A 57,671-nucleotide genomic window follows, 5' to 3' on the forward strand; every position below is an offset into this window, starting at 1 on the left:
CTGGCCCGTCTGCTTCACTGCCATCGCGATTCCCTCAGACCGTCCACCTCAGAGAATCACAATCAGCGAATTACGCAACAGGCCCCTTTGTGGGAGAAGGTGGATCGGCGCGTGGCTCCGAGCCGGATGACGGCTCATGTCGAGCCTGAATCAGAACTCATCGCAATATGAAAGCCGCCAGTCGGTAAGCAACCCAATCGGGGCGTTTGATCGCGCCGAAGTCGACGCCAAAAGCGGTCAAGCTGGAAGCGTCGAGCATTGGTCAAACGCTCGGCGGCAGACTTCAAACCTGCTGTCGGCAGTTGGTTGATGGGGCGTTGATCGCAAATTGCGAGGCGAAAGCCCGGATATAGGCGGGCCGTGCTTCCCCGCGCGCTACATAGGCAGCCAAGTTTTGATATTCGTCCAAAATGCCTGACATTCTTAGTCGCAGCAGCACTGATACCATCAATAGGTCGCCCGCGCTGAACGCATCATCGAGCCAGTCGGCGACGCCCAAGTGAGCCGAGAGTTTGTCCAGCCGAGCGCGAACACGGTCCTTTACCAACGGCAAGCGCTCCTCGCTCCAAGGCTTGTCACCTTCGAATATTCTTGCCGTCGTTAATTCCAGGATCGGCGGCTCGACGGTGTTTAGTGCGGCAAACATCCACGTGATCGCGCGTGCGCGGGCATCGCGATCCTTCGGCAGCAGGCCCGCATGCTGCTCGGCAAGATGAAAGACGATCGAGCCGGTCTCGAACAGCGAGAGAGAACCTTCCTCATAGGTGGGGATCTGGCCGAAAGGATGGATTGCCAGATGGTCAGGCGCCTTCATCCCTGCGAAGGAAACAAGACGAACCTCATAAGGCTGACCCACTTCTTCGAGCGCCCAGCGAACGCGCGTATCGCGCGCCAGTCCCTTGCCGCCATCGGGTGATCGTTCAAATGCTGTGATAGTGATTGTCATCGTATCCGTTTCTTTGCTTGGGCAAATTTCTTCGGCTTCCTATCGTGAGACGAATGAGCCTCCCCGAAATCGACATCGGTCTTGACCTATTTCATTGCAGGGCGCCGCTTCCGATCAGAGGTCGTGATAGCGCGATGGGCCAATTCGGCGAGGCTGCGCGTAGGGGCTGCCTTGTTCCATCGACCGCTTTTGCGAGCTTGCGCCCTGAACGCAGACCGAGGCCCTTCCGGTCAATCCCGATTTACGGGTTCACATCCTGATCTGCAGTGCGCTTACATCTCCATTTTTGGATGAAGATTTTGCGCCAAGCTGGAGTTGCGGGATCTGAACGCCGTCTGCGACACAATTATCGCCTAGGTCCGCGATGAGAGCTTGCAGCCGTGGCGGTGACGCGGTCTCCCCTTCTCCCCTGTGGGAGAAGGTGGATTGGCGCGCAGCGCCGAGACGGATGAGGGATGCTGGACGGAGTAAGGCGCTACTCGGTGCGCCGCAGTCTGGATTTTGGATGAAGGTGTGCGCCGAGCTGGAGCGCACCTCATCCGTCGCCTACGGTGACACCTTCTCCCACAACAAAGGGAGAAGGTGAACCGTGCCACTCAGGCGGCTTCGTTCACCGGATGGCTGAGGCGGCGAACCTCCTCGTCGTTGAGCAGGCCGCCAGCACGCAGCAGGCTGGCGAAGCGGCCGTTGCGCAGCGACAGTTCGGTGAACCCGCCCATCTCGACCACCCGGCCCTTGTCCATGAACACGACCAGATCGGCATCGCGAACGGTGGTCAGGCGGTGGGCGATGATGAAGGTGGTGCGGCCGCGCCGCAATTCGTCGATGGCGTCCTTGACGCGGTCTTCCGTCTCGACGTCGAGCGCGCTGGTCGCCTCGTCGAGAACCAGGATGGGCGCGTCCTTCAGCACGGCGCGGGCAATCGCGATGCGCTGGCGCTCGCCACCGGACAGCTGTCCGCCGCGTTCGCCGACGACCGTGTCGTAGCCTTCGCTCTTCGACAGGATGAAATCCTGCGCGGCGGCGGCGTTGGCAGCGGCATGGACCTCGTCATAGGTCGCCTCCGCACGGCCGACGCGGATGTTGTCCTCGATCGAGCGGTTGAGCAGGCCGGCATCCTGGAACACGGTGGCGATCGAATGGCGCAGCGACTTGCGGGTCACCGTGCGGGTGTCGATGCCATCGATCAGGATACGGCCGCCGGACGGCGTGAAGACGCGCTGCAGGAGGTTGATGAGCGTCGTCTTGCCGGCGCCCGTCGGGCCGACGATGGCGACGGTCTGGCCGGCCTGGACCTCGAACGACGCGTCGTCGACGCCCTGCCCGGAATTGCCGAACTCGAAGCAGACATTCTCGAAACGCACATGACCCGTGACGTTGACGAGGTCGCGCAGCCCGTCGGGCTCGGCGGCATCGGAAGCGGAGTCCTCGAGATGATAGAATTCCTCGAGCTTGGCGCGTGCCTCGGAAATCTGGTTGGCGAAAGCCGACATCTGGTCGAGCCGGGCAATCAGCAGCGTGGCAAAGCCGGTAAAGGCGATGACGTCGCCGATGCGCAACTGGCCGTGCGTCACCAGATAGGCGCCAATCAAGAGCACCACCATCATCGAAATCGTCGACGACAGCCGGTGCAGCGCGTTGGCCATCGCCCACCAGTCGAGCACCGGATTCTGTGCATCGAGCAGGTTCTTGACGTAGCGCTTGAGCGCCTCGGTCTCGTGGCCGATGCGGTTGTAGCTCTGCAGGACAGCGACGTTGCTGACCGAGTCGGTCACATGCGCAAACACCTTGTGGTAATGCCGCTCGACGGCCGCCTGGCCTTCCTTGGTGCGCCGCATCACCAGCCGTCCGATGCCAACATAGAGCGCGCCAAGCGCCAGCAGCACCATCGACATGCGGATATCCATGCTGAGCGCCGTGGGCACCAGCAGAACCAGCGCGACCGCGGTCGACAGATGCTGCCGCATGAATTCGAGCCAGAGGCTGAACAGGGTCTCGACCGCGCGCAGGAGCGTGTGCAGGGAATTGGAGGTGCCGCGCTGATGATGCCAGGCTAGCGGCATGGTGATAACGCGCTCGAACGACTGGCAAAGAACCTCGCTGCGCCGCTGGTGGGCAAAGCGGTCGGCGCCGCGCGCCACCAGCACGAAGGCGATGATGTTGAACGCGCCGAGGCCGGCCCACATCGCCAGCGTCGAGAATACCGAGCCGCGGTCCGAAATGGCATCGATCACCCGGCCGAACATGATCGGCTCGAGAATGGCGATAATGGCAAGCGCGACATTCGCCCCGCAGATAAACGCAACGCGTTTCCTGTCGGCAGCGAGATAACCAAGGGCTCGCCAGTAGATTTGCAGAAGTGACACTTCAGCTACTCCGCCAATTATTTATGGTGCAGTGCGTCATTTTTTGACTCGTATCGGTTGACGCGTCGCAAAACAATGCTCGTCTACCTCTTCCGTTCCCATTCCGCGAACAAAAGATGACGACGCTTCGAAATTTGCCGTGATCGTCTAACAGTTTGAGATAAAAGGTGAAATGTCAGCGTTGCGGCAAAATCATGGCAGCTGGAAAGCACTGCCACAATTTTAATCAGCAAGACCCCGGGCACGACGTCTAAAGTCGTGTGCAGGCATTCAGCAAGGTCAAACGCAAATATAACCGGTAGAGGCACTTGGAGTGCCCGTGCGTTCCCTGGGGAAGCGCAAGGGACGCTCCAAGCCCTTGAATCTAGGCCGGTATTCTGACGATCACCTCGGCGTTGTCTCCGGCTTTTGGCTCGAAGGACGAAGATTTGGTCTTCGTGCCATTCACTTCAAGTGAGATGGCCCGAGCCTTTTTGTCGCGGACGACGCGTACCTTGATCTCGGCGCCCAGCATCTTCAGGGTCGCCGAATAACCGTCCCAATGGCTGGGAAGTCTCGGCGTGAATTGAATGCGCTGTCCGCGACGCTCGATGCCGAGAATGCTCTCGACCGCCGCGCGATAAAGCCAGCCCGCCGAACCGGTATACCAGGTCCAGCCGCCGCGGCCGCCCTTGTCCTGCCCGGAATAAACGTCGGCCGCGACGACGTAGGGTTCCACCCGGTAGCGCTCTGCCGCGGCTTCATCGAGTGCATGGTTGACCGGATTGAGCATCGAAAGGCAACGGTAGGCATCGTCGGTGCGACCCATCTCGGCGAGCGCAATGACGAACCATGTCGCCGCGTGCGTGTATTGGCCGCCGTTTTCACGGACCCCCGGCGGATAGCTCTTGATGTAGCCCGGGTCCTTTTCCGTCCTCGAGAACGGCGGGGTGAACAGCTTGACGATCTTGAGCTCGTCGTCGACGAGCGTTTTCAGCGCCTGCCCCATTGCCGTCGTCGACCGCGCCGGGTCGCCCTCGCCCGAAAGCACGCTCCAGGACTGGGCGATCGAGTCGATCTTGCACTCGTCCGATTTGCGCGAGCCGAGCGGCGTGCCGTCGTCGAAGCTGCCGCGCCGATACCACTCGCCATCCCAGGCGGTGCTTTCCAGCGCCCGCTTCAGCATCTCGGCGTGCTTTGCCCAGGCCTGCGCGCGCTTGGCATCGCTCTGCGCCTTGGCGACAGCGGCAAAGTCGCCCAGCGTCTTCAGCAGGAACCAGCCCAGCCACACGCTCTCGCCCTTGCCGTGCTCGCCGACGCGGTTCATGCCGTCGTTCCAGTCGCCGCCGAGGATCAGCGGCAGCCCGGCTGGGCTGCTGCGCTTGACGGCAAGATCGAGCGCCCGCGCGCAATGGTCATAGAGCGAGGCTGTCTTCTTCGAGATTTCCGGGATGAAGAAAGCATCGTGCTCGCCTTCGCCCAGCGCCTGCCCCTCGATGAAAGGCAATTGCTCCTTCAGGATCGCGGTATCGCCCGTCACCAGCAGGTAACGCGCCGTGGCGTGGGCCAGCCAGACCACGTCGTCCGAGATCATGGTGCGAACGCCTGCCTCTGTGCGCGGCAGCCACCAATGCTGCACGTCGCCTTCGGGAAATTGCCGCCGCGCCGCATTGAGGATCTGATCACGCGCCAGCTTGGGGTCATGCGCCAGCAAGGCCAAGGTGTCCTGCAGTTGATCGCGGAAGCCGAAGGCACCGCTTGCCTGATAGAACGCAGAGCGGGCACGGATGCGGCAGGCCAGGCTCTGATAGGGCAGCCAGTGATTGACCATGGCGTCGAGTGCCTTGTCCGGCGTCTCGACCTGGATGGTGTCGAGAAAGCCGCGCCACGTGCGCTCATTGTCGGCCAGCCGCTGATCGAAATCCCTGGAGCGATGGGCCTGCACCAGCGCGCTGGCCTCCTCGGGCGAGGCCGCGTCACCGAGCAGCCAGAGCAGCGTGACGTCGCCGCCGGCAGCGATGTCGATGTCGCGTGCGATGGCCGCGCAGGGATCGTCGCCGGCCTCGACACGGCCCGACAGGCCGGCGCCGCTCAGCACGGCATGCGGAAACTCGCTGGTGCCCAGCCTGCCGATGAATTCGCCGCGGTCGGCGGTGACCGAATGCACCGCACCGTCGGCGGCCAGAAAGGCGATCCGTTCGCCAAAATCGAGCCCATAGGGATTTTGCGCCAGCAGGGCGCCGGTCGCGGCATCCCGGGACGGAACGATGCTTGCCGCGGTGCGCGAACGATGGCCGCCAAGAACCCATTCCGCATAGGCGTAGACGCGTAGCCGCATCGGCGCCGAACCCGAATTCTGGATGCGCAGCCGCGATATCTTCACCGGATCGACGGGATCGACGACATGGGTCAGGTCCATCGACAGCGGCCCGCGCTTTGAACGGAACGTCGAGAAACCCTGCCCGTGCCAGGTTTCGTAGGTCATTGTCGGGTCACGCACCACGGCAGCCAGCGGCGAGAACGCTTTGCCACTGGCATGATCGTAGATATAGATAGCCTCGCCCGGCCGGTTGGTGACCGGATCGTTCGACCACGGCGTCAACTGATAGTCGCGGCTGTTGCGGCTCCAGGTGAAGGCAGCGCCTTCAGCCGATATGTGGAAACCGAACGATGGGTTGGAGATGACGTTGATCCACGGTTGCGGCGTCGTGCGCCGGCCGGCAAGACGCACGACGTAGTGGCGTCCGCCGCCGTCGAAGCCGCCGAAACCGTTCCATTGGTCGAGCCCGCTGCCGTCGACGCGGGCCTCGACCAGTGCCTGGGCGGCAAACGCTTGCGCCGTCGGTACCGGCAAGGACGGCTCGCGAAGCGCTGCAAGGTCTGCCGGCTGGAGGGCGGCGTCTCGCGCCTGCAGTGCCGCGGCCTCGGCGCGCTCGATCTGGTCGAAGATGGTGCCGTTACGCGTATGCAGCACCACCCGGGCGACGGCGAGCAAAGTCCTGTAGGTCGTTTCCTCCATCAGATCGCGGCGCACCGCGAAGATGTGCTGGCGGGGTCCAAGCTCCTTGCCGCGCAACCGGCTGTTTTCGCACAGCGTCTCGACCGCGCGCTGCAAGTCCTGCACGTATGACGAAGCCTGCTCGTTGACGACAACAAAATCGATCATCATGCCGCGGGCGCGCATGTATTCCTGGAAGCGAAGCGCCTGGGCGACGATCTCCAGATCGGCGACATCGGCGATCCTGACCAGGAAAATCGGAAAATCGCCAGATATGCTGGTCGGCCACAGGCTGGACTGCCTGCCGAGCCCGGAGGCGATGGATTCGCCGGGAAGGCGCAGGAACGGATCGGGATATATCAGGTAGCGGGCCAGCTTCTGCACATTGGCGGCGTCGGACAGGCTGAGGCCGAGGTGACGGGTTTGCACCTGCGAGCGCGTCCAGGCGAGCATCGCCTGGCGGGAGAAGCTTTCGGGATGGTCGAGCCGTGCGATAGCGGCATCCAATTCGGCGCGATCGGCGCCGACGACGGTCCAGAACGTCAGCGAAATCTTCTTGTTGGCCGGCACGCGCACCTGCCGGCGAAGCGAGGCGATCGGATCCAGGGTGAAGCCGGAATGGCCGCCAAGCTTGGCGCCGGGATCAAAGGCAGCCGCGTCCGTGATGGTGCGGCCGCGGCCGATGAAGGAGCGCCTGTCGGTTTCCGCCTCGGCATCACGCGCCGATCCAGACGGATCGGTGACGAAATGCACCATGGTGACATCGGGTTCGTCCTTTTCGCGCTTGCGCCTGGTGGCGAAAATCGCGCCGTTGTTCGGTGCAATCTCGGTTTCCACGAACATCTTCGAAAAGGCCGGATGCGCATTGTCCGAGGGCTCGGAGCCCAGCACCAGTTCGGCATACGAAGTCACTTCGATGTGCCGGTCGGCGGCGCCGTCATTGTAGAGCGTTACCCGCCGGCCCTCGCCATTGCCTTCCGAGATGACGATGCACTCGACCTCCGAACGCAGCGACCCAATCGATTTGACGAAGCTCGCCTTGTCGTCGGAAAACAGCGTCTGCACACGCTCGTCGGTGGCGCGCTTCGGCTCGGCGGTGGCCGACCACCAGTCGCCATTGCTGGCGTCGCGCAGGAAAATGTAGGAACCAAGGCGGTCCTCGGTCGGATCCGGCTGCCAGCGCGTGACGGCAAGTTCGCCCCAGCGGCTGTAGCCCGAGCCAGTGGCGGTAGCCATGACCGAGTAGCGGCCGTTGGACATGACACTGGTCGAGCGCAGCGCCCTGAGCGGATCGAGCACGATGCGTGTATCCGGGCTCTCGAGCTCGGTCTCGTCCTTGGAGCGCTCGTCGGCCTCGGTCCTGACGGTCGCCGTCGGGATGTCGCGCGGCGCCCTTTCCTGCAAGAGCAATTCGGCCGACTCGATCACCGGATCGCTGTGGAAGCGGTCGCGCAGGCGCCCTTCGAAGATCGCATCGGCAACGGCGGCGATCGACATGCCCGAGTGGTGGGCCATGTAGTTCAGCACGACGGCGTGGTCGGTACCCTCGGGGACGCGTTGCGGCGTGAAATCCACCGCGTCGTAAAAGCCATGCCGGCCCAGTGCGCCCAGCCGCCTCAGCCTGGCCAAGTTCTGCACGGATTCATGCGGCGTGAACTGCGCTGCCAGCACGGTCGCGTAGGGCGCGATCACCGTGTTTTGGCCAAGGCCGCGCTTCAGCCCGAGCCCGGGCACGCCGAAATTGGTGTACTGATAGGTCAGTTCGCGGTCGCGGGCGTTGTAGGCCGCTTCCGAAATCCCCCAGGGAACGTTCTTCGACCGGCCATACTGGATCTGGCGCTTGATGATGAGCTTGCTGGTCTGGTTGAGAATGCTGCCTTGCGGCTCCTTCATCACCAGCGGCGGCATCAGATACTCGAACATCGAGCCGGACCAGGACATCAGCGCGCCCTGGAAGCCGATCTCGACGATCGGCCGGCCGAGCCGGAACCAGTGCTCGGTCGGCAAATCGCCCTTGGCGATGGCGAACAGGCTGGTCAGCCGCGCTTCGGAGGCCAAAAGGTCGTAGCAGCTTTCGTCGAGCTGATGCTCTTCGACCCGGTAACCGATCGACAAGAGCTTGCGTTCGGGCCGCATCAGGAACGAGAAATCCATCTCGAAGGCGAAACGGCGCGTGCGCTCGCGCAAGGTCAGAAGCTTGGCCCGCAATGCCGCGACGGCGTTTTCGTCGCTGTGCGCGTCGTGGACATGCGCCTCGCAGGTGGCTTCGAGCCTGGCCGCCCAATCGGCGATGGTGTCGCTCTGGGTCGATGCGGCCTCGGTGTGGATGGCTGTCGCGAGCTTGCGTATCTCGCCGGCCAGGACGGCCAGGTTGATAGTGCGGATCGACGCCATCTCCGGCTGCGCCTTGATCAATTCCACCGCCCGCCGCATGCCGTCGAGACGGTCGGCGAGCCGCTGGCGCAAGGGCCGCAATTGACGGCGGTCGTCGGGCAACTCCTCAAGGCTTTCGTCGAGGATGGTGACGGTGTCGAGGATGCCTTCGAAGTCGCCCTGCACATGCACCGACGGCGCTTCCGCCCATTCGGCGCAGGCAGCGGCCACGGCCACCAGATGGCCGGCGAGATTGCCGCTGTCGACGGCAGAAATGTACAGCGGATAGAGCGGCTTCAACGTCGTGGTGTCGTACCAGTTGAAGAGATGGCCGCGATCGCGCGGCATGCTCTCGATGGTCGACATGGTCGCGTCGATGCGGTTGACGGCGTCGGAGAGGCTGATCCAGCCGAAATCGCGTGCCGAAATCACGGACAGCAGGTAGACGCCGATATTGGTCGGCGAGGTGCGGGGCGCCACCACGGGGGCCGGGCTTTCCTGGAAATTGTCCGGCGGCAGATGGTGATGCTCGGCCGTCACGAAGGTCTCGAAATAGTGCCACGTTCGCCGCGCCACGGTGCGCAGCGCGTGGATATCGGCGGCCGATATGCGCAGGCGATCCTCGGTTTCGGCCGAACGGCTGATCCAGCAGGCGATGGCGGGCGAGCCGATCCAGAACAAGGCAAAGAAGAAGGCGACGAAGGCGCCGGTGGAATCGGCCAGCACCGGCACAGCGAGGCCGACGACGCCGATGATCACCGCGCCGTACATGATGCTGTAATAGGAGCCGAGATCGTTGTCGCCGCCCTTGTGTGCCTGCGAGGCGGTGCGCCATTCGAGCAGGTTCTGGCGGCTGACGAACAGGCGGTAGAGCGTGCGGATGATCGCGTCGCCCATCATCCAGGCAAGATGCGCCATCAGCACGATCTTCAGCGCCACCAGGGCGGTACCGAAGGCAACGTCGCGCGCCAGTGCCGAGAAATGGCCGCGCGGCGTCTGGTCGCCGCTCTTCGGCAGGATGGCGTTGACGATGTCGAAAGTCGGCGCCATGAACAGCGTGAGGATCAGCAGCGCCTGCCATTGCGCCGCCTGCGTGAAGGGCAGCAGCGTCCAGCCGGCGATCGCGGCCATCACCCAGAAGATCGGCGTCACCGAGCGGCGCAGATTGTCCACCATCTTCCAACGCGACAGCGCCGGCACGTTTGAGCGCGGGCCGAGGATGAAGCCCAGAAGCTGCCAGTCGCCGCGTGCCCAGCGATGGTGGCGCGATGCGTCGACCGAATAGCGGGTCGGATAGTCCTCGACCAGTTCGACGTCAGTGACCAAGGCCGATCGCGCCAGCGCGCCTTCGAGCAGATCGTGGCTGAGGATGGTGTTTTCCTCGATACGGCCCTTCAGCGCCGCCTCGAAGGCATCGACATGGTAGAGACCCTTGCCGGTGAAGGAACCGTCGCCGAAGATGTCCTGGTAGAGGTCCGACACGGCAAAGACGTACGGATCGAGCCCGCGATTGGCGGAAAAGACACGCTGGAAGAACGACGCCTCGTCGCCGCTGGTCAGCGACGCGGTGATGCGCGGCTGCAGGATGGAATAGCCGGCCGTGACCTCGCGCCGGGCCGCGTCGAAATGCGGACGGTTGAGCGGGTGGCAAAGCTTGCCGGCCAGCGCAGCGACGGCGTCGCGGGTTGTGCGGGTGTCGGCGTCCAGCGTCATGACGTGGACGACGCTCTCCGGCAAGGGCACTTCCAACGGCAGGAAGGTGGTGTCGCTGTCGCCGCGCAGCAAGAGGTTCAATTCGTGCAGCTTGCCGCGCTTGCGCTCCCAGCCCATCCAGACGCCTTGCGAGGCGTTGTAGAGCCGGCGCCGATGCAGCAGATAAAAGCGCGGCGCGCCATCCGAGGGATAGCGGGCGTTCAGTCGGGCGATTTCGGCGCGGGCGAATTCGAGGATTTCGACATCCGCCGTATCGATCTCGGTCTTCGAGTCCGGCCAGTCGGAAAGCAGCGCGAAATGGATCTCGCCCGCCGTGTTGGCGAGGTGATGCACTTCGATGTTGCGGATGTTCTCCTCAACGTCGTCGCGCGAGCCGATCAGCGACGGCACCACCACCAGCGTCCGTGCCTCGGGCGGTACACCATGCCTGAAATCATAGCCGATGAGACGCGTCGGCTTCAAAAACAGCGAGACGACGGTGTTGAAGAATGCGAGCGCGCCTTCGCTGGCCGGCACCGCGAACAGGGCCAGCATCAGGACGATCGACGGCACTGACAGGCCGAGATTGGCGAGCGCATTGCCGGAGACGACCAGAAGCAGGACCGTCAGCGCAAACACCGGCACGACGATGCCCAGCCATCCGGTCTTGCGGAACGTCCGGTTGATCGTCTTGCCGATGGTAGGCCGGTAGCCGATCGACCGCTCCAGTTCCATCCGGCGCGGACCGACCAGAAAGAAGCCGACGTCGGTGTGAGCGATCGGACCGGTTTCGGAGCCCGGCGCATCGGCAGCATGGCCGGCGAGTTCAATCGCCCGTTCGGCAACGCGAAATTCGGAAAGATCGGAACGGCGTGCCAGCTCCTCGATCGCAGTCCGGTATTGGTCGCGCGAAAAGAAATCGAGCGCCGCGAAATCGGTGCGCTCGCGCAGCAAAGTGTCGATGCGGCTGACGCCCTCGAACCACACCGTCCAGTCGATGTCATTGATGAGGCGCAGGCCGCGGATGATGTTGCCGGTGGTCACATTGCCGCTGGACAGCGTGCGGTGCTCGCTGAGGATGATTTCCTCGGCGTCGGAGCCCGTCCTTTCCAGCTCGCCCTCCAGCCATTCCAGCGCCCTGCCGGCATTTTGCGAGCCGTCGCGCAGCCGGTAGAGCAACTGGGTTGCGAAGGTGGTGTCCTGCGCATGGGCGCTGTAGCCGGAAAGTATCGTCTGCCGGTCGGCGCTGTCGTCCGTCGCCAGCACACGGTCGGCGACCTCGTTGGCGATCTGGCGCAACTCCCGCGTGCGATTGACGCGCACCGCGATCCGGCGAAGATTCTCGATCAGGACAAAGCGCAGCAGCGACGGCAGCGCCCATAGTTCGCCGATCTTCAGCGGCTCGACGGACTGGAAGCCTTCGACGATCGCCTTGAACATGGCCGACGAGACGGAACTGTCGGAATGCGCGACATAGGTCCATGCGACCGCCAACGCGCGCGGCACGCTGGATCCGTCGGACAGTTTCAGCGTCGGCAACTGGCGATAGAAGCGGCGCGGCAGGTCGCGCTTGACCTGGAAAATGGTCTCCTCGACCAGGTAGTTGTTGTCGAGCAGCCACTGTGCCGCGGGCGTGATCGTTTCGCCCCTCGCCTGGGCAGCGTTGGTGGAACGGTAGACATCGAGAATCTTCCTGGCGCTGTCGCGGATGCGCGCCTGAAAATCGAAAGGCGTCAGCCCGAACAAATCCTTGGCATCGCCATTGGCAAGGGCTGCGCCCAACGCGCGCAGCCGATCTTCCGTCAGGAAATGGGAGCGTATCGGCTCGTCGGTGACAGCCGGGAAGCTGGCGCTCGTCTTTTCGATCTGTGCGAGATTGGTCTGGATATTCATCTAAGGTTCCGTGTTGGGGACGCAGTGCGGCGTCACCGCCACGGCAATGTCCCTAAAACCGGTCCAAATGCAATTGGTTGCATCGCAACACTTGGCCGAATGTTTGTTTCCGCACCACGACAAGGTGTCGTCTTTCGACAACTTCCAGGCGAGCGCCTCCGAGCATCGTTTCGGCTTCTGATCGGCGGAAGATTCAGGCTTTTTCGTGATGCAGGGACCAGCTTACGCAATATTTGACCGGCGTCTCGATCATGTTTGGAAACAGGCGTTAATCGTTGCCGGCAATGCGATCGATGCGGATCACGAACAGCATCGCCGGCCGGACGGGATCAAGGCGCAGTTCCGGCGCTTGCGGCCCGAGCAACAGCGCATCGAGCGGCCCCAGTTGCACGGGCGCGGCGCCGGCCACCCTAAGCTCGCCGTCGAGGGACAGGATGAGTGTTTCATCGGCTCCAAACCGGATTTTCGTCGGAGCCGAAATCAACAGGCGCTCGATCTGGTGGATCGCCCGGGTCCGGCGGGTCATGACGTTGAGGTCGGTGATCGGACCGGCGATCAGCGTCGCTTGCGTTGGCACGTCGGCCGGAAAGGCAAGCGGTGCGGAAGCCTTGGTGATTTCGACCGGCGGCCGGCCGGCGATATCGAGGACCATGCCCTCGCCTTCCAGCAAGGCCAAAGTCCGGTCGACGCCGGGAAAGCCGGAAAACGGGCCGCCGCCCTCGACCAGCGCCATCGAGACGCGCCAGTCGAAATCGTCGAGCCCAGCACCTGCCGGCGAGACGGCAATCTCCGTCGTCACGCCGCCGCCGTTCTTCCACGGCATCGACCGGTATTCCGAGGCCCGAAGGATGCGCAAGGCGCGCTCAGCCCAATATGCCGGGCAGGTTGAGCTGGTTCTCCCTGGCGCACTCGATCGCGATGTCGTAGCCGGCGTCGGCGTGACGCATGACGCCCGTCGCCGGATCGTTCCACAGAACCCGCTCAAGGCGCTTGGCCGCCTCACGCGTGCCGTCGGCGACGATAACCATGCCGGCATGCTGCGAAAAGCCCATGCCGACGCCGCCGCCATGGTGCAGCGACACCCAGGTGGCACCGGACGCGGTGTTGAGCAAGGCGTTGAGCAGCGGCCAGTCGGAGACGGCATCGGAGCCGTCCTTCATCGCCTCCGTCTCGCGGTTCGGCGAGGCGACCGAGCCGGAATCGAGGTGGTCGCGGCCGATGACCACCGGTGCCTTCAGTTCGCCGCTGGCGACCATCTCGTTGAAGGCGAGGCCGAGCCGGTGGCGGTCGCCAAGGCCAACCCAGCAGATGCGGGCCGGCAACCCTTGGAAGGCGATGCGCTCACGCGCCATGTCGAGCCAGTTGTGCAGATGGGTGTTACCAGGAGTCAGCTCGCGCACCTTGGCGTCGGTTCTGTAGATATCCTCGGGATCGCCGGAAAGTGCTGCCCAGCGGAACGGGCCGATGCCGCGGCAAAACAGCGGACGGATATAAGCCGGCACGAAACCCGGGAAGGCAAAGGCATTCTCAAACCCCTCCTCCTTCGCCACCTGGCGGATGTTGTTGCCGTAGTCGAGCGTCGGCACGCCGGCGTTCCAGAACGCCACCATCGCCTCGACATGCTCGCGCATCGACGCGCGGGCAGCCTTTTCGACCGCCTTCGGGTCGCTGGTGCGCTTCTCGCGCCATTCGGCCAGCGACCAGCCCTTGGGCAGATAGCCGTTGAGCGGGTCATGCGCCGAGGTCTGGTCGGTGACGATGTCGGGGCGTACGCCGCGCCGCACCAGTTCCGGCACGATGTCGGCGGTGTTGCCGACCAGGCCGACCGATTTCGCCTCACCGGCTTTGGTCCAGCGCTCGATCTTCTCCAGCGCCTCGTCGAGGGTGTCGGCGCGCTCATCGACATAGCGGGTGCGCAGCCGGAAATCGATGCGGTCGGGATCGCATTCGACCGCCAGGCAGCAGGCGCCGGCCATGACCGCGGCGAGCGGCTGGGCACCGCCCATGCCGCCGAGGCCGCCGGTCAGGATCCATTTGCCTTTGAGATTGCCGCCATAGTGCTGACGGCCTGCCTCGACGAAGGTCTCGTAGGTGCCCTGCACGATGCCTTGCGTGCCGATGTAGATCCATGAGCCGGCCGTCATCTGGCCGTACATCATAAGGCCTTTTCTATCGAGCTCGTTGAACTTCTCCCATGTCGCCCAGTGCGGCACGAGGTTCGAATTGGCGATCAGCACGCGCGGCGCATCGGCATGGGTGCGGAACACGCCGACCGGCTTGCCGGATTGCACCAGCAGCGTCTCGTCGTCGGCAAGCGTCTTCAGCGAGGCAACGATGCGGTCGAAATCGTTCCAGGTGCGCGCCGCCCGGCCGATGCCGCCATAGACGACCAGTTCGTTGGGATTTTCGGCGACGTCCGGATCGAGATTGTTCATCAGCATGCGCAACGGCGCTTCCGTCAGCCAGGTGCGGGCGTTGAGCTCGCTGCCGCGCGGGCTGCGCACTTCACGGATATTGTGGCGAGGATCGGTCATGATTGTCCCTTTCGAGTGAGGTGCGCCGTGCGTCAGCGTTCAGCCCAGGCGATCGCCGTTTCCAGGATCTTTCTCAGCGTGACGCGGATCGGCGCTGCGAATTCGGCGTCGTAAGGCACCGGCCAGTTATCCGGTTCGCCCTTGCCTTCGGGCTCGCGCAGATAGCCACGGTTGGAGAGCTCCATCTGCAGCGCGTGGACGCCGGCTTGCGGCTGGCCGAAATGACGCGTGATCCAGCCGCCCTTGAAGCGGCCGTTGACGACAAAGCTCTCGCCGGTTTCTGCGACAATCTGCGTGACTTTCTCCTGCAACGCCGGATCGGCGCTCTTGCCGTCATTGGTGCCGAGATTGAAGACCGGCAATTTGCCTTCGAACAGGCGCGGCAGCACCGAACGGATCGAGTGGCAGTCATAGACGACGATCTTCCCGTGCAAAGCGCGCAGCCTGTCGATCTCGGCCTGCAACGCGGCATGATAGGGCACGAAGAATTTTTCGCGGCGTTCGTCGATCTCAGACGGCCCCGGCTCCTCGCCTTCGCGGTAGAGCGGATCGCCGTCGAAGGTCTCGGTCGGGCAGAGCCCAGTCGTCGTCTGGCCGGGATAGAGCGAAACGCCAGACGGATCGCGGTTGACGTCGATGACGGTGCGCGAGATCGCCGTATGCACCACCGTCGCGCCAAGGCTCTCGGCGAAATCATAAAGCTTGTCGATCCACCAGTCGGCGTCACGGCGGCCGAGCCAGGGCGAGATAAGTCGGTTGTCGAGGCCGGCCAGATCGATGCCGGTATGCGGGATCGAGACCAGCAGGGGTGCCGTGCCTCGGGTGACGGTGAGCCAAGTCATGAGAAGTCTCCGCGCGTTGGAGCTCTACGGCGCCCCCCTCTGCCCTGCCGGGCATCTCCCCCACAGGGGGGGAGATTGGCAGCTGCGGCGCCTCGCTCAGTCCTGCAACGTTGGAGATTGGCGAAAGCCAGTGTAACGGCCAATCTCCCCACTCGTGGGGGAGATGCCCGGCAGGGCAGAGGGGGGCGCGGCAGAACGCGACCTTGCAATTGTCCGTGAACACCGACCTCGCTTTTTGCCGGCCGTGTCGTATTTTGTTCTTGCTTTGTGCCGGCAGCTATGCTACTAATATGGGTATGGTGATGATTGTCACCGACGACCCGCCCTCGAGGCGGGTTTTTTGTTTTTGACTTTGAAAATTTCGGTATTGCCGGGCTGAGGTTGGCGGGACAGCGCCGCCCTCTGTCCTGCCGGACATCTCCCCCACTTGGGGGGAGATCAGCTAGCGTCGAGGGTTTCGCCAACGTCCGACCTGTGGCGGCGTACAGTCTCACGACGTCACTCCCGGCAGCTTTACCGCGCTTGCCGCTTCCACCGCCGCGCCGCTGCGTACCATGGCGATGGCCTTCTCCATGTCGGGATGGAAGTGCCGGTCGTTGTCGAGATGCGGCACCTCTGCCCTGACCAGCCGGCGCACCGCCTCCAGTGCCGCGCTCGAGGCCAGCGGGGCATGGAAATCGCAGCCTTGCGCCGCGGCCAGCAATTCGATGCCGATGACGGCCGTCGCATTCTCGACCATGCCGATGAGCCGGCGCGCGCCATGTGCCGCCATCGAGACGTGGTCTTCCTGGTTGGCCGAGGTCGGGATCGAATCGACGCTGGCCGGATACGCTTTTTGTTTGTTTTCCGAGACGAGCGCCGCGGCTGTCACTTGCGGGATCATGAAACCGGAATTCAGACCCGGCTTGGGCGTCAGAAAGGCCGGCATGCCCGACAGCGCCGGGTCGACCAGCATGGCGATGCGCCGTTCCGACAGCGAGCCGATCTCGCAGACGGCGAGCGCGATCATGTCGGCGGCGAAGGCCACCGGCTCGGCGTGGAAATTTCCGCCAGAAAGCGCTGTGTCGTCCTCGGCAAAGATCAGCGGATTGTCGGTGACGCCATTGGCCTCGGTGCCGAGCGTATCGGCGGCCTGACGCAGCACGCTGAGTGCTGCGCCCATCACCTGCGGCTGGCAGCGCAGGCAGTATGGGTCCTGCACGCGCTCGTCGCCGACGCGGTGCGATTCACGGATGGCGCTGCCGGCCATCAAATTACGCAACGCCTCGGCCGTCTCGATCTGGCCGCGATGTTTCCTGAGCAGATGGATGCGTGGATCGAACGGCGCGTCGGAGCCCTTGGCGGCATCGGTCGACAACGCGCCGGCGACCAGCGCTGACTGATAGAGCACTTCCGCCTCGAACAAAGCCGCCAGCGCATAGGCGGTCGAAAACTGCGTACCGTTGAGCAGCGCAAGGCCTTCCTTGGCGCCCAATATCACCGGCTCCAGGCCGTGCGAGACAAAGGCGACCTTGGCCGGGAAGCGGCCATGCGGGGTAAAGCATTCGCCGACACCGATCATCACCGCGGTCATGTGCGACAGCGGCGCGAGGTCGCCGGAAGCGCCGACCGAGCCTTGCGCCGGCACCACGGGGATAACGTCGTTGGCCAGCATCGCCTCGAGCAGCTCGATCGTCCGCGGCCGCACGCCGGAGGCGCCCTGGGCCAGGCTGGCCAGCTTCAGCGCCATCATCAGCCGGCAAATTGCCAGCGGCATCGGCTCGCCGACGCCGGCGGCATGCGACAGCACGATGTTTCGCTGCAGCGTCTCGAGGTCGGCGGCGGGGATGCGCACGCTGGCCAGCTTGCCGAAGCCGGTGTTGATGCCGTAGACCGGCTCGCCCTTGGCAACGATCCTGGCGACGGCCTCGGCGCTGGCCTTGATCTTCGGCCGGCAGGCATCGTCGAGCCTCAGTGCGGCGCCGCGATAGATGGCGCGCCAATCGGCCAGCTTGGCATTGCCTGGCCTGAGCTTGAGTTCGGTCATTGTCCCCTCCAGATGCGGGCATGCAGCGGGTTGAAGCCCATGCGGTAGACGAGTTCGGCCGGGCGTTCGACGTCCCAGATCGCCAGATCGGCGGATTTTCCGACCTCCAGCGTACCGGTCTGTCCAAGCAACCCGAGCGCGCGGGCAGCCTCGCGCGTGACGCCGGCAAGGCATTCATCGACGGTCAGGCCGAACAATGTCGCCGCCATGTTCATGGTCAGCAGCAGCGAGGTCAGCGGCGAGGTGCCGGGATTGTTATCGGTGGCAACGGCCATCCTGACGCCATGCTGGCGAAACAGGGCGATCGGCGGCTTCTTGGTCTCGCGGATGAAGTAGTAGGCGCCGGGCAGGATGGTCGCCACGGTTCCTGCCTTCGCCATCGCCGCCGCGCCCGCCTCGTCGGTATATTCGAGGTGATCGGCCGATAGCGCACCATAGCGTGCCGCAAGTTCCGCGCCGTGCAGATTGGACAGCTGGTCCGCATGAAGCTTGACCGGCAGGCCCGCCGCCTTGGCCGCATCGAACACGCGAGAAATCTGCTCCGGCCAAAAGGCGATGCCTTCGCAAAAGCCGTCGACGGCATCGGCCAGGCCCTCGGCAGCGACGGCCGGCAAAATCTCGTTGGCGACAAGATCGATAAAGGCGTCCTTGTCGCCTTTTGCTTCGGGCGGCAGCGCATGAGCGCCGAGGAGAGTGGTTCTGACCGTCACCGGCCGCTCACCGCCCAGCCGTCGCGCGGCGCGCAGCGACTTCTTCTCGTTTTCGAGGTCGAGACCGTAGCCGGATTTGATCTCGACGGTGGTGACGCCTTCGGCGATCAGCGCGTCGAGGCGTGGCAGCGACTGGGCGACCAGCTCGTCCTCGCTCGCGGCGCGCAGTGCCTTGACCGAGGAAACGATGCCGCCGCCGGCCTTGGCGACCTCCTCATAGGTGGCGCCGGCCAGCCGCATCTCGAATTCATTGGCACGGTTGCCGGCATGGACCAGATGGGTGTGGCAGTCGATCAAGCCAGGCGTGATCCAGCGGCCTTCGCAGTCGGTCGCCTCGGCGTCTTTGCCAAGTGCTCTGGGGCGGAGCGCTGCCGGCATGTCGGCTTCCGACCCGGCATAGACGATCCGGCCGTTGCGCACGGCGATTGCACCGTGCTCGACGACGCCTAACCCGGCGCTGCTATCAGCCATGGTCGCGAGGCGCGCATTGCGCCAAAGGCGAAGCTCCCGTGCCCGGTTTTTGCTCTCTCCAGCCATCATCTTTTCCGTTTCAATCGGGAGTTATTATGTATATACATATCAAAAGGCACTGCAAGCGCTATCATCACATGGCCAACCGGGATTTGGAGAAAGACGTGACGGCGATTTTTGCGGAACAGGCACTTCTGCCCGACGGCTGGCGCAGCGATGTGCGGATCGTAGTCTCCGACGGCAAGATCGCAACGGTCGAGGCGGATACCTCGCCTCTGCCTGGCGACGAGCGCCATTCTATCCTTTTGTCCGGCATGCCGAACCTGCACAGCCATGCCTTCCAGCGCGGCATGGCCGGCCTTGCCGAATTGCGCGGCCCTTCCGCCGACAGTTTCTGGAGCTGGCGCGAGGTGATGTATCGTTTCGCGCTGTCGATGACGCCGGACCAGGTCGAGGCGGTCGCGGCGCAACTCTATGTCGAGATGCTGGAGGCCGGGTTCTCGCGCGTCGGCGAGTTTCACTATTTACACCACGACCGCGACGGGCGGCCCTATGCCAATATCGCCGAGATTGCGGAGCGCATCGTTGCCGCAGCGTCCGAGACAGGCATCGGGCTGACTTTGCTGCCCGTCTTCTACGCGCATTCCTCTTTCAACCGCGCTGCGCCAAATGAAGGCCAGCGGCGATTCATCAACGATGTGAACCAGTTCTCGCGGCTTGTTGAGAAAAGCCGCGAATCCCTTCGCGCGTCGACTCAGGCTGTCGTCGGCGTGGCCCCACACAGCCTGCGTGCCGTGGCACCCGAGGAACTGGAAAACATCACGGCGATGGCGCCGGAGGGGCCGATCCACATCCACATCGCCGAGCAGATGAAGGAGGTCGAGGACTGCCTTGCCTGGTCCGGGGCGCGGCCGGTCGAATGGCTGCTTGCCAATGCCAAGGTCGACCAGCGCTGGTGCCTCATCCACGCCACCCACATGACCGACACCGAGACGACCGATATGGCGAAAAGCGGCGCCGTTGCCGGCCTCTGCCCGATCACCGAGGCCAATCTCGGCGACGGCACCTTTGCCGCGCCCCTTTTTATGCAGCATGGCGGCCGCTTCGGCATCGGCTCGGATTCCAACGTGCTGATCGGCCTGCCCGACGAGTTGCGCCAGCTCGAATATTCGCAGCGCCTCGCCCACCGCGCCCGCAACGTGCTGGCGGTGGCCGGCGGATCGACCGGTCGCGCGTTGTTCGATGCGGCGCTCGAGGGTGGCAGTTCCGCGCTGGGCGCCGGCGCCTCGCGGATCACTGCCGGTGCCTCGGCCGATCTCGTCTCGCTCGACGGCAAGCATCCATCGTTGGCGGGCAAGGCAGGTGATGCGATCCTCGACGCCTGGATTTTTGCCAACGGCACCAAGATCGATTGCGTCTGGGTGCATGGCAGGAAACTGGTCAGCGACGGCAGGCATGCAAGACGCGATGCCATTGCCGAGCGCTTCCGCAAGGTGATGACGGCGCTTTCGGCATGAGCATGATCGAGGCGATAAGCGCGGATTCTGGAAGCGCGGACGGCGGCGAGGCCCTTTCGCTACACCGGCGCATCCTGTCGGACATCAGCGAACGGATCCTGTCCGGCGCCTGGGCGCCCGGCCACCGCATTCCGTTCGAGCATGAACTGACGGAAGAATACAGATGTTCGCGCATGACGGTGAACAAGGCGCTGTCGCAATTGGCCAAGGCCGGGCTGATCGAGCGCCGGCGTCGCTCCGGCAGTTTTGTCCGCCGGCCGCAATCGCAGGCGGCCGTTCTCGAAATCCACGACATCCGAATCGAGGTCGAGGCACTTGGCCTGCCCTACCGCTACGAGCGCGTGGCGGGAAGCAGAAGGCGCAGCAGTGCCGACGATCGCGCCCTGCTGGAACTCGACGTCGCCGGGCCGGTGCTGGCGCTGGAATGCCGGCATTTCGCCGGCAACCGGCCGTTCGCCCACGAGCAGCGGCTGATCAACCTGGCTGCCGTGCCGGAGGCCGCCGAAGAGGCGTTTTTCGACACGGCGCCCGGTCCGTGGCTGATCGGCCGTGTGCCATGGAGTGCGGCCGAGCATCGCATCCGCGCGGTTGCAGCCGACAAGCATATCGCGGCGGCTCTCGACATCGCGACCGGCGCGCCGTGCCTGGTGATCGAGCGGCGAACATGGAGCGCCGAGCACCCCGTCACCCATGTCCGGTTCACCTACGCGGCCGAGAGCCACACGCTGGTGGCGCGGTTCACGCCGTCGCAGGGGTGAGCATTTCAACTGAGGGTCAGACCCCCTCACCCGGATTGCCGACCGAATTGCGAAGAGCATTCGGGGCAATCCGACCTCTCCCCGAGGGGAGAGGAGATCGCTGGTGCCAGCGCCAGTCTCTTCTCCCTCGGGGAGAAGGTGGCCGCAAAGCGGCCGGATGAGGGGGAACCTACGGAGCTGCTCAAATCGCCGCGGTGACAATGATCTCGACCAGATATTCCGGTCCGGCAAGCTTGGCCTCGCCGGTGGCGCGGGCCGGCGTGTTGCCCTGCGGTACCCATTTGTCCCACTCGGCGTTCATCTCGGCAAAGGTGCTCATGTCGGCCAGCCAGATGATCGCCTGCAGGATCTTGGTCTTGTCGGTGCCGGCCTTGGCCAGCAATTCGTCGATCGCCGCCAGAATGTCTTTTGTCTGGGCGCCGACGTTTCCACCCGGCTTGCCGACCTGACCGGCCAGATAGACGGTGTTGCCGTGGATGACGATCTGGCTCATGCGCGGGCCCACATCGATGCGACGAATGCTCATTGGGTATTCCTTCTCTTGTCCGGCTTTCTCTTGTCGGCTGCGCCTGTTTAGGATCGCTGCTGGCTTCGAGCAAGGCCGCTCGAGCGGAACCTCTTGAGCCAAGCCAAAGCGGACAACATGACGGCCCGGCCGCAATTCCGCCCGATTGGCTTGTTGACTAATGTAATAACATCACATATCGAATCCGCCCCTGCAGCACCGATCGTCGCCCCATGGATCGTCACATGAGCCAAACCTGCCTGACCTTCCGCGACCTGACGCTGGGCTATAACAGCCATCCTGCGATCCACCACCTCAATGGTACGATCCGCAAGGGGTCCTTGACGGCGGTCGTCGGCGCCAACGGCTCCGGCAAGTCGACGCTGATGAAGGGCATCGTTGGCGTCCTGAAGCCGATGGCCGGCGCGGTGATCCGGGCGCCCGGCGTGCGCGCCGCCTACCTGCCGCAGCAGTCCGAGCTCGACCGCTCCTTTCCGGCCCGGGTCGTCGACCTGGTTTCGCTTGGCCTGTGGCCGCGGCGTGGCATGCTCGGCCGCTATACCAGGGAAGATCGCGACTCGGTCAGCAAGGCGCTGATGGCCGTCGGCCTCGGCGGTTTCGAGAAGCGGCCGATCGACACGTTGTCGGGCGGCCAGCTGCAGCGCACGCTGTTTGCCCGCGTGCTGTTGCAGGATGCCGAGCTCATCCTGCTCGATGAGCCGTTCAATGCCGTCGACACGAAGACCGTCGGCGACCTGATCGCACTGATCAAGCGCTGGCATGGCGAGGAGCGTACGATCATGGTGGTCGTCCACGATCTCGACCTAGTGCGGCAGAATTTCCCCGAAACACTGCTCCTGGCGCGCCAGCCGGTCGCCTGGGGCGAGACCAGAGAGACGCTGCGGCCGGAGAATTTGTTGCGCGCGCGCCGCTTCCACGAAGCCTGGGAGGACAACGCGCCATGGTGCGAGCCTGGCGAGCATGATCACAGTGTGCACGATCACAGCAGCCACGAGCATAGCCATGACCATCATCACGGCTCCGGGCCGAGGGCGGCATGATGGACGTGCTTTACGGTCTTTTCGTCGCCCCGTTTGCCGACTACGCCTTCATGCAGCGGGCGCTCGCCGGTTCGATGATGCTGTCGCTCGGCGCCTGCCCGGTCGGCGTGTTCCTGATGCTGCGGCGCATGAGCCTGTCCGGCGACGCCATGGCCCATGCCATCCTGCCCGGTGCTGCCGCCGGCTTCCTGTTCTATGGGCTGGAGATCCTGCCGATGACCGTCGGCGGGTTGATCGCCGGCATCATCGTGGCGCTCGGCGCCGGTGCCGTCTCGCGCTTCACCATCCAGCGCGAGGACGCCTCGATGGCGGCCTTCTATCTGATTTCACTGGCCATCGGCGTGCTGATGGTGTCGATCCGCGGCTCCAGCGTCGATCTTATGCATGTGCTGTTCGGCACCGTGCTGGCGCTGAACAACGAGGCGCTGACGCTGATCGGCGGCATCGTCGTGGTGACGCTGGTCAGCCTCGCCATCTTCTGGCGAGCGCTGGTCGCCGAATGCCTCGACCCCTTGTTCCTGCGCTCGGTCAGCCGGATGGGCAGCCCGGTGCATTTCATCTTTCTCGGCCTCGTCGTGCTCAACCTCGTCGGCGGCTTCCAGGCGCTCGGCACCTTGCTGTCGGTCGGGCTGATGATGCTGCCGGCAGCGGCGGCCCGCTTCTGGAGCTCGCGCGTCGAGCCGATGTGCGTGCTGGCGACAGTGATCGGCTTTGCCTCTTGCATTGCCGGGCTGCTGTTGTCCTATCATGCGTCGCTGCCCTCCGGCCCGGCCATCATCCTGTCCGCCGGCGTCGTCTATTTCGCCTCGATCCTGTTCGGGACGCGCGGCATCCTGCGCGCCCGCATCATCCATCACCGCCACAGAACTGCCTGATCCCAATGAAGGAGACTTGTCCATGCTGAAATCGATCCGCGCCGCTTTGGCCGTGAGCGTTATAACATTAACCGCCTTTGGCGCATCTTCGGCTTTCGCGGGGCCGTTGAAAGTGGTCGCCAGTTTCACCATCATCGGAGACTTCGCCAAGAATGTCGGCGGCGACCGGATCGATCTGACCACCATCGTCGGGCCGAACGGGGATGCGCATGTCTACGAGCCGAGCCCAGCCGATGCGGTGGCGATGGCCAAGGCCGACATCGTGCTGGTCAACGGCCTGCATTTCGAAGGTTTTCTGCAGCGCCTGGTCGACGCCAGCGCAACCAAGGCGACCGTCGCCGTGCTGACCAAGGGCGTCACGCCGATCAATTTCAAGCCCGAATTCGCCGAGGCCGACGCCCACGCCGATGGTGAGACGGCAACCGATCCGCACGCCTTCCAGTCGATCGCCAATGCCAAGATCTATGTGAAGAACATCGCCGACGCCTTCTGCACGGCCGACGCTGCGGGTTGCGACAGCTACAAGGCCAATGCAGCCGCCTATACGCAAAAGCTCGATGCGCTCGAGGGCGAGGTACAGGCAGCGATCCAGTCGATCCCGCAAGAGAAGCGCGTCGTCATCACCTCGCATGATGCCTTCGGCTATTTCGAGCAGGCCTACGGCTTGACGTTCCTGGCCCCGGAAGGCGTGTCGACCGAGTCGGAGCCCTCCGCCGCCGACGTCGGCAAGCTGGTCAGCCAGGTGAAACAGGACAAGGCGGCGGCGATCTTCGTCGAGAACATCACCAATCCGCGGCTGATCGAGCAGATCGCCAGCGAGACCGGCATCAAGGTGGGCGGCACGCTCTATTCCGATGCGCTCTCACAGCCCGACGGCCCGGCCTCGACCTATATCGACCTGATGCACAACAACATCGCCCAGATCAAAGGCGCGATCCTCGGCAGCTGAGCCGACCGATCCGGTTCATCCAGCCGGGCTGGCGCATGATGCGTCCTGGCGACATGCGGCGTTAGCCCGGCTGGATTTCCGGCATCGAAATCTCTATGTGCGCGGATGGATTTCTTTTCGCGCGGATTGCCGACCGGGTCAGGGAGTGGCAAGACTGCCGCTAACCAGATTGCGAGGACCCCAGCCATGGAATACCGTCAGATCAGCGAGGACTATTCGGTCTCGGGCCAGATCCAGCCCGAGGATGTCGCGACCATCAAGGCCGCCGGCTTCAAGAGCGTGATCTGCAACCGGCCGGACGACGAGCAGCCCGGCCAGCCATCGGCCGACACCGTCAAGGCGGCGGTCGAGGGCGCCGGGCTCGCCTTCCGCTACATCCCCGTCATCAGCGGCCAGATCACGGCCGAGAATGTCGAGGACCAGGCTGAGGCGCTCGACGAACTCGAAGGCCCGGTGTTCGCCTATTGCCGGTCCGGCGCCCGCTGCACCAATCTCTATGGGCTGATCCAGCAGTCGAAGGGGTGAACGTTCGCGCCCTCAGATCGGCAGCGCGCCGGTCTCCTTCAACGTCTCCAGCACGATCGCCGTCTTCACATGCTGCACCGATTCGTGCGGGAGCAGCACGCTGTTGACGAATTCCGACAGCGACTTCAGGTCCGGCGTCACCACTTTCAATATATAATCCATCTCGCCGGTCAGCGCGTGCGCTTCCTGCACTTGCGGCAGCCGCGCCACTAGTTCGCCGAAACGCCGCGCATTGTCGCGGTTGTGGGTGGCGAGCGTCACCGAAATGACGTTGACCAGGGAAAAGCCGAGCTTGTCGCGGTCGAGCACCGCCCGGTAGCCCTTGATATAACCGTCCTCCTCCAGCCGCTGGCGACGGCGCGAGCATTGCGACGCGGACAGGTTCACCCGTTCCGACAAATCGTTGTTGGTCAACCGCGCGTCGGCCTGCAGCAGAGCCATTATCTTGCGGTCAAACTGGTCAATGCGCGCTTCATCCATGGATTTCGACCCGGTCATGCACAAGTTGCGCATGATCGGAACATTTCAAGCGTTTGAATGCAAGCAATTTGCACTCGCTCCGCGCTATGATTGGGCTCAGATATGGCCGATGCGGCCAATGCCAGATTTCGGGCCAGATTTCGGAGCAATGCCATGGGTCCCTTCCCGCACGACGCACCGCCCGCCAAGATCAGCAAAACCAATCCCGCCGGCACCGACGGCTTCGAATTCGTCGAATTCGCGCATGCCGAGCCGGAAAAGCTCGCCGAGCTTTTCACCCGCATGGGCTACGTGCCGGTGGCCAAGCACCGCAGCAAGGACATCACCGTCTGGCGGCAGGGCGACATCAATTATGTCGTCAATGCCGAGCCCGGCTCGCATGCGATGAAATTCGTCGACAAGCACGGCCCTTGCGCCGCCTCGATGGCTTGGCGTGTGGTCGATGCCAAGCATGCGTTCGATCATGCCGTTGCCAAGGGCGCGACGCCCTATGAAGGCGCCGTCAAGTCGCTCGACGTGCCGGCAATCGTCGGTATCGGCGGATCGCTGCTCTATTTCATCGAAACCTATGGCGAGAAGGGCTCGGCTTACGACGCCGAGTTCGACTGGCTGGGCGAGCGCGATCCCAGGCCGGAAGGCGTCGGCTTCTATTATCTCGACCACCTGACCCACAATGTCTATCGCGGCCAGATGGACAAATGGTGGGATTTCTACCGCGACCTGTTCGGCTTCAAGCAGATCCATTTCTTCGACATCGACGGCAAGATCACCGGCCTGGTCAGCCGCGCCATCACCTCGCCCTGCGGCAAGATCCGCATCCCGCTCAACGAGTCCAAGGACGAGACCAGCCAGATCGCCGAATATCTGAAGAAGTACAATGGCGAGGGCATCCAGCACATCGCCGTCGGCACCGACGACATTTACGGCGCCACCGACAGGCTGGCCGCCAACGGCCTGAAGTTCATGCCGGGCCCGCCCGAGACCTATTACGACATGTCTTATGCCCGCGTGAACGGCCATGAAGAGCCGATCGAGCGCATGAAAAGGCACGGCATCCTGATCGACGGCGAAGGCGTCGTCGACGGCGGCACGACCAAGATCCTGCTGCAGATTTTTTCAAAGACTGTGATCGGGCCGATCTTCTTCGAGTTCATCCAGAGGAAGGGCGACGAAGGTTTTGGCGAGGGCAATTTCCGCGCTCTGTTCGAATCCATCGAGCAGGACCAGATCAAGCGCGGCGTGCTGAAGGTGGACGGCAAGGCAGCGTAGCCAGTTCGGCCGAGGTGCCTTGTGGTTTGATCAGTTATGACCTAAATTCTGGTCATAAAGGATCGAGTCATGAATGTTTCCATTGCCGAAGCCAAGGCCAAATTGTCGGAACTCGTCAGCCGTGCGGAAGCCGGCGAGGAGATCGTGCTCACACGCCACGGCAAGGTGGCGGCGCGTATCGTACCTCCGGCAGTGGCCGAATCCCTGCCGCGTATCGGCGCATTGAAGGGCAAGATCTGGATTGCGGACGATTTTGATGAACTCGGCCCCGAGTGGGATGAGTACGTGAAATGACGGTCGGCCCGTTTCTCGCCGACACACACATCATCCTCTGGTCGATTTCGGACGATCGACGTCTCAGCGAGCACCACCGCGCTATTCTGGCTTCGGAAGCGGTGGTGTTCGCGAGCGCGGCTAGCGTCTGGGAAATTGCCATCAAACGCTCGATCAGAAAACTCGATGCGCCGGACGACCTGCCAACGCTGCTTCCAAGGATGCAATTTCAGCCGCTCGCCGTAACCTTCCAGCACGCAAACGCCGTCGGCAGCCTACCCCACCACCATGGTGATCCGTTCGACAGACTTCTGATTGCGCAGGCGCAAATGGAGAATCTCACCATCCTTACATCCGACCCGCATTTCGCCAGTTACGATGTGGCTTTGGCATAATTAGCCAAGCAGTTGGTCTCGCAGTCCCAGCCGCTCGACTTCGGCTTTCCTCAACTTAACATCGTAATCGAGGAAGAACTCGTCGAGTTGTGGCGGTTTCACCGAGGTGCCAGACAGCATCGCGTGCACCTGGCCGCGATGATGGATGTCGTGGATGAAGAGATGGGCGAGCAAATCGCCGATCCGCTCCGGTATCATGCCGTCCTCGCGCCGATCAGTGACGACGCGGCGTTCGAGATCGTCCGCCGACAGGCGGTCGCAAAAAGCGATCAGCCGCCGGTCGGCCTCCGCCCGCTTGCCAAAGAGCGTGTCCGCTTCGTCGAAGCGCAAGAACTCATCATAGGCCGCGGCGCCGACGCCGCCCTCTTCGAGAAAATCGAGATAGAGGTGATCGACCGCCAGAATGTGGTTCAGCGTTGCCTTGATCGACGGGAAGAAGCTGGTTCGCTCGGCTTCGAATTCACCAGGCTTAAGCTGCAGTACGGCGCCATAAAGCCGGTCGTTCGACCAGAGATTGTTGCGCGCCATGCGGCGGAAATGGTTCAGCAGGTCCATGACTTCACGCAGCTGACCGGACCAACGACAAGCCTGCCCCCATTAGCAGGAATCCAGCGAGAACAATCAGCAGCAGCCCGATCATGCGCCGCCGCATGCCTTGCGTTTCCTGGTCACGCGCGACGTTCGTGTTGGTGACGGTGTGAAACATCATCGCCTTGCGCGGAAAGCCGCTGCGGTTGGTCAGGCCGGGCGAGCGCGCCTCGATGCGATAGCTCAGCCGGATCGCCGGGATGAAGATCGCCAGCATGACAAGGGCCCAGACACCGCACAGGAGATAGAATGTCTCGCCTGTCATTCTCTTGCCCCCTCGTATTTCTCGACCTTCTGCTCGATGGCGCCGAAGATCGAATGCCCGCCCCTGTCCTTCATCTCGATGCGCACGGTATCGCCAAAGCGCAGAAACGGCGTCTTCGGTTCGCCGGCTTCGATGGTCTCGATCATACGCAACTCGGCGATACAGGAATAGCCGGCGCCGCCCGCCGAGACAGGCTTGCCCGGCCCGCCATCGAGCTTGTTGGAGACGGTGCCCGAACCGACGATGGTGCCGGCGGCCAGCGGCCGCGTTTTTGCGGCATGGGCAATCAGCGCCGGAAAGTCGAAGGTCATGTCGATGCCGGCGTTCGCCCGGCCGAACGGTTTGCCGTTGAGATCGACCAGCAGCGGCAGGCTGACCTTGCCGCCGTCCCAGGCATCGCCCAGTCCGTCCGGCGTCACCGCAACCGGCGAAAAGGCTGATGACGGTTTCGACTGGAAGAAGCCGAACCCCTTGGCAAGCTCGGGTCCGGTCAGGCCGCGCAGCGTCACGTCGTTGACCAGCATGACCAGCCGGATCGCTGCCCGCGCCTCGTCGAGGCCAGCGCCCATCGGCACGTCGTCGACAATGACGGCGACCTCGCCTTCCAGGTCGATGCCAAGGGTCTCGTCGATCATGCGGATTGGGTCGCGCGGTGCGAGGAAGGCGTCCGAACCGCCCTGGTAGATCAGCGGATCGGTCCAGAAGCTTGCCGGCATCTCGGCGCCGCGCGCCTTCCGCACCAGCTCGACATGGTTCACATAGGCCGAGCCGTCGGCCCATTGGTAGGCGCGCGGCAGCGGCGAATGGGCGTCGTGCTCGTGAAAGCGAGCCGACGGCACCGCATTGTTCTCCAGCGATTCGGCCATGGCGGTGAGATGCGGCGCGATCCGACGCCAGTCATCGAGCGCGGCCTGCAGCGTCCGCACCAGGAACGACGCATCGGTAAACCGCGTCAGGTCGCGCGAGACGACGACGAGTTTTCCGTCGCGCGTCCCGTCCTTCAAGGTGGCAAGCTTCATGCGGTTTCCTCTCCTGGCGCAGCTTTGGTGCTGCTTTGATTTTTTGTTCTAGGCATGATCTCTTCCGAAAACCGGTTTCCACTTTTCGAGATCATGCTCCAGCCCCACAACAAGGCCGTCGCGGGCGATCGTCAAGTCGCCGGCCCATGTTTTCCTGACGGCGGCAATCCAGTCGGCCTCGCCGATCTCGGGATCGTCGGCGGGAATGAGATGGTTGAGGACCAGTCTTTTGACGCCTGCATCGCTGGCGATGCGGCCCGCTTCCTCGGCAAAGCTGTGGCTGGCAAGCAGGTGTTCCCTCAGTCTTGCACCGTTGCCGGTCTTCGCGACCAACCGCTCGATGCCCTCTTCCAGCATGGCCTCGTGGACCAGGACGTCGGCGCCTTCGGCGAAATCCGACAATGGCGGAAAGAACGCCGTATCGGACGAGAAGACGATGCTTTGCCCGGCTTGCTCGAAGCGCAGCGCAAAGCAGTCCGTCACCGGCGGGTGGTCGACACGCAAGGCCGATATTTTGAGACCGCGCTCTTCCGCCACCTGCCCTTCACCAAACTCGACAATCGAGACCAGGTCGCGGAGATCCGGCCGCCCTTCGTCGGCGATGCGGATCTCGATGTCGAACTCCATCGCCTGGCAAAAGCGCTGCCAGTAGTAGCCGATGCCGGGCGGGCCGAATACGGTGACCTTTGTCCCCAGGCCGGCCGTCCATGCGGTGTGGATCAACGGTCCGAGTTCCAGCACATGGTCTGAATGCAAATGCGTGATGAAGATCAGGTCAAGCGCCTTCAGACTGACGCCGGCATCGGTCAGCCCGCGCGTTACGCCCAGCCCGCAATCGACGACGAGGGTGCGGCCGCCAATCTCCAGCAGCGATGAACTCGGCCACGGTCCGCCCGGCCGGAGCGCCGGACCACCCTTCGAGCCAAGAAGCACCAGACGATCCATCATGCGACGGCGCTCAAGACCAGTCGCCCTCGGGCGTGCCGTTGAAGCGTTTCTTCAGATCGGCCCAGCAGTCGATATAATTGTCCTGCCGGGTTTCGAGCTCGGCGCCATAGCGGGTCACCATCTGCGGGAAGCGTGTCTCGAACATGAAGGCCATGGTGTTGGCGAGCTTGACCGGTTTCAGCTCCGCGCGCGAGGCCTTTTCGAAGCCAGGCGCATCGGGTCCGTGGGCCAGCATCATGTTGTGCAGGCTGATGCCGCCGGGCACAAAGCCCTCTTCCTTGGCATCGTACTGACCATGGATCAGGCCCATGAACTCGCTCATGATGTTGCGGTGATACCACGGCGGCCGGAAAGTGTTTTCCGCCACAAGCCAGCGCGGCGGGAAGATGACGAAATCGATATTGGCGGTGCCTTCCTCGCCGCTCGGCGCGGTCAGCACGGTGAAGATCGATGGGTCAGGATGATCGAACAAGATCGCGCCGACCGGCGAAAAGGTCGCAAGATCATATTTGTAGGGCGAATAATTGCCGTGCCACGCCACCACATCCAGCGGCGAATGATCGATCTCGGTGACATGGAACTGGCCACACCATTTCGCGATCAGCCGGCACGGTGTTTCCTTGTCCTCGAACCAGGCACAGGGCGTCTTGAAATCGCGCGGATTGGCCAGGCAGTTGGCGCCAATCGGGCCGCGATCCGGCAGCGTCAGCTTGGCGCCGTAATTCTCGCAGACATAGCCACGCACTTGCGGATCCACCAGTTCGACCTTGAACACCAGGCCGCGCGGCAGCACGGCGATCTCGCCCGGCCTGAGTTCGATGACGCCCATCTCGGTGACGAAGCGCAAGGCTCCAACCTGCGGCACGACCAGCAACTCGCCATCGGCGTTGAAGAAATGGTCGTCGGCCATCGAACGGTTGGCGACATAGACATGTGCCGCCATGCCGGTCTGGCCGAGCACGTCGCCGGCGGTGGTGATCGAGCGCATGCCGGCGATGAAGTCTGTCGGCTCTTTCGGCATCGGCACGGGGCTCCAGCGATACTGGCCGAGAGCGAGCTGGTGGTCGCCGACGTTCGGCGCGCTTTTCCACAGCGGATAATTCGCCGCTTTGAAGCGACCGGTATGCCTGACGCTCGGCCTTATCCGATAAAGCCAGGAGCGCTCATTGGTGCCGCGCGGCGCAGTGAAAGGAGAGCCCGAAAGCTGCTCGGCGTAGAGGCCGTAGGCCGGCCGCTGCGGCGAGTTGCGTCCTTGCGGCAGCGAGCCCGGCAAAGTCTCGGTCTCGAAGTCGTTGCCGAAACCCGGCATGTAGGAATAGGCCATGGCATCCTCCCTGGATACTGACAGAGCGCGCTCCTCGCCTCCGATGGCTGCGGCACTCAAGCATTGACCAAACTGGTTTCATCTGTAACCATTGAAAATGTAACTATCAACCACGGCGTCTGCCGGGATACAAAATCATGGACGTCCTGGAACTCGAAAGCTTCCTGCCCTACCGGCTCTACCGTCTCGCCGATGCCGTCAGCCGGGAATTCTCCAGGATATACAAGGACCGTCACGGCCTGACCCGACCCGAATGGCGCACGCTGGCCGGGCTCGGCCAGCACGGCACCATGACCGCGACGGAACTCGGCGAGCAGTCGGCCATGCACAAGACCAAGGTTTCGCGAGCCGTCGCCGAGCTCGAACGGCGCCGCTGGCTCACTCGCACACCGGATGGAAAAGACAGGCGGGTCGAGCATCTGACGCTGACCCGAGCTGGCCTTGTCGCCTATCGCGAGATGGTGCCGCTGGCTAAAGCGTTCGAGCTGGAATTGCTTGCGAGGCTGAGCACGGAACAGCGAGCGGCCGTTGTCAGCGGAGTGGCGGCCCTGGAGATGGCGTTGCCGGATCGACGAAAGGAGCTGTGAAAGCTGCTACGCAGCGATCGTTCACACCCCCTCTGTCCTGCCGGACATCTCCCCCTCAAGGGGGGAGATTGGACGTCGCTTCGGCTTTCGCCAATCTCCAAAGAAGAGCGATGTCGGCGAAGCTGCCAATCTCCCCCCTTGAGGGGGAGATGGCCGGCAGGCCAGAGGGGGGTGCTGTCCCGCCAACATTTCTGATCGCCTACCAGTCCATCACCACCTTGCCGGAATTGCCGCTCTTCATCGCTTCGAAGCCGGAAACATAGTCGTCGATGCCGATGCGGTGGGTGATCAGGCCGCTGACATCGAGAGGACCCTGCACCAGCGCAATCATCTTGTACCAGGTCTCGAACATCTCGCGGCCGTAGATGCCCTTCAGATGCAGCATCTTGAAGATGACCTTGTTCCAGTCGATTTCGAAGCCGGTCGGCGCGATGCCGAGAATGGCGATCTTGCCGCCATTGTTCATGGTGTCGATCATGTCGCGGAAGGCAGGGGCTGCGCCCGACATTTCGAGGCCGACGTCAAAGCCCTCGGTCATGCCAAGCGCCGGCATCACGTCGCGCAGCTTTTCCTTCGATGCGTCGACGACATGCTGAACGCCAAGCTTTTTCGCCAGTGCCAGGCGCACCGGGTTGATATCGGTGATGACCACTTTTCGCGCGCCGACGCACTGCGCCACCAGTGCACCCATGATGCCGATAGGCCCGGCGCCGGTGACCAGCACGTCCTCGCCGACGAGATCAAAGGACAATGCGGTGTGAACAGCATTGCCTAAGGGATCGAAGATCGCCGCGATCTCGTCGGGCACGTCGTCGGGGATCGGCACCACATTGTGCTGCGGGATCGCCAGGTATTCGCCAAAGGCGCCCGGCCGGTTGACGCCGACGCCGAGCGTGTTGCGGCACAAATGCCCCCTGCCCGCCCGGCAGTTGCGGCAATGGCCGCAAACGATATGGCCTTCGCCGGAAACGCGCTGGCCGAGTTTGTACTCGGTCACCGCCGCACCGAAATCGGCGACGGTTCCGACAAATTCGTGGCCGGTAACCATCGGCACCGGCACGGTCTTTTGCGCCCACTGGTCCCAATTATAGATGTGGACGTCGGTGCCGCAGATCGCCGTCTTCCTGATCTTGATCAGCACGTCGTTGGGGCCGATCTCCGGCACCGGCACTTCTTCCATCCAGATGCCCGGCTCGGCCTTGGCCTTGACCAGCGCCTTCATCATGTTCGACATTCTTTTGTTCCCCAGAACCTTAGTCGCTTGAACCTCTTGATCCGGAATCGCTTTTCGGTTCCGGCCGTTCAGGAAATCACGCCGAGTTCCCGACCGACTGCGGCGAACGCCTCAACCGCGCGATCGATGTCTGCGCTGGAATGGGCGGCCGACATCTGCGTGCGGATGCGCGCCTGGCCCTTCGGCACCACCGGGAACGAGAAGCCGATGACATAGATGCCGCGCTTCAGCATCCGCGCCGCCATCTCCTGCGCCAGCGTCGCATCGCCAAGCATCACGGGGATGATCGGGTGGTCAGCGCCGGCCAGGGTGAAGCCGAGCTTGCCCATCTCGGACCGGAAATGCCCGGCATTGTCGTAGAGCCTCTTCCGCAATCCATCCCCGACTTTGATCAGTTCGAAGACCTTTATCGAGGCGCCGGCGATCGCCGGCATCAGCGTGTTGGAAAAAAGATAGGGCCGCGAGCGCTGGCGCAGCCAGTCGACCACCGGCTTCCTGCCCGACGTGTAGCCGCCCGACGCTCCGCCCAATGCCTTGCCGAGCGTACCGGTGATGATGTCCACCCTGCCCTCGACGCCACAATGTTCGGCCGAGCCACGGCCATTCCTGCCGACGAAACCAACTGCATGGCTGTCGTCGACCATCACCATCGCATCGTATTTGTCGGCGAGGTCGCAGACGCCCTTCAGATTGGCGATGGTGCCATCCATCGAGAACACGCCGTCGGTGGCGATCAGCCGGAACCGGCAGTCGCTCGCGTCTTTCAACCGCGCCTCCAGATCGGCCATGTCGTTGTTGGCGTAGCGGAAGCGCTTTGCCTTCGACAGCCGCACGCCGTCGATGATCGAGGCGTGGTTCAGCGCATCGGAGATGACCGCATCCTCCTCGCCGAGCAGCGTCTCGAACAGGCCGCCATTAGCGTCGAAGCAGGAGCCGTAGAGGATAGTGTCCTCCATGCCGAGGAAATCAGAAATGGTCGCCTCGAGCTGCTTGTGTTCTTCCTGCGTGCCGCAGATGAAGCGCACCGACGCCATGCCGTAGCCGTAACGGTCGAGCGCCTGCTTGGCTGCTTCCCGCAGTTCGGCGCTGTCGGCGAGGCCGAGATAATTATTGGCGCAGAAATTCAGCACCTTCTCGCCGCCCACCTCGATCTCGGCCGATTGGGTCGAGGTTATCACCCGCTCGGATTTGTAGAGACCTGCCGATTTCAGTCCTTCAAGCTCGCTGTCGATGTGGGAAAGGAATGCTTCGGTCATGATCAGGCCCTGTTGAGATCGATGAGGACTGTCGCGCCGCGCGGACGAAAAATCCATCGCAAAAGCGACCGCTTCGGTGGCGGCAATGGCACGGCAGAGGCCACGATGTTCAAATGCAGAGGCGCCGCGAAAGATTGCAATAACCACTTTGCGGGTTTCCCGCCACGGTCGTCGCCGCCGGCCTGTTGCCATCCCAAAGCTGTTAACACTTTGAAGCCAAAGGTTGTCGCACAAGAATTCGTTGGCGAGAGGGCCGACTCGGAAAATGTCGCAGCAGCCGGTGCACGCCGTTTCGGGCAGGCTTATACTCCTGATCAAGTCCGGCTACTGGCTGGCTCTGCTGATCATAGCCGCCATGGTAGTGGCGTCCTTCATCCTGCTGCAACAGGTGATGGCGACCCAACGGCACAATCAGGCGCTGCTCGATATCGTCAGCACACAAAAAGCCCTGTCGCAGCGCATCGTCTTCCTTGCCGGCGCAACAGGCAGCGCCTCGCGCGATCAACAGCACGCCCTGGTTAGCGCGCTCAAGCAAGCGACAGTGGAGTTCGAGAAGAACTACGATCTGCTGCTCGAGCGGACCGCCGCCGATCCGGTGTCGCCGGCAAGATTCGATCCGAAATCGATCGAGAGCGTGCTTTTCGCCAAGCCGTACCATCTCGACTATTTCTCGGTCGGGCTTATCGCCAACGGCGAGCGTCTGATCTCTTCATTCGAATCGCGGCTCAACACGACCGGCAGCGGCGGCTACAAGGGCGGAGAGGAGCGCGTTAATCTGGACGCTTCCGTTGCCAACGCAACATTGTCGGGCTACGCAGCACTCGGCCAGCGCATCAGCGCCTACGCGGACCAGCGCTCCGAAAGGCTCCTCGATCTTCATCGCACATTGTTCCATTCGACCATCGGCGTCATCCTGCTGGTGGCACTTTTCATTTTCCGGCCGATGTCGAATGCCATCTTGCGCCGGACGCGCGAGCTGGTCGATGCACGCAATTCCATGGCCTTCATTGCCGTGCATGACGGGCTGACCGGCCTGCACAACCGTACCTTCCTGACCGACCATTTCGATACGTTCATCAGTGGTGCGCAGCGAAGGCGTGAGCGGGTCGCCGTAGTGCAGTTCGACCTCGACCGGTTCAAGCAGATCAACGACACGCTCGGCCACGCCGCTGGCGATTATGTGCTGGTGGTGGCCGCGCAGCGCATGCGCGATTCCTGCCGGACGTCGGATCTCAACGTGCGTCTCGGAGGCGACGAATTCGTTGTCGTCCTCAACGACGCCGGCAGCACCGCGGACATCGATATCGTCGCCAGACGCATGCTGGCCAAACTCAATGAGCCGGTCATCTTCCAAGGCACGACGATCCATCCAGGCGTAAGTGCCGGGATTGCGGTCTACCCCGTCGACGCCGACAATGCGCAGGACCTGCTCGTCCATGCCGATCTGGCACTCTATTCAGCCAAGAGGCAGGGCGGCGGCAGTTTGTCGTTCTTCTCCGATGAGCTGAGGCGCGAACTTGATAATCGCAAGCAGCTCGAACTCGACATCAGGATCGCCATCTCTGAGAAGGCGTTCGAAGTCTATTTCCAGCCGCAGGTGTCGCTGTCGGATGGCGCTATCAGTGGCATCGAGGCTTTGGTTCGCTGGAGGCATGCCGAGCGCGGCATGATCGCGCCGGGCGAGTTCATTCCGATCGCAGAAAAATGCGGCTTGATGCCCGAGATCGGCCGCATCGTTATTGCCAAGGCGATCGACGAAGCAGCCGAATGGAACCGCGCAGGCATCGCCTTCGGACGGATCGCCGTCAATGTGTCCGGCTCGGAGCTGCGCGAGACAGATTTCGAAGTCTTCCTGTTCGGTACGCCGGAGAGGGCTGGCCTGCCCGCGCACAAACTATCGCTGGAGATCGTCGAATCCGTTATTCTCGATGACGAGAAGACCGGTATCGCGGCAAAGCTGCGGCACATCCGCGCCGCCGGCATCCATCTTGAGCTCGATGATTTCGGCACCGGCTACGCATCGCTCAGCCATGTCAATCCAAACGAGATCGACCGGCTGAAGATCGATCGCCGTTTCGTCCAGAACATCAACGAGAACAGCGGCAACACCAAGATCGTGCGTGCCCTCACCGAGCTCGCCCGCGGTCTCGGCATCTCGATCGTCGCCGAGGGCGCCGAAACCGAAGCCGAGCTCGACTCGCTGATGGCGATCGGCTGCGACCAGGTGCAAGGCTATTCCATCGCTTTCCCGATGCCACCGGACAGGGTGCGCGAATGGCTGGTGGCCCGGGCGCCCAAGAAGGCCAGGCTGACGGTGCTGCAGGGCAGCCGGGCGTAGATCCGTCATGGTTCGGGCTTGCGAACCGACCTGATGAGCCGAGGCGGAAGGTCATCCTCATCACCGGGAAATGCTGCCAGCAATTGTCCAATGTTGGGCACACGCGCCAGTTTTTCGTAGTCCTGAAATGACAAAATGACCGCCTGCTTGCGGCCGCGCCGCGTGATGGCCGCCGGTTCTCCCGCGACGACCTGATCGAGCAGCGCCGAGAGTGTAGTCCTGGCATCCTTCAGCGAAATTTCGCGCATAGCGTTTTCCTAGCCTAATTCTAACCTTCGACATTGGCCCGCAGCGCGGCCAGCACCTGTGCAAACTCCGCCAACCTGTCGTCGGATAATCCCTTCCGCAGCCGCTTGTCGAAGGCTAACGCGGCGGTGCGCAATTTCAGGAACAGCGCTTCTCCGGCTTGGGTCAGCTCCACCTGGTGAACCCGGCGATTTTCGGGATCGCGGCGCCGCATCAGCAGGCCTTGCGTCTCCATGGCGTTGAGATGATGGGTCAGTGTTGCGCCCCGAATACCGATCATGCCGGCGAGCTCGCGTTGGTTGGCCAGCTCCCGCGACTTGACCGACAGCAAAGTCACCCAGACCGGCAGCGTGCCCCCCGCCTCGACCAGGGCAGCGTCGAAAGCCTGCGCGACCAGCTTGGCGGTGCGGGCGAGATTCATCCCGATCGGCGGGCGGTCAAAGGGCGTCATGATCCGACACTAGAACAAGGGCAAAGCCTATGGAACCGGCTCGAGCTTATGCGTTGACATCTAATCATTTGATATCTATCCATATGGTTAGCGGTGGGCAAGAGAGGAAATGCGGTCATGCAATATGTCTACATCATCGTCCTCGGCCTTCACGTCATGGCGGGTGTGTTCTGGGCCGGCACCACCATCGCGGTTGCCCGCGAACCGGAGATCCGGGCGGAACGTTTCTTCCGGCCGCAAATGGGCGCGGCCGGCGTGGTTTTCCTCACGGGTTTGCTGCTCTGGTATTTCTTCCACAACGGCTCCTTCGGCTCGATGGAGAAGGTCCTGGCGCTGGGCATCTTGACTGCCTTGATTGCCGCCGGGGTCCAGGGCGCACTGGTGGGTTCCGCCAGCAGGCAGTTGGCCGGCGCTGATGCGGCGACGCAAACCCAGTTGCGCGCGAAGATGACAAAAGGCGAACGCATCGCCGGCGGGCTGCTGGTCATCACCGTGTTCTGCATGGCTACCGCCAGGATGTTTTGAGCGGCCTGCCGCAATCGCAAGATCGTACGGTGTCCGGCCGCAAGCCGGCGGCGTGCGCGGCGCGCAGAACGAGCCGAAGTACCGTGGTGGCTCTCCGTACGGAGGTTCGGCTGCGCGCCACCAATCAATCCAAAATATTCCTCAGATTCGCAAGCCGAACCTGATGCCGTCATAGATGGCGGCGTGGATGTTGCGCGAGGCTACTGCATCGCCGATGCGGAAGAGCACGAAACCGGCGTGAGGATTGCGCACGGGAAAGATGTCGCCGCCATTGACCAGCTTTTCGTAGTCGATCGCGCCGGCGTTCTTCGACAGCGGCTTCAGCGCCAGATAGAGATCGTCGAGCGGCAGCGTGCCGTGCTCGACCACCACCTGGTCGACGCGGCGCTCTCCGCGCCAGCCATCAGCGAAGTCGGAGGCGAGCTCGGCGATCAGCTGGTTGCCCTCGCGCCGCACCGAACGCAGCCGTGTGTTGATGGTCACCGTGACACCCTTTTCCTGGAAGGCGCGCATGTAAGGCACATGGTTCATGCCGCCCATTTCCGGCGCGAAGAAGCGCTCTGGTGAAACCAGCTCCAGCCTGGCGCCGCTGTTGGCGATCAGTTCGGCAGCACCCATGCCCTGATGGCCGCCATTGTCGTCATAGAGCAGCACGTTCTCGGCCGGCTTGACGCTGCCGGCCATGATGTCCCAGCTCGAGGTGACGAGATCGTCGCCCGCAGTCAGAGGCGGGTTCTGCGGCAGGCCGCCGGTGGCGATCACCACCACGTCCGGCGACAGCGCCAGCACGTCGTCCTTCTCCGCCCAGGTGTCGTAGCGGATCTCGACGCCGAGCCGGTCCAGCTCGGCCAACCGCCAGTCGATGATGCCGATCAATTCCTTGCGGCGCGGGTTCTGCGTTGCCAGCCGCACTTGGCCGCCGGCCTGGCTCGATGCTTCCAGCACCGTTACCTGGTGCCCGCGCTCGGCGGCGACCCGCGCTGCCTCCAGCCCGCCGGCGCCGGCGCCGACCACGACCACCTTTCGCTTCGGTCCCTCGGTTTTCGGGATGATATGCGGGATATCAGCCTCGCGGCCCGTTGCCGCATTGTGGATGCACAGCGCCTCACCGCCCTCATAGATGCGGTCGAGGCAGTAGGTTGCACCGACGCAAGGACGTATCTCGTGCTCGCGGCCCTCCATCACTTTTTTGACGATGTGCGGGTCGGCGATATGGGCGCGCGTCATGCCGACCATGTCGAGCTTGCCGGTGGCGATGGCGTAACGCGCGGTGGCGACGTCGGAAATCCGCGCAGCATGGAAGGTCGGGAATTTCGTCGCCGCCCTCACCTCGCCGGCGAAGTCGAGATGCGGCGACGACCGCATGCCGGTCACCGGAATGACTTTTGTCAGCGCGGCATCAGTCTCGATCGAGCCACGGATGATGTTGAGGAAATCGACCTTGCCGGAGCCGGCCAGCCGCCTGGCGATTTCGACGCCTTCCTGTTTCGACAGGCCTTTCTCGAAATCCTCGTCGGCGACCATGCGGATGCCGACGACGAACTTTTCGCCGACCGCGGCACGCACCGCATCGAGCACCATTCCGGTGAAGCGCAGCCGGTTGTCGAGCGAGCCGCCGAAATCGTCGTCGCGCTGGTTGGTGGCCGGCGACCAGAAGCCGTCCATCAGGTGGCCGTAGGCCTCGAATTCGATGCCGTCGAGGCCGGCAGCCTGGCAGCGCTGGGCGGCCGCCGCGTAGTCGGCGACGATGCGCTCGATATCCCAGTCCTCGATAATCTTGGGAAAGGCGCGATGCGCCGGTTCGCGCACCGGCGAAGCCGACAGCACCGGCAGCCAGTCGGCCTTGTTCCAGCCGGTGCGGCGGCCGAGATGGGTGATCTGGATCATCACCTTGCAGTCATGCTCGTGGCAGGCATCGGTAAGCTCGGCGAGCCACGGCACGATGCGGTCGTCATAGACATGCAGATTGCCGAAGGCGGCCGGGCTGTCGCGCGAGACGATCGCCGAGCCGGCGGTCATGGTCAGCGCCATGCCGCCCTTGGCCTTTTCGGCATGGTAGAGCCGGTACCGCTCCTTTGGCATGCCGTCCTCAGAATAGGCCGGCTCATGGCTGGTCGACATCACCCGGTTCTTCAGCGTCAGATGCTTGAGCTGATAGGGCTGGAGGAGCGGGTCGTTGCTAGTCATCGTCTTCCTGCTGTTTCAAATTGTGCTAATGAGCGGCAAATTTTTGTTTTTACGCATGTCGCTATCCCAAAATCGCTGCGCAGTTTTGGGCGACATGCAGCAAGGAACCTGCTCATGACCGATACGAAAAACCTCACCCAACTCGGCACCAACGTCGAGGCGCCACAGAGCCCTGAAGCGGCAGTCCTGGAAACCGTGCCATTTTCGCGCGGCGACGGCCCGCCGGCCATCGTTCGCTTCACCTGCCCGGAATTCACTTCGCTCTGCCCGGTCACCGGCCAGCCGGACTTCGCCCATATCGTCGTCGACTACGCACCCGATGCGCTGCTGGTGGAATCGAAGTCGCTCAAGCTGTTCATGACCTCGTTTCGCAACCATGGCGCGTTCCACGAAGAATGCACCGTCATGATCGGCCGCCGCATCATCGCCGCGACCAAGCCATTGTGGTTGCGCATCGGCGGCTACTGGTATCCGCGCGGCGGCATTCCGATCGACGTGTTCTGGCAGACGGGCGCCCCGCCGGAAGGTGTGTGGCTGCCCGACACCGGCGTCGCCCCCTATCGCGGGCGCGGGTGAGCCTGAGTTTCTGAGGAAAATACGTTGCATCAGTTGAGCGGGAGCCGCCGGTAGCGGCCGGGATTGTTCGGGTCGCTGAAATGGCCCATCGGCCCGTGTTCGGCGAAGTGGCCCGCCCAGCGTTTCATCGCAGCCGGATCGAGTTCGACGCCCAGCCCGTCACCCTCCGGCACGCGCACCGTATTGCCCGTCTGGCGGAAAGGACCGTCCTTGATGACATCGCCGATCTGCCAGCGAAACAGCGACTGCGATGCTTCGGTGATCCACGGTGTCGCCGCCACGACGTGCAGATAAGCCGATGTCATGATGCCGAGATCGTTCGAATAGCACCAGAACCCCTTGCCCATCGCCTCACAGGCGGCGATGAATTTCAGAGTTTTCGACAATCCGCCGAGTACTGCGAAATTGCAGACGAAGTAATCCGGCGCACCGAGCGCGACTGCCCGTCTGAGATCCGGGATGTGCGTGGAGAACGGAATGCGCGAATGCTGGCGCAGCGCTGCCATCTCCTCGAAGGTCGCGACCGGATCCTCGTAATTGCGGATGTTGAACGGCTCGATCTCGCGCAGTACCCAGCGCGCTGTGGTCAGCGACCACTGCATGTTGGAATCGAGTTTGATCTGCGCCTTATCGCCAAGCGCCTCGCGCAGCATGCGCACTGTCCTGATCTCGAGCTCGGGATCGCCCATGATCAGCTTGCCCTCGAAGATCGTCGAGCCGTGCTGTTCTCGTATGCCGAGACAATAGTCGACGATCGCTTCGGCGGTCATCTCGCCGCCGGCTCCGCCTTGAGCGGGGCGAAAGGCGAAATATTCCGAAAACGGAATGTCCTTGCGCACCGCGCCGCCGAGCAGCTTATAGAGCGGCATGCCGAAGACCTTGCCTCTTATATCCCAGAGCGCCAGTTCGATGGCGCCGAACGCCACCGTGGCTGCGTTCTCGCCGGTGTTGGCGGTGATCTGCCAGGGCGGCACACAGCGCGCCTCGCAGTCGGCGATGTCGAGCGGATCGGCGCCAATCAGCGCCGGCGCGATCTCGGCCTTGATCACCTCGCCGAAATGCCACCATGGCGCCTCGCCCAGTCCGACCACGCCTTCGTCCGTCTCGACCTCGATGATCGATTTCGAGGCGCCGCCGTAGAGACCAGCCGTCCACCAGAACGGAGCATCGAGCGGGACGTTGACGTGGGTGACGCGGATGTTGCTGATCTTCATCGGTTCCGTTCTCACTCACACTGGTATTGGCTGAGCGCCCATTCGCCTGTCACCGAGAGCAGGTCCGATATCTTCCAGTCGCCGTCGACCTTTTTGAGCTTCCATTCCAGCCGGTGCGGATTGCCGGAGGCGACGAAAGCGACAACGACCTTGGCCTGGTCGCCCTTGACCGCTTCGATGGTCTTCAGGCTCTTGTCGATCTCCGCCTCGTCGTATTCGGCATTGTCGAGCGCCATGTTGGGATCGAGGCACTCGCCCTGCCCCGACTTCCGCAGCGCGTCGCTCTTGTCCAGCACCGACTTTGCCGGATCGGTGAAATGGCCCCGCTGAGCCGGATCGACCTCGAGCCCGGCATGCTCGTAGAACGGCTTCACCACCGCCGTCGGCGAGCCCGGCTGCACGGGTGCGGCCGGTGCGTTTTCTGCCGGCGACTCTGCCGGCGGAGGTGCCGCGTTGTCGGCCGGCGCGTCTGCGGGCGGCGCGCCCAACAGGCCCTGAGCGGCGGCGCTGCTCAATCCGGCCAGCAGGCACGCAGTCGCCAGAACCCAGGGACGGCAGCGGAGCACGGCATCACTCCGGGGTCTGCCCGGCCAGACATTCGAGCGCACTGAGTGTCCAGCCGCTGGTCTTCGAGGTGATGTCGGCGACCTTCCACTGGCCATCGATCTTCCTGAGTGACCAGACCATTTCGCGTTTGGAATCATCGCCTTCCGGGAAAAGGTTGAACGTCGCTGTCACCTCGGCGCTGTCGCCATCCAGCGTTTCGGCCAGCGTCAGCGTCTTGGCCACGGTCTTCTCGTCATAGTCCTGCGCATCGAGACCAGGGGCGAAGTCGATGCAGGGAACTTCATCCGGATGGTTCTTTGCCGCGTTGTCGTTCAGTTCGAACAGTTTCGTCACCGGCGCGGTGAAGCGGTCGCGATATTGCGCATCGGCCTCGAATTTGACCGACGGGACATAGAAGAACTTCACGGCGTTGGCAGCAGGGCCGGCAAACGCGGCCGCCGGCAAGGCCATCGAAAGCGCGGCAACAAAAAGTGGCAGTTTCATGCGTGTCCCCGATTGTTCACTGACGGAAGCTATCAGTACCACGCATCTTGCCTGTCGGCTTTCTTGCGGTCCATGAAATCCTGCAACGCGTCCTCTGCTGGCAACTCAGGCGTTCAGCCAGACGTTCTGGAGATCCATCTCGAAGGTTTGGTGGACAGCGTAGTTCTTCACCTTCTCGTTCATGTGGCTGAACAGCTTCTGCCAAAACGGCTGAATGATGACGCCCGAATCCTGGAGGATCTGCTCGATGTCCTTCATGACCTCGCGGCGCTTTTCCACGTCGATGAGCGAGAGAGCCTGCTTGAGCTTGGCGTCGAAATCAGGATTCGAGTAGCCGGTTTCGTTCCAGGCCTCGCCGGTGCGATAGCCCAGCGCCAACACCTGGACGCCAAGCGGGCGCATGTACCAAATGGTCATGGAATAAGGATATTTGGTCCAGTCGTTCCAGAAAGTCGAACCCGGCAGCACGGTGCGCTTCACCTTGATCCCGGCGTCGCGCAACTGGCCGGCAATAGCGTCGCCGGTATTCTTTTGCCAATCGTCCTCGACGGTGATCAGTTCATGCTCGAAGTCGGCCTGCTTGGCCTCGGCCATCAGCTTCTTGGCGCCCGCGGCGTCACGTTTCTTCTTGGGCAGCGCGAAGTATTCCGGATGAATCGGGCTGACGTGATGGTTTTCACCAACAGTCCCTCGCCCGGCATAGCCAAGTTCGAGCACCGCCTGGTTGTCGACGGCCATTTGCAGGGCGTTGCGGACGCGCTTGTCGTCGTAGGGCTTGTGCGTGACGTTGGTCCGGGCAACGAGCGTGGTCGCTGTCGCGACCTCCGATTTTACCAGCCCCATCTTGTCGAGGATGTCTATGAAGTCGGCGGGCGTCTCGAAGTTGAGATCGATTTCGCCGGAGTCGAATGCATTTATCGACGCGTTGAAATCGGTTCCGTAGTCGATGAATTCGACGCCGTCGAGAAGCGCTTCACCGCCCCACCACTTGCCAGTCTCACGACGCTTGACGACCGCTTTCTGGCCGACCGCATAAGACACCAGTTCGAACGGCCCGGTGCCAATCGGCTTCTCGATCGGATTGGCACCGTCGGCGTCGAAGTTGCGATGGACCACCAGCGCCGGATAGTCGGTGAAGTTCGGGATCAGCGAGATGTCCGGCTCGTTCAGCTTCAGCTTGACCGTGTTGTCGTCGACCTTGGTGATCGCGCCATCCCTGGCCTTGCCGGTTTTTGCGTCGATCAGTGCACCGACGCGCGCGGCCATGGAATTGCCGGCTGCAGCCTTTTCGCACCAGCGCGTCAGATTGTAGGCCACATCATCGGCGCCGAAAGCATCACCATTGGTCCAGGTGATGCCCTTGCGCACATGCAGCACATATTCGGTGGCGTCGTCATTGACCTCCCAGCTTTCAAGCAGAACCGGCTCGAAAGTGAACTGGCGGGTGTAGCGGACAAGCGGCTCGAGCCAGCAGCGTGAAATGTTCGCAAGTTCCACCCAGTCGTAGGTGCGCGGGTCCTTTTGTGCCTTCACCGACATCGAAACATGCAGCGTGCCGCCTTTCTTCGGCTCTTCAGCCAAAGCCCGTTCTGGCACGGCAAGACCGATCATGCCGTAGGCAAGGGCCGTCGATGCGCCGAAAGCGCTTGCCAGAGCCAGAAACTCGCGCCGATCCACACGACCTGCACGCGCCTCGCTGGCCATCGCTTCGATGGCGCTCGGTACGCGATCACCATTGCTTCTGAAGAGTGTCATTTTTTCCTCCGTTATGGTTCCCATCGGGTCTTCGCCCGTTATCAACTAACGCTGTCCGGTAGTTTCTCCTCGCGCCGCGCAATCAAATCTTTGAGACCATCGGCGATGCCCTCATCGAGCTTCGGCTCCTCATAATCGGCGAGCATGTTGCGCGCTTTCTCGCGGCCGCGGGTGTCGTGGTCCTTTGCTCCTTCCGCCTTCCACTGTTCGAACGAATTGAAGTCCATGATGCTCGGTATGAAGAAGGCGGACTCGAAATGCTGGAGCGTGTGTTGGGTGCCGAGGAAATGGCCCTGCGGTCCGACCTCGCGGATAGCCGCCATAGCCTCCTTGAAATCGTCGAATGGCAGCCCGCCAGCATATTTGTACCAGCCGACAAGCTGCTCGCAGTCGGTGGCAAATTTCGAATAGCCGCAGGTCAGGCCGGCCTCGAGCCAACCGGCGGAGTGCCAGATGTAGTTGGCGCCGGCAAGGATGGCGGCATGCATCAGCATGTTCGCCTCGTAGCCCGCCTGGGCGTCGTTCAGCTTCGAACCGACATGGAAACCGGACGTGCGCCACGGCAGCCGATACTTCCGCGCCAGCGCGCCCATGAGATACATCATCTGGGCCGCCTCCGGCGTGCCGCCCATGGGAGCGCCGGTCTTCATGTCGACCGTCACCATGAACTGTCCGTAGATCTGCGGCGAACCCGGACGCAAGAGCTGTGTGAACGCGACGCCCGCCAGCGCTTCGGCATTGACCTGCGCGACCGCACCGACTGCAGAGGCCGAAGTCGAGGCGCCGCAAAGGGCGAAGGGCGCGAGGATCAGCGGCTGGTTGTGGCGCGCATAGACTTTCATCGCGTCCAGCATGGTGGCATCCCAGACCAGCGGCGAATTGCAGTTGGTGATCGCCACCAGGACCGGGTTGTCGCGGACATAGTCCTCGCCGAACACGATGCCTGCCATCGCCATCGTGTCTTCGGCTCGATCTTTGGAGGTCACGATGCCCATGAACGGCTTGTCGGAGTGCTTCAGCGCTGAATGGATGATGTGGAGGTGACGCTTCGGCACCGCGATTTCCATCGGCTCGCAGATGATCGAGCTCGACGAATGCAGCGCCGGCGCCATGTAGGCGAGCTTGTGGAAATTGTTGAGGTCGGCGAGTGTGCCGTAGCGCCTGTTGTTGTCGAGGTCGCGCACATAAGGCGCCCCGTACATCGGCACGAAGATGGAGTTGTTGCCACCCACACGTACGGAACGCTGGGGATTCCTCGCATTGAGCGTGAACTCCGACGGGACCTTCGAGACGAGGTCCATCAGCAGGGCGCGGTCGATCCGGACCCTTGTCTCGGAGACATCGGCGCCCGCCGCCTTCCACATTGCGATAGCCTCGTCGTCGCGGAACTCGCATCCCACCTCTTCGAGGATGCTGAGCGACTCCTGGTGGATGAGCTCCACCGCCTCGTCCGGGACCATCTGATACACCGGAATCTTGCGAACCAGGGTCGGAAATGACGCTACGGGAGCTCCCCGCAGCGCCTTGCGCCCCAGGCGGCCACCCGCGCGACGATTGGTATGTTCGCTCACTTCAACGGCCGGTGCGTTCATGGAGGCTCCATCTTCCTGTCTCGATCAATCTAGCCAGACAAAATGCAGCTGTGACGCTGGAAAATCCTGATCTCTTGTATAAGCTCAGCTTATGCGAAGCTTGCGCCATCTGCTGCCCTCGGCCGGCAGCCTGATCGTTTTCGAGGCCGCCGGCCGGCTGTCGAGCTTTACCGCCGCCGGGCGGGAGCTCGGCATGACGCAGGCTGCCGTCTCCTATGCGATCCGTGGGCTCGAGGAGCAGCTCGGCGCCAAACTCTTCCAGCGCCGCCACCGGCAAGTCAGCCTTACCGAGGCCGGCGATCGCTTTCACGCCGACGTCTCGCTCGGCCTGTCGCACATCCGCAAGTCGGCGGAAGATCTGCGCCAGATCGCCGTCGGCGCTCACGTGACGCTCGCCGCCTCGACCGCATTCGCCTCGTTCTGGATGATGCCGCGCCTGCAGCAGTTTCGCGACGAACTGCCGGGCATCGACCTGCGCATCCAGACCGCGGACCGCGATCTCGACATCATCGCCGAAGACATTCCGCTCGGCGTCCGCGGCGGCGAGCCCAAGGAATGGCCGGATTATCATTCGCTGCCGCTGGCCGATGAAGTGATATTCCCCGTCGCCGGCGTTAGTTATGTGGCCCGGTTCGGGCTGCCGGCGAACGTGAAGGACCTTCCATCGCATCGTCTCATTCATCTCGAAGAGCCGTTTCGCGAGGCCGCCAGCTGGGACGAATGGTTCGCCTCGGCCGGTGTCGACATCGCCGATGCCGGGCGTGGCTTGCGCATCAACGACTATGCGCTGGTGATCCAGGCAGTCATGGAAGGGCAAGGCATCGCGCTCGGCTGGGGTCATCTCGCCGAGCGGCTGCTGGCATCAGGGCTGCTGGTGCGCGTCACCGGCCACACAATGACGACCGGCAAGGGCTTTCATGTCATCTGGTCGAGGAACCGCGAGCTCAGCGACAACGCCCGCAAGGTGCGGGACTGGCTGGCGGCGCAAGCGTGAGGCTATCCCACAATGCCCGGTCAAACCGTCACGACGATCTTGCCGAATTGTTCGTTCGACTCGAGATAACGATGCGCCTCGACGATCTGATCAAACGGAAAGGTTCTAGCGATTGCGGGCTTCAGCGAACCCGATTTCAGTCCATCAAGGATGAATGTCTTGGCGGCCTGTAGCCGGGCCGGATCGCGCACGATCTCGTGGACGAGATAGCCGCGCAGCGTCAGCGTCTTGCCTAGCACTGCAGGTAACGGAAAAGGTGTCGGGTCGGGGCTCAAGCCGCCATATTCGATGAGAATGCCACCCAGTGCCATCGCTGCCGTCAGAGGCTCGAAGATCGGCCCGCCGACCGCGTCGAACACCACGCGCACGCCGTCCGGGCCGGCGATTTCCTTCAACCTAGCTTCCAGATCCACCTCTGCCGAGGCGATGACGTGGGCCGCGCCGAACTCAAGCAGAGTCCGCTTCTTGGCGGACGTCCGTGTGACGGCGATCGGGGTCGCGCCAACCAGGTTGGCAATCTGGATCGCCGCCAGTCCGACGCTGCTCGATGCCGCAGTGATGACGACAAAGTCCTTCCTGCCGAGTTTGGCAATGTCGATCAGCGCACCGTAGGCGGTGAGATATTGCATCCACGCAGCGGCGGCCTCTTCCCAGCTCAGCGATGGTGGATGCTTGACGACGAGCTCGGCGGGATATGTGGCAATCTCACCATAGGCAGGCCAGCGGGCCATCGACACTGGCGGCACGATGCTGACGGCATCGCCCGGCGCAAACCCGTCCACGCCTTCGCCGACCGTTTCGACGAGGCCAGCGGCCTCAAGCCCAAGACCAGAAGGCAACGGCGCGGTTTGGATATATCTGCCTGAACGCAGCAACGCCTCGGCCCGGTTCAGACCCAACGCCTTGACACGGATCTGGATCTCGCCTCGTCCCGGCGCAGGCATGTCGACATTCTCGATGCGCAGAACCTCGGGACCACCCAGCTCATAAAAACGAACGACACGCGCCATCGGTCACAACTCCAAAATATTTGCACTGAATGTGCTATGCCAGCGGCAATCAGGCGGATAAATAGCCGCTTGAGTAGATCAGTGGAAACTGTGGGTTTTGAATATGGATCGCCTTACCAGCATGGCCGTGTTCGTCAAAGCCGTCGACCTGGGCTCGTTCGCGGCCGCGGCGGCGGCTCTTGATCTGTCCGGGCCGATGGTCGGCAAGCATGTCCGGTTTCTCGAGGAGCGCCTGGGCGTGCGCCTCATCAACCGGACCACGCGCCGCCAAAGCCTGACAGATTTCGGGCGCACCTATCATGAACGCTGCCGGCTGGTGCTTGCCGAAGCAGAGGCCGCGGATGCGCTCGCCGCCGACCAGCTTGCCGAACCGCGCGGAAAGCTGCGCGTCCTCATGCCGGTGCATTTCGGCCGGCGCTGCGTTGCCCCGATCCTGTTCGGGCTTGCGCAGCAATATCCGGCGCTGGAACTTGACCTGTCGTTCAGCGACGCCCTCGCCGACCTCGCCGAGGACGGCTGCGACCTTGCCATCCGAACGGGCGATCTGGAGGACCAGGCCGGGGTGATGGCGCGGCGCGTCGCGCGCCAGCACATGGTCGTCTGCGCGTCGCCATCCTATCTCGACAGGCACGGCCAGCCGCAGGCGATAGATGACCTCGGCAGCCATCACGCGATCATCTACCGCCGTTCCGGGCGTGCCGTTCAGCCGTGGCTGTTTCCACGCAATGGCCAGCCTGCGACGGAGGTCAGGCTCGCTGGCAGATTGCGGCTCGACGATCTCGATGCCATCGCCGATGCCGCGGCCGCCGGCATGGGGCTCGCCTGGCTGCCATACTGGCTGGTTCGCCAGCGCATTCAGGCGGGCGTACTTGTCCCGCTATTGCCGGAACAGCCGAGGTTTCTCTATGACGCCCATGCGCTGTGGCTGCAGACGCCACATCTGCCGATGAAAGTCCGCCTTGCCGTCGATGCACTGGCGGCAGCGCTGCCCAAGCTCATGAGTTGAAGGCACGGTCGCGGTCAGCTGCGTGGATTTCCTCGAGAACGACCCGACGATTGAACAATAATCTATATGGTAAGATTTCGAATATACAGGAGGTAAACCAGAACAACTGCTAGCGATATCGAAATAATCGTCCAAATAGTGAACAAAATTACTCTTGCAATACGACTCTTTCGACGCTGTATCCATCGAGCGAAGTTTACCATTAAGTAATCTAGGATGACGTCCAAATGTCGCCTCCAACGGCCATTCGCTTCAGATTTTGGCCTTCGCCCGACTAAATCCACTAAGTCAATTGGGGGCCAAGCCCATTCACTTCAACAATATTCCTATCTCTACATCGTGGCGGGACAGCACCCCCCTCTGGCCTGCCGGCCATCTCCCCCGCAAGGGGGGAGATTGGCGGTTCATGCGTCCCGCCAACCTTTGAGACATTGGAGACTGGCGGAGGCCGAGGCGACATCCGATCTCCCCCCTTGCGGGGGAGATGGCCGGCAGGCCAGAGGGGGGTGGGACGGAGCGCAACGGAGCAGTCTCCCTGCCTTGCAACAATCAACGCTATTCTCCCCCTCCCGCATCGACCACGAATCCGCCTATAGTGCTGCCATGCCCATTCGCCAGCTTTCCGAAACGATGATCAACCAGATCGCCGCCGGCGAAGTCATCGAGCGTCCGGCAAGCGTGGTCAAGGAACTGGTCGAGAACGCGCTCGATGCCGGCGCCACGCGTGTCGAGATCGTCACCGCCGGCGGCGGGCTGAACCTGATCCGTGTCAGCGACGACGGCTCGGGCATTCCGGAAAAGGAACTGGCGCTGGCGATCGCGCGCCATTGCACCTCGAAGCTCGCCGACAACATCCACGACATCCGCTCGCTCGGCTTTCGCGGCGAGGCCTTGCCGTCGATCGGCTCGGTGGCGCGGCTGTCGATCCGCTCACGCACAGCGTCCAGTGAAAACGCCGCCGAGATCGGCATCGACGGCGGCCGCGTCTCCGCCGTCAGGCCGGCGGCGGCCAATCGCGGCACCACGGTCGAGGTGCGCGACCTGTTCTTCGCCACGCCGGCGCGGCTCAAATTCATGAAGGGTGAGCGCGCCGAAGGCTCGGCCATCGGCGACGTGGTCAAGCGCATCGCCATCGCCTTTCCCGCCGTGCGCTTCACGCTGGCCGGCCCGGACCGCTCGACGCTGGAGCTGCCGGCGACCGAGGACAGCCCGGAAGGCCGGCTGCGCCGGGTGGCACAGGTGATGGGCGCCGACTTTCCCGACAATGCGATCGCCATCGACGCGGTGCGGGACGGCGTGCACCTCGCCGGCCATGTCTCGGTGCCCTCCTTCACCCGCGCCAACGCCCTGCAGCAATATGCCTATGTCAACGGCCGCCCGGTGCGTGACAAATTGATCGCCGGCGCCATTCGCGGCGCCTTCGCCGACGTGCTGCCGCGCGACCGCCATGCCGTCACCGTGCTGTTCCTGACGCTCGATCCGGCGATCGTCGACGTCAACGTCCATCCGGCCAAGGCCGACGTGCGCTTCCGCGATCCGGGGCTGGTGCGCGGCCTGATCGTCGGCGCCATCCGCGAAGCACTGGCCCATGCCGGGATCCGCGCCGCCACCACCGGTGCCGCCGGCATGATGGCAGCGTTCCGGCCGGGCGCGGCATCCTATGCGCATGGCGGCCCGGCCAACGGTCACCGCAGTTACGAGGCCGCCTATCGGGCGTCGGGCTTTGCGGGTTTCGACCCTGCCCGTTCGCCGCAGCGGCCGCTCGATATGGGCTCTGCAAATGGCGGCTTCGGCGAGGACGAGCAGGCGGCCTTCGACGCCGGCCCACTGCACAGTGCCGACGCGCGCGCCGGACAGGATCAGGCGGCAGAGACGCTGCTCGGCACGGCATTGGGCGCGGCGCGCGCGCAAGTGCATGAGAACTACATCGTCGCCCAGACCAGGGATTCGCTTGTCATCGTCGACCAGCATGCGGCGCATGAGCGACTGGTTTACGAGGCCTTGAAGAACGCCCTCCACTCACGCGCGGTGCCGTCGCAGATGCTGCTGCTGCCCGAGATTGTCGACCTGCCGGAGGAAGACGCCGAGCGGCTTGCCATGCACTCCGAGACGCTGGCCCGCTTCGGCCTCGGCATCGAGCGCTTCGGCCCAGGCGCCGTTGCGGTGCGCGAGACGCCGTCGATGCTCGGCGAGACCAACGTCCAGCAGCTGGTGCGCGACCTCGCCGACGAGATCGCCGACAATGACACGGTCGGCACGCTGAAGGAGCGGCTGGACAGGATAGCCGCGACCATGGCCTGCCACGGCTCGGTACGTTCCGGCCGCCTGCTCAAACCGGAAGAGATGAACGCTCTGCTGCGCCAGATGGAGGCGACGCCCGGCTCCGGCACCTGCAACCACGGCCGCCCGACCTACATCGAACTCAAGCTGGCGGATATCGAGAGGCTGTTCGGGCGACGGTAAGCATTACCTGGGCAACGCCAAGCGAGGCACCCGCTCAATTCGCCAATTGATGATACTTCTTAGTTTTAAGAGAGAAAACATGTATAGCCAGCGCCGCCGCCACGAAAGTTTACTGAAATGATCTCGGCGATTTTTTCCGTCTGTTTTTGAACATTCATGTAGATTGGCGTCATCAGCATTCCCGCGTCGCAATTGTCGTCATCGAACTCGATCTCTTGATAGACTTTCTTGCTTCGCTTGCCGATGACTTGCAATTTTCGCATGCAAATTCCGGCTTCGGTTTTCGCGTAGATGCCTGAAAACCTGTCGGTGTCGGTCTGCGCCCAGAACGGGATCTCAACGGTTCCGTCAATCTTCCCGTCGCCGGTATCGTCCAGGCTCGCAACTTTCTTGAGCGTGACGGGATGTTTGTCCGCACCCTTGCTCCAGGTTCCTGTTGCGCCGCTTTCACCAATGTCGAGAGAAAATGGGCATCCACTGGTGTCGACGGGCGTTTTCGAACCCATGACCAGCACCCGGTCGAATTCCTTGTCGTCCGCAATCTCGCAAAGGAATACGCTGGTGCCGTTGATCTTGCCGTACACTGCTATCGGGCTTTGCTTCGCGTCGTAGAAATAGCTCCCCTCGACCGTAATCCCGCTGCCGAAACTGTCATTCCTCTGCAGCGACAGATGGACTGGGTTAGGCCCAATGAAACCTTCGTAGTTTTCGATCTGATACCAACCCGCGACGGCATTTTGGCTGAACAGCAACAAGAAAAAAATTGCGGAGATAAACTGCATTCCCATGTCGACCCCTCGCCATGCTTCGCAAACGCAATCAACATAGACGCCGGCCTGGCTCATGTCTGCATCGCAATGGTCGTCAGTAACGGCTCATGGTTTGAGTCGGGAAAAAGCTTCAATTATCTGAATCATCTCTTCAAATTCACCACGATAACGCCGCCGAGCGCCAGTGCGCCGCCGAGGATGCCGAACAGCGTCGGCACCTCGCCAAGCCAGAAGAAGCCGATCAGCGTCGCCACCGGCGACACCAGATAGAGGAAGTTCGAGGCACGCGCCGCGGGCAGTCGGGAAAGTGCTGTTGCCCAGGCAGCGTAGGCGATGAGGCTGGGCACGATGCCGAGAAAGATGACGGCGCCGAGCCCGGCGGTATCGGCGACCGCTGCCTGCGCCAGACCGCTCGGCAGGAATGGCGACAGGCAGAGCGCGCCAAGCACCATGTTCGAGGCCGAGATGGTCAGCGGGTGGTGGCGACCAAACAGCGGCTTCTGAACGATGGTGTTGACGGCCGAGCACAGCGCCGAGCCGAGGACAAGCAGCGCACCATTGTTGAAATGCAAGCCTTGCCCCTCGCCCATGGCGATGATGCCGATACCGGCGAAGGACAGGAATGTGCCGGCCCAGGCCAGGCCTGAGAAGCGTTCGCCGAGCAGCGCCATGGCCATGATCGCAGTGAAGATCGGGCTGATATTGATGATGAAGCCGGCCGCACCTGCCGAAACGGTCAGCTCGCCGAAATTGAGCATCACAGTGTAGAGCGCGACGAAGACGGCACCACCGAAGACAAAGCGCCAGAGTTCGTCGAGCCTGGGCAGAGCCGGCCGCTTGACCGCGAGAAAGATCGCCGCCGGAACCGCGGCGATGGCAAAGCGCAACGCGCCAAGTTCCAGCGGCCCGAAGGCGGCAAGGCCGGCGCGGATCGCCGGAAAGGCCGAAGCCCAGCCGACCACCGTCAGCGCCACCGCGATGGCAGCTGTGGCATCCATACGCTGTGTCGTATTCAACGTGCCGGTATAGACGCTCATCTCGGTGTCCTCGCGATCCAATGCCATGAAGTAGAGAAACGCTATTGCGCGTCGATTGACAAACGAACAAATCGAGTATCACCTGTGACTATGGATCACAGCTCAGACTCGATGCTGCCGCTTGAAACCCTGCGCGCCTTCGATGCCGCGGCGCGGGCAGGCAGCTTTTCGGCGGCGGCCGAGAAGCTCAACATCACCCATGGCGCCGTCAGCAGGCAGATCGCCAAGCTCGAGAACTGGCTCGGGCTGAAAGTCTTCGATCGCGGCGCGCGCGGCGTCTCGCTGACCGTCGAGGGCAATCGCCTGCATCTGCGCACCACCGAAGCCTTCGCCCTGATCGCCAGCAATTCGGATCGCTGGGTCGAGCCGCGCGGCACGGCGGTGGTGCGGCTGACCTCGATCCCCTCGGTCAGCGGGCTGTGGTTGATGCCGCGCATGGCGGCGCTGGAGAACCACCCGTCCAAGCTGCGCATCGTGCTCGACGTCGACATCCGCCAGGGCGATCTTGCCGACGAGGGCATCGACCTGTCGATCCGCTGCGGGCGCGGCCGCATTCCGGGCCGGATCTCGGTGCAGCTTTTCGAAGAATATGTGTTCCCGGTCGCCTCGCCGGAATTAGCCAGGGAGATCGGCCGCGGCGATCCGGCCCGGCTGCTCGAATTTCCGGTGATCAACGATTCCGACGCTTCGGCGTGGCGCGCCTGGTTTGCGGCGCAGGAGATGGACTATCGGCCGCGGCCGCACGACCGCCGTTTCGAGGATTACAACCTCGTGCTCGACGCCGCCGCGCACGGGCTCGGCATTGCGCTGGCGCGTCCGCCATTGACGGTGGACCAATTGAAATCGGGCCGCATCGTCGCCGTAGACGAGCGCCGTGCCGTCAGTCCGATATCCTACTGGCTCGACCGGCCGCTGGGGCGGCCGCGCGCCGCGGCAGCCGAACTTGCTCGTCGCATCGCAGTCCAGGCCGGGCTGCCAGCGGAGAGGATCGAAGAGTTTATCATCGCCGAAGAATGAGATGCCTGAAGCGCGTCGCGTTCGACCGGCCTCATGCGACGCGCTTCAGGTTCTTGTGTTTATGCATGTCGTTATCGCAAAACCGCTGCACACTTTTGCGCGACATGCATTGGCATCCGCTTTGCCGGCTTGTTCGAGCAAGTGTCACCAGAAACAGAGGCAGGCAAAGCCAACCAAGCTTGACCTCGCCGCAATTTGTGGCGATGACATCGTCATGAATTTCGGCTCCACCCCATGATGAACCGTTTCGAAGGCCCCGGCGGCAAGGAAGCCCGCATCCGCTATCTCGACGGCGATTTCCAGGTGACTAGCCCCGGCGCCTTCGTTCGCTGTGCGGTGACCGGCGAGAGCATCCCGCTCGACGAGCTCAAATATTGGAGTGTCGCCAGGCAGGAACCCTATCTGAATGCCGCTGCATCATTGCGCCGCGAGATCGAAGCGCATCCGGAACTGCGCCGCCGACGGTAGTCTGACGCAAATGCAAGTCGCCCCGTTGCGATCCTTCGCGCGCCGTCTCCTGCCGCGACGTCAAGCCAGCGACACCGAAACCTTAGAAGTTATCTTGAAATAAAAAACCCGCCTCGGGGCTCGAGGGCGGGTCGTCGGCGAATCATCACCATATACAAATTAGTAGCATAGCTGCCGGCACAAAGCAAGAACAAAATACACTCGACCGGCGGAAAAATTCCGGTCCCCGCATTGCCTCGGTGCCCAAGCTGCTGGTCAGCCTCTAAGCCTGCGCTGCCGCCAGGCATCCAGCGTTTCGTCGATGATGCGTTGCGGCACATGGTCGAGCTCGAAGACGGTGTCGATCTCCAGCACATCGAGCCGGTCGAGGAATTCCGGCGGCGCTGCGCCGTGACGCAGGCGGGCAGCATCCTTGGCGGTGGTAATCAGGCCAAGCCCGGCTTTACGTGCCGTCGCCGCCAATTCGGCAAGCTCGTCCGCGCTGTAGAAATGATGGTCGGGAAACGGTCGGGTCAGCGCAAGCTCGCCGCCGGCCTCGGCTACGGTGTCGAAAAACTTGTCGGGATGGCCGATGCCGGCGAACGCCAGGAACCGCCTGCCGGCCAGCATCACCGTGCTGCTCGGGGCGGTGTGCGCCTCGAAGATCGGCCTGCCGGCGCGCGCTGCCTGGCGCACGACCGTGTCGGCCGCGGTGCCCTCGCCCATCTTCAGCAAGGCGCTGGTGAAGACCAGCTGGTCGACGATGTTCGCCCGCAGCGGTCCGCCGGGGATGACGCGGCCATTGCCGATGCCATGGCGCGCGTCGACGACGACCAGCGCATAATCGATGTGGATGCGCGCGCTCTGAAAACCGTCATCCATGATCAGGAAATCGCAGCCGAGCTTCTCCAGCAGAAGCCTGGCGCCGGCGGCCCGGTTCGGCGTCACCGCGACCGGCGCATGTTCGGCCAGAAGCAGCGGCTCGTCGCCGACATGCTTGGCGGCGTCGTGGTGCGGATCGACGACATGCGGCTGCGCGAAGGAGCCGCCATGCCCGCGCGACAGGAAACCGGGATTGAGCTGCATGCGCCGGGCCTGCTCGGCCAATGCGATCGCCACCGGCGTCTTGCCGGTGCCGCCGACCGTGAAGTTGCCGATGCAGAGCACCGGCGCCTCGACTTTTTCGCGCGGCGCGTGCCGCATGCGGCGACCGGCGATAAGTGCATAGATGGCGGAAAGCGGCGACAGCGCCACGACCCGCCAGTCCGGCTCTTCCCACCAGAAGGGCGGCGCTTCCGAGGTCACGTCAACGCCCGTTCGCGCCCTTCAGGCGCGACTTGACGACCAGCGGCTGGATATAGGGCTCGAGCGACCTGAGCGTGTGCGCCAGCGCACCGCGCATCTCGTCGACCGTCGCCGCACCCGCCGCCATCATTTCGTGACGAGCCACCTCGTTGGTCAAAAGGAAATTCACGGCGCCGGCCAGCATATCGCGGTCGCGCACCAGCTTGGCGCCGCCACTGTCGAGCAGGCGCTGATAGGCCTCGCGAAAATTCTGGACGTTGCGGCCGGCAAGCACCGCTGTCTCCAGCATGGCCGGTTCCAGCGGGTTCTGGCCGCCCTCGGAAGTCAGCGAACGGCCGACAAAGGCAATTTCCGTCAGCCTCAGATAAAGCCCCATCTCGCCGATCGTGTCGCCGAGCAGAATATCGGTATCGGCGGTGATCCTGTCGCCCTTGCTGCGCTGCGCCAGCTTCAGGCCCATGCCGGAAATCTGGGCGGCCAGCTGCCCGGCGCGTTCGGGATGGCGCGGCACGATGATCGTCAAAAGCCCGTGGTGCCGCTTGTGCAGCATGGCGTGAACTTCGGCCGCGACCGCCTCTTCGCCGTCATGGGTCGAAATCGCCGCCCAGGTCGGGCGAGCGCCGATCTGGCGTTTCAGCGCCGCCAGTGCCCGTTCGTCGGCCGGCGGCGGCGCGGTGTCGACCTTGAGATTGCCGGACACGGTGACCGGCCGGGCGCCGAGCGAAAGGAAGCGCTCGCCATCGAGATCCGACTGGGCGACGACATGGGCGAGATTTTCGAACAATGCTTCGGCGATGTTGGCGCGCTTCTTCCAGGATTTGAAGGAGCGGTCGGACAGCCTGCCATTGACCAGAACCTGCGGCACGCGGCGGGCGCCGAGTTCCAGGATGGTCATCGGCCAGATCTCCGATTCGGCGATGATCGCCAGGTCCGGTTGCCAATGATCGAGGAAGCGGCTGACCGCCGGCTTGAGGTCGAGCGGCACATATTGGTGGATGATGCGGCCGCCCAGCCGTTCTTCGGCGACCTG

Annotated in this window: 48 protein-coding genes (1 of these 48 running past the window's edge); 18 read left to right on the forward strand and 30 right to left on the reverse strand. The window is 63.1% G+C overall.

Annotation, left to right across the window (positions count from 1 at the left end):
• Positions 1-283: 283 nt before the first annotated feature.
• The 8 genes from NKJ93_RS07785 to hutI all read right to left on the reverse strand — a co-directional run bounded on the left by NKJ93_RS07785 (position 284) and on the right by hutI (position 18,896).
• On the reverse strand, positions 284-946 hold the full coding sequence (locus NKJ93_RS07785; RefSeq protein WP_352588442.1) for a glutathione S-transferase family protein: 663 nt from the start codon (positions 944-946) through the stop codon (positions 284-286).
• Between the two features lie 596 nt (positions 947-1,542).
• Complete coding sequence (locus tag NKJ93_RS07790; RefSeq protein WP_023717211.1) at positions 1,543-3,312, reverse strand: glucan ABC transporter ATP-binding protein/ permease; 1,770 nt, start codon at positions 3,310-3,312, stop codon at positions 1,543-1,545.
• A gap of 364 nt (positions 3,313-3,676) precedes the next feature.
• Positions 3,677-12,247, reverse strand: a complete 8,571-nt coding sequence (locus NKJ93_RS07795; RefSeq protein WP_352588445.1) for a glycoside hydrolase family 94 protein — start codon at positions 12,245-12,247, stop codon at positions 3,677-3,679.
• A gap of 268 nt (positions 12,248-12,515) precedes the next feature.
• Positions 12,516-13,103 (reverse strand): HutD/Ves family protein, encoded by a 588-nt coding sequence (locus NKJ93_RS07800; RefSeq protein WP_023717208.1) that lies wholly within the window; start codon positions 13,101-13,103, stop codon positions 12,516-12,518.
• A 7-nt stretch (positions 13,104-13,110) separates the two neighbouring features.
• Entirely contained in the window at positions 13,111-14,781 is a 1,671-nt protein-coding gene (gene hutU / locus NKJ93_RS07805) for a urocanate hydratase (protein ID WP_352481266.1), read from the reverse strand.
• Positions 14,782-14,813: 32 nt separating this feature from the next.
• Positions 14,814-15,623, reverse strand: a complete 810-nt coding sequence (gene hutG, locus NKJ93_RS07810; RefSeq protein ID WP_352481267.1) for an N-formylglutamate deformylase — start codon at positions 15,621-15,623, stop codon at positions 14,814-14,816.
• A 490-nt stretch (positions 15,624-16,113) separates the two neighbouring features.
• Positions 16,114-17,649, reverse strand: a complete 1,536-nt coding sequence (gene hutH / locus NKJ93_RS07815) for a histidine ammonia-lyase (RefSeq protein ID WP_352495270.1) — start codon at positions 17,647-17,649, stop codon at positions 16,114-16,116.
• Entirely contained in the window at positions 17,646-18,896 is a 1,251-nt protein-coding gene (hutI, locus tag NKJ93_RS07820) for an imidazolonepropionase (protein WP_352588448.1), read from the reverse strand. The genes hutH and hutI overlap by 4 nt, the downstream gene beginning before the upstream one ends.
• A gap of 98 nt (positions 18,897-18,994) precedes the next feature.
• Here hutI and NKJ93_RS07825 point away from each other — a divergent pair, with 98 nt between their 5' ends.
• Both NKJ93_RS07825 and hutC read left to right on the forward strand, forming a co-directional pair.
• Entirely contained in the window at positions 18,995-20,347 is a 1,353-nt protein-coding gene (locus NKJ93_RS07825) for a formimidoylglutamate deiminase (protein ID WP_352481270.1), read from the forward strand.
• On the forward strand, positions 20,344-21,105 hold the full coding sequence (gene hutC, locus NKJ93_RS07830) for a histidine utilization transcriptional repressor HutC (RefSeq protein WP_352481271.1): 762 nt from the start codon (positions 20,344-20,346) through the stop codon (positions 21,103-21,105). The genes NKJ93_RS07825 and hutC overlap by 4 nt, the downstream gene beginning before the upstream one ends.
• Before the next feature lie 181 nt (positions 21,106-21,286).
• Here the strand turns inward: hutC and NKJ93_RS07835 are convergent, their stop codons facing one another.
• Positions 21,287-21,631, reverse strand: coding sequence for a RidA family protein (locus tag NKJ93_RS07835; RefSeq protein ID WP_352481272.1), 345 nt, complete (start codon positions 21,629-21,631; stop codon positions 21,287-21,289).
• 224 nt (positions 21,632-21,855) lie between these two features.
• Here NKJ93_RS07835 and aztA point away from each other — a divergent pair, with 224 nt between their 5' ends.
• The 4 genes from aztA (at position 21,856) to NKJ93_RS07855 (ending at position 25,020) form a co-directional block, all read left to right on the forward strand.
• Positions 21,856-22,671: a zinc ABC transporter ATP-binding protein AztA gene (gene aztA, locus NKJ93_RS07840; protein ID WP_352481273.1), complete on the forward strand. Its 816-nt coding sequence runs from the start codon at positions 21,856-21,858 to the stop codon at positions 22,669-22,671.
• On the forward strand, positions 22,671-23,546 hold the full coding sequence (gene aztB, locus NKJ93_RS07845) for a zinc ABC transporter permease AztB (RefSeq protein ID WP_352588850.1): 876 nt from the start codon (positions 22,671-22,673) through the stop codon (positions 23,544-23,546). The genes aztA and aztB overlap by 1 nt, the downstream gene beginning before the upstream one ends.
• A 22-nt stretch (positions 23,547-23,568) precedes the next feature.
• Positions 23,569-24,495, forward strand: a complete 927-nt coding sequence (gene aztC / locus NKJ93_RS07850; protein WP_352588451.1) for a zinc ABC transporter substrate-binding protein AztC — start codon at positions 23,569-23,571, stop codon at positions 24,493-24,495.
• Positions 24,496-24,681: 186 nt separating this feature from the next.
• The gene (locus tag NKJ93_RS07855; RefSeq protein WP_023674411.1) at positions 24,682-25,020 is read left to right on the forward strand and encodes a protein tyrosine phosphatase family protein; all 339 of its coding nucleotides are present in this window, start codon (positions 24,682-24,684) and stop codon (positions 25,018-25,020) included.
• A gap of 12 nt (positions 25,021-25,032) precedes the next feature.
• Here the strand turns inward: NKJ93_RS07855 and NKJ93_RS07860 are convergent, their stop codons facing one another.
• Positions 25,033-25,500, reverse strand: a complete 468-nt coding sequence (locus NKJ93_RS07860; protein WP_023717197.1) for an Lrp/AsnC family transcriptional regulator — start codon at positions 25,498-25,500, stop codon at positions 25,033-25,035.
• 153 nt (positions 25,501-25,653) lie between these two features.
• On the opposite strand from NKJ93_RS07860, the gene hppD reads away from it, so the two are divergent.
• The 3 genes from hppD to NKJ93_RS07875 all read left to right on the forward strand — a co-directional run bounded on the left by hppD (position 25,654) and on the right by NKJ93_RS07875 (position 27,437).
• Complete coding sequence (gene hppD, locus NKJ93_RS07865) at positions 25,654-26,769, forward strand: 4-hydroxyphenylpyruvate dioxygenase (protein WP_352588454.1); 1,116 nt, start codon at positions 25,654-25,656, stop codon at positions 26,767-26,769.
• 69 nt (positions 26,770-26,838) lie between these two features.
• Entirely contained in the window at positions 26,839-27,063 is a 225-nt protein-coding gene (locus NKJ93_RS07870; RefSeq protein ID WP_023717195.1) for a type II toxin-antitoxin system Phd/YefM family antitoxin, read from the forward strand.
• Entirely contained in the window at positions 27,060-27,437 is a 378-nt protein-coding gene (locus NKJ93_RS07875; RefSeq protein WP_023717194.1) for a type II toxin-antitoxin system VapC family toxin, read from the forward strand. The genes NKJ93_RS07870 and NKJ93_RS07875 overlap by 4 nt, the downstream gene beginning before the upstream one ends.
• Here the strand turns inward: NKJ93_RS07875 and NKJ93_RS07880 are convergent, their stop codons facing one another.
• The 5 genes from NKJ93_RS07880 to hmgA are packed head-to-tail and all read right to left on the reverse strand — an operon-like array spanning position 27,438 to position 31,581.
• Positions 27,438-27,992: a DinB family protein gene (locus NKJ93_RS07880; protein ID WP_352588457.1), complete on the reverse strand. Its 555-nt coding sequence runs from the start codon at positions 27,990-27,992 to the stop codon at positions 27,438-27,440.
• A 4-nt stretch (positions 27,993-27,996) separates the two neighbouring features.
• The gene (locus NKJ93_RS07885; protein WP_352481275.1) at positions 27,997-28,290 is read right to left on the reverse strand and encodes a hypothetical protein; all 294 of its coding nucleotides are present in this window, start codon (positions 28,288-28,290) and stop codon (positions 27,997-27,999) included.
• The gene (locus NKJ93_RS07890) at positions 28,287-29,309 is read right to left on the reverse strand and encodes a fumarylacetoacetate hydrolase family protein (RefSeq protein WP_352588460.1); all 1,023 of its coding nucleotides are present in this window, start codon (positions 29,307-29,309) and stop codon (positions 28,287-28,289) included. The genes NKJ93_RS07885 and NKJ93_RS07890 overlap by 4 nt, the downstream gene beginning before the upstream one ends.
• 48 nt (positions 29,310-29,357) lie before the next feature.
• Entirely contained in the window at positions 29,358-30,257 is a 900-nt protein-coding gene (locus tag NKJ93_RS07895) for an MBL fold metallo-hydrolase (protein ID WP_352481276.1), read from the reverse strand.
• A 10-nt stretch (positions 30,258-30,267) separates the two neighbouring features.
• Entirely contained in the window at positions 30,268-31,581 is a 1,314-nt protein-coding gene (gene hmgA, locus NKJ93_RS07900) for a homogentisate 1,2-dioxygenase (RefSeq protein ID WP_352588463.1), read from the reverse strand.
• Between the two features lie 137 nt (positions 31,582-31,718).
• Here hmgA and NKJ93_RS07905 point away from each other — a divergent pair, with 137 nt between their 5' ends.
• Positions 31,719-32,168: a MarR family winged helix-turn-helix transcriptional regulator gene (locus NKJ93_RS07905; protein WP_023717189.1), complete on the forward strand. Its 450-nt coding sequence runs from the start codon at positions 31,719-31,721 to the stop codon at positions 32,166-32,168.
• Between the two features lie 199 nt (positions 32,169-32,367).
• On the opposite strand, the gene tdh is transcribed toward NKJ93_RS07905, so the two are convergent.
• Positions 32,368-33,402: an L-threonine 3-dehydrogenase gene (tdh, locus tag NKJ93_RS07910; protein ID WP_023717188.1), complete on the reverse strand. Its 1,035-nt coding sequence runs from the start codon at positions 33,400-33,402 to the stop codon at positions 32,368-32,370.
• 68 nt (positions 33,403-33,470) lie between these two features.
• A complete protein-coding gene (locus NKJ93_RS07915) occupies positions 33,471-34,658 on the reverse strand; it encodes a glycine C-acetyltransferase (protein WP_352548954.1) in 1,188 nt (395 codons plus the stop codon).
• A 265-nt stretch (positions 34,659-34,923) separates the two neighbouring features.
• Here NKJ93_RS07915 and NKJ93_RS07920 point away from each other — a divergent pair, with 265 nt between their 5' ends.
• On the forward strand, positions 34,924-36,996 hold the full coding sequence (locus NKJ93_RS07920; RefSeq protein WP_352588466.1) for a putative bifunctional diguanylate cyclase/phosphodiesterase: 2,073 nt from the start codon (positions 34,924-34,926) through the stop codon (positions 36,994-36,996).
• 5 nt (positions 36,997-37,001) lie between these two features.
• Here NKJ93_RS07920 and NKJ93_RS07925 read toward each other — a convergent pair whose 3' ends face one another.
• Complete coding sequence (locus tag NKJ93_RS07925) at positions 37,002-37,244, reverse strand: type II toxin-antitoxin system Phd/YefM family antitoxin (RefSeq protein WP_023717185.1); 243 nt, start codon at positions 37,242-37,244, stop codon at positions 37,002-37,004.
• 20 nt (positions 37,245-37,264) lie between these two features.
• Positions 37,265-37,693, reverse strand: coding sequence for a MarR family winged helix-turn-helix transcriptional regulator (locus tag NKJ93_RS07930; protein ID WP_023674397.1), 429 nt, complete (start codon positions 37,691-37,693; stop codon positions 37,265-37,267).
• A gap of 117 nt (positions 37,694-37,810) precedes the next feature.
• Here NKJ93_RS07930 and NKJ93_RS07935 point away from each other — a divergent pair, with 117 nt between their 5' ends.
• Entirely contained in the window at positions 37,811-38,218 is a 408-nt protein-coding gene (locus NKJ93_RS07935) for a hypothetical protein (RefSeq protein WP_023717183.1), read from the forward strand.
• 141 nt (positions 38,219-38,359) lie between these two features.
• Here the strand turns inward: NKJ93_RS07935 and NKJ93_RS07940 are convergent, their stop codons facing one another.
• Positions 38,360-40,405, reverse strand: coding sequence for an oxidoreductase (locus NKJ93_RS07940; RefSeq protein ID WP_352481281.1), 2,046 nt, complete (start codon positions 40,403-40,405; stop codon positions 38,360-38,362).
• A gap of 114 nt (positions 40,406-40,519) precedes the next feature.
• Here NKJ93_RS07940 and queF point away from each other — a divergent pair, with 114 nt between their 5' ends.
• Positions 40,520-40,981, forward strand: a complete 462-nt coding sequence (gene queF, locus NKJ93_RS07945) for a preQ(1) synthase (RefSeq protein WP_023717181.1) — start codon at positions 40,520-40,522, stop codon at positions 40,979-40,981.
• A 29-nt stretch (positions 40,982-41,010) separates the two neighbouring features.
• Here the strand turns inward: queF and NKJ93_RS07950 are convergent, their stop codons facing one another.
• From NKJ93_RS07950 to NKJ93_RS07970, 5 genes are all read right to left on the reverse strand, one after another.
• A complete protein-coding gene (locus NKJ93_RS07950; protein WP_352588470.1) occupies positions 41,011-42,195 on the reverse strand; it encodes a mandelate racemase/muconate lactonizing enzyme family protein in 1,185 nt (394 codons plus the stop codon).
• Positions 42,196-42,206: 11 nt separating this feature from the next.
• Complete coding sequence (locus tag NKJ93_RS07955) at positions 42,207-42,761, reverse strand: hypothetical protein (protein ID WP_352588473.1); 555 nt, start codon at positions 42,759-42,761, stop codon at positions 42,207-42,209.
• Positions 42,762-42,765: 4 nt separating this feature from the next.
• The gene (locus tag NKJ93_RS07960; protein ID WP_352588476.1) at positions 42,766-43,245 is read right to left on the reverse strand and encodes a DUF3828 domain-containing protein; all 480 of its coding nucleotides are present in this window, start codon (positions 43,243-43,245) and stop codon (positions 42,766-42,768) included.
• Positions 43,246-43,350: 105 nt separating this feature from the next.
• Complete coding sequence (locus NKJ93_RS07965; RefSeq protein ID WP_352481282.1) at positions 43,351-45,000, reverse strand: ABC transporter substrate-binding protein; 1,650 nt, start codon at positions 44,998-45,000, stop codon at positions 43,351-43,353.
• A 41-nt stretch (positions 45,001-45,041) separates the two neighbouring features.
• The gene (locus NKJ93_RS07970; RefSeq protein ID WP_023717176.1) at positions 45,042-46,592 is read right to left on the reverse strand and encodes a trimethylamine methyltransferase family protein; all 1,551 of its coding nucleotides are present in this window, start codon (positions 46,590-46,592) and stop codon (positions 45,042-45,044) included.
• A gap of 91 nt (positions 46,593-46,683) precedes the next feature.
• On the opposite strand from NKJ93_RS07970, the gene NKJ93_RS07975 reads away from it, so the two are divergent.
• On the forward strand, positions 46,684-47,586 hold the full coding sequence (locus tag NKJ93_RS07975; protein WP_023717175.1) for a LysR substrate-binding domain-containing protein: 903 nt from the start codon (positions 46,684-46,686) through the stop codon (positions 47,584-47,586).
• Between the two features lie 20 nt (positions 47,587-47,606).
• Here the strand turns inward: NKJ93_RS07975 and NKJ93_RS07980 are convergent, their stop codons facing one another.
• Positions 47,607-48,596 (reverse strand): zinc-dependent alcohol dehydrogenase family protein, encoded by a 990-nt coding sequence (locus NKJ93_RS07980; RefSeq protein ID WP_352481283.1) that lies wholly within the window; start codon positions 48,594-48,596, stop codon positions 47,607-47,609.
• A gap of 103 nt (positions 48,597-48,699) precedes the next feature.
• Here NKJ93_RS07980 and NKJ93_RS07985 point away from each other — a divergent pair, with 103 nt between their 5' ends.
• Both NKJ93_RS07985 and mutL read left to right on the forward strand, forming a co-directional pair.
• Complete coding sequence (locus NKJ93_RS07985) at positions 48,700-49,602, forward strand: LysR family transcriptional regulator (RefSeq protein ID WP_352481317.1); 903 nt, start codon at positions 48,700-48,702, stop codon at positions 49,600-49,602.
• A gap of 603 nt (positions 49,603-50,205) precedes the next feature.
• A complete protein-coding gene (mutL, locus tag NKJ93_RS07990) occupies positions 50,206-52,065 on the forward strand; it encodes a DNA mismatch repair endonuclease MutL (protein ID WP_023717172.1) in 1,860 nt (619 codons plus the stop codon).
• A gap of 65 nt (positions 52,066-52,130) precedes the next feature.
• On the opposite strand, the gene NKJ93_RS07995 is transcribed toward mutL, so the two are convergent.
• Positions 52,131-52,910, reverse strand: a complete 780-nt coding sequence (locus NKJ93_RS07995) for a hypothetical protein (RefSeq protein WP_352588479.1) — start codon at positions 52,908-52,910, stop codon at positions 52,131-52,133.
• 68 nt (positions 52,911-52,978) lie between these two features.
• On the reverse strand, positions 52,979-53,872 hold the full coding sequence (locus NKJ93_RS08000) for a DMT family transporter (protein WP_352481285.1): 894 nt from the start codon (positions 53,870-53,872) through the stop codon (positions 52,979-52,981).
• A 111-nt stretch (positions 53,873-53,983) separates the two neighbouring features.
• On the opposite strand from NKJ93_RS08000, the gene NKJ93_RS08005 reads away from it, so the two are divergent.
• The gene (locus tag NKJ93_RS08005) at positions 53,984-54,889 is read left to right on the forward strand and encodes a LysR family transcriptional regulator (RefSeq protein WP_352588482.1); all 906 of its coding nucleotides are present in this window, start codon (positions 53,984-53,986) and stop codon (positions 54,887-54,889) included.
• Positions 54,890-55,123: 234 nt separating this feature from the next.
• Entirely contained in the window at positions 55,124-55,357 is a 234-nt protein-coding gene (locus NKJ93_RS08010; protein WP_031193470.1) for a DUF2093 domain-containing protein, read from the forward strand.
• Positions 55,358-55,612: 255 nt separating this feature from the next.
• Here the strand turns inward: NKJ93_RS08010 and lpxK are convergent, their stop codons facing one another.
• Both lpxK and waaA read right to left on the reverse strand, forming a co-directional pair.
• Entirely contained in the window at positions 55,613-56,641 is a 1,029-nt protein-coding gene (gene lpxK / locus NKJ93_RS08015) for a tetraacyldisaccharide 4'-kinase (protein WP_352588485.1), read from the reverse strand.
• Position 56,642: 1 nt separating this feature from the next.
• Positions 56,643-57,671: the 3' portion of a lipid IV(A) 3-deoxy-D-manno-octulosonic acid transferase gene (gene waaA / locus NKJ93_RS08020; RefSeq protein ID WP_023717167.1), read on the reverse strand. The gene runs 288 nt beyond the window's last position; the window shows 1,029 of its 1,317 coding nt (coding positions 289-1,317); its start codon lies off the right edge, out of view — the gene reads right to left on this strand; it ends in the stop codon at positions 56,643-56,645.

The sequence above is a fragment of the Mesorhizobium sp. M0028 genome (assembly GCF_040323855.1).
Lineage (GTDB): Bacteria > Pseudomonadota > Alphaproteobacteria > Rhizobiales > Rhizobiaceae > Mesorhizobium.

Bases quoted from the DNA above. Each gene is read 5' to 3' on its own strand.
- NKJ93_RS07785 (WP_352588442.1), bottom strand. From the start codon at position 946: ATGACAATCACTATCACAGCATTTGAACGATCACCCGATGGCGGCAAG.
- NKJ93_RS07795 (WP_352588445.1), bottom strand. From the start codon at position 12,247: ATGAATATCCAGACCAATCTCGCACAGATCGAAAAGACGAGCGCCAGC.
- hutU (WP_352481266.1), bottom strand. From the start codon at position 14,781: ATGACCGATCCTCGCCACAATATCCGTGAAGTGCGCAGCCCGCGCGGC.
- hutG (WP_352481267.1), bottom strand. From the start codon at position 15,623: ATGACTTGGCTCACCGTCACCCGAGGCACGGCACCCCTGCTGGTCTCG.
- hutH (WP_352495270.1), bottom strand. From the start codon at position 17,649: ATGACCGAACTCAAGCTCAGGCCAGGCAATGCCAAGCTGGCCGATTGG.
- hutI (WP_352588448.1), bottom strand. From the start codon at position 18,896: ATGGCTGGAGAGAGCAAAAACCGGGCACGGGAGCTTCGCCTTTGGCGC.
- hutC (WP_352481271.1), top strand. From the start codon at position 20,344: ATGAGCATGATCGAGGCGATAAGCGCGGATTCTGGAAGCGCGGACGGC.
- NKJ93_RS07835 (WP_352481272.1), bottom strand. From the start codon at position 21,631: ATGAGCATTCGTCGCATCGATGTGGGCCCGCGCATGAGCCAGATCGTC.
- aztA (WP_352481273.1), top strand. From the start codon at position 21,856: ATGAGCCAAACCTGCCTGACCTTCCGCGACCTGACGCTGGGCTATAAC.
- aztB (WP_352588850.1), top strand. From the start codon at position 22,671: ATGGACGTGCTTTACGGTCTTTTCGTCGCCCCGTTTGCCGACTACGCC.
- aztC (WP_352588451.1), top strand. From the start codon at position 23,569: ATGCTGAAATCGATCCGCGCCGCTTTGGCCGTGAGCGTTATAACATTA.
- NKJ93_RS07855 (WP_023674411.1), top strand. From the start codon at position 24,682: ATGGAATACCGTCAGATCAGCGAGGACTATTCGGTCTCGGGCCAGATC.
- NKJ93_RS07860 (WP_023717197.1), bottom strand. From the start codon at position 25,500: ATGGATGAAGCGCGCATTGACCAGTTTGACCGCAAGATAATGGCTCTG.
- hppD (WP_352588454.1), top strand. From the start codon at position 25,654: ATGGGTCCCTTCCCGCACGACGCACCGCCCGCCAAGATCAGCAAAACC.
- NKJ93_RS07870 (WP_023717195.1), top strand. From the start codon at position 26,839: ATGAATGTTTCCATTGCCGAAGCCAAGGCCAAATTGTCGGAACTCGTC.
- NKJ93_RS07875 (WP_023717194.1), top strand. From the start codon at position 27,060: ATGACGGTCGGCCCGTTTCTCGCCGACACACACATCATCCTCTGGTCG.
- NKJ93_RS07880 (WP_352588457.1), bottom strand. From the start codon at position 27,992: ATGGACCTGCTGAACCATTTCCGCCGCATGGCGCGCAACAATCTCTGG.
- NKJ93_RS07885 (WP_352481275.1), bottom strand. From the start codon at position 28,290: ATGACAGGCGAGACATTCTATCTCCTGTGCGGTGTCTGGGCCCTTGTC.
- NKJ93_RS07890 (WP_352588460.1), bottom strand. From the start codon at position 29,309: ATGAAGCTTGCCACCTTGAAGGACGGGACGCGCGACGGAAAACTCGTC.
- NKJ93_RS07895 (WP_352481276.1), bottom strand. From the start codon at position 30,257: ATGATGGATCGTCTGGTGCTTCTTGGCTCGAAGGGTGGTCCGGCGCTC.
- hmgA (WP_352588463.1), bottom strand. From the start codon at position 31,581: ATGGCCTATTCCTACATGCCGGGTTTCGGCAACGACTTCGAGACCGAG.
- NKJ93_RS07905 (WP_023717189.1), top strand. From the start codon at position 31,719: ATGGACGTCCTGGAACTCGAAAGCTTCCTGCCCTACCGGCTCTACCGT.
- tdh (WP_023717188.1), bottom strand. From the start codon at position 33,402: ATGTCGAACATGATGAAGGCGCTGGTCAAGGCCAAGGCCGAGCCGGGC.
- NKJ93_RS07915 (WP_352548954.1), bottom strand. From the start codon at position 34,658: ATGACCGAAGCATTCCTTTCCCACATCGACAGCGAGCTTGAAGGACTG.
- NKJ93_RS07920 (WP_352588466.1), top strand. From the start codon at position 34,924: ATGTCGCAGCAGCCGGTGCACGCCGTTTCGGGCAGGCTTATACTCCTG.
- NKJ93_RS07925 (WP_023717185.1), bottom strand. From the start codon at position 37,244: ATGCGCGAAATTTCGCTGAAGGATGCCAGGACTACACTCTCGGCGCTG.
- NKJ93_RS07930 (WP_023674397.1), bottom strand. From the start codon at position 37,693: ATGACGCCCTTTGACCGCCCGCCGATCGGGATGAATCTCGCCCGCACC.
- NKJ93_RS07935 (WP_023717183.1), top strand. From the start codon at position 37,811: ATGCAATATGTCTACATCATCGTCCTCGGCCTTCACGTCATGGCGGGT.
- NKJ93_RS07940 (WP_352481281.1), bottom strand. From the start codon at position 40,405: ATGACTAGCAACGACCCGCTCCTCCAGCCCTATCAGCTCAAGCATCTG.
- queF (WP_023717181.1), top strand. From the start codon at position 40,520: ATGACCGATACGAAAAACCTCACCCAACTCGGCACCAACGTCGAGGCG.
- NKJ93_RS07950 (WP_352588470.1), bottom strand. From the start codon at position 42,195: ATGAAGATCAGCAACATCCGCGTCACCCACGTCAACGTCCCGCTCGAT.
- NKJ93_RS07960 (WP_352588476.1), bottom strand. From the start codon at position 43,245: ATGAAACTGCCACTTTTTGTTGCCGCGCTTTCGATGGCCTTGCCGGCG.
- NKJ93_RS07965 (WP_352481282.1), bottom strand. From the start codon at position 45,000: ATGACACTCTTCAGAAGCAATGGTGATCGCGTACCGAGCGCCATCGAA.
- NKJ93_RS07970 (WP_023717176.1), bottom strand. From the start codon at position 46,592: ATGAACGCACCGGCCGTTGAAGTGAGCGAACATACCAATCGTCGCGCG.
- NKJ93_RS07975 (WP_023717175.1), top strand. From the start codon at position 46,684: ATGCGAAGCTTGCGCCATCTGCTGCCCTCGGCCGGCAGCCTGATCGTT.
- NKJ93_RS07980 (WP_352481283.1), bottom strand. From the start codon at position 48,596: ATGGCGCGTGTCGTTCGTTTTTATGAGCTGGGTGGTCCCGAGGTTCTG.
- NKJ93_RS07985 (WP_352481317.1), top strand. From the start codon at position 48,700: ATGGATCGCCTTACCAGCATGGCCGTGTTCGTCAAAGCCGTCGACCTG.
- mutL (WP_023717172.1), top strand. From the start codon at position 50,206: ATGCCCATTCGCCAGCTTTCCGAAACGATGATCAACCAGATCGCCGCC.
- NKJ93_RS07995 (WP_352588479.1), bottom strand. From the start codon at position 52,910: ATGAGCCAGGCCGGCGTCTATGTTGATTGCGTTTGCGAAGCATGGCGA.
- NKJ93_RS08000 (WP_352481285.1), bottom strand. From the start codon at position 53,872: ATGAGCGTCTATACCGGCACGTTGAATACGACACAGCGTATGGATGCC.
- NKJ93_RS08005 (WP_352588482.1), top strand. From the start codon at position 53,984: ATGCTGCCGCTTGAAACCCTGCGCGCCTTCGATGCCGCGGCGCGGGCA.
- NKJ93_RS08010 (WP_031193470.1), top strand. From the start codon at position 55,124: ATGATGAACCGTTTCGAAGGCCCCGGCGGCAAGGAAGCCCGCATCCGC.